The 57,671-nt window shown below is 48.0% G+C and carries 50 protein-coding genes (2 of these 50 running past the window's edge); 35 read left to right on the top strand and 15 right to left on the bottom strand.

The window, feature by feature from the left end:
* On the bottom strand, positions 1 to 344 hold the beginning of the coding sequence (locus tag MHM95_RS16080) for a VWA domain-containing protein (protein ID WP_053910673.1). 856 nt of this gene lie to the left of the window's left edge; the window shows 344 of its 1,200 coding nt (coding positions 1-344); it begins with the start codon at positions 342 to 344; its stop codon lies beyond the left edge, outside the window.
* Entirely contained in the window at positions 344 to 1,189 is an 846-nt protein-coding gene (locus MHM95_RS16075) for a MoxR family ATPase (protein WP_138508969.1), read from the bottom strand. The genes MHM95_RS16080 and MHM95_RS16075 overlap by 1 nt, the downstream gene beginning before the upstream one ends.
* Before the next feature lie 143 nt (positions 1,190 to 1,332).
* Between MHM95_RS16075 and MHM95_RS16070 the strand changes: the two genes are divergently transcribed.
* The 12 genes from MHM95_RS16070 to MHM95_RS16015 all read left to right on the top strand — a co-directional run bounded on the left by MHM95_RS16070 (position 1,333) and on the right by MHM95_RS16015 (position 11,840).
* Entirely contained in the window at positions 1,333 to 1,809 is a 477-nt protein-coding gene (locus MHM95_RS16070) for a DUF2947 family protein (RefSeq protein WP_045978503.1), read from the top strand.
* A gap of 91 nt (positions 1,810 to 1,900) precedes the next feature.
* Positions 1,901 to 2,554, top strand: a complete 654-nt coding sequence (locus MHM95_RS16065) for a hypothetical protein (protein WP_138547651.1) — start codon at positions 1,901 to 1,903, stop codon at positions 2,552 to 2,554.
* Positions 2,554 to 2,847, top strand: coding sequence for a cell division protein FtsB (gene ftsB / locus MHM95_RS16060; protein WP_022946460.1), 294 nt, complete (start codon positions 2,554 to 2,556; stop codon positions 2,845 to 2,847). The genes MHM95_RS16065 and ftsB overlap by 1 nt, the downstream gene beginning before the upstream one ends.
* Positions 2,848 to 2,863: 16 nt before the next feature.
* A complete protein-coding gene (gene ispD, locus MHM95_RS16055) occupies positions 2,864 to 3,604 on the top strand; it encodes a 2-C-methyl-D-erythritol 4-phosphate cytidylyltransferase (RefSeq protein WP_239385759.1) in 741 nt (246 codons plus the stop codon).
* Positions 3,601 to 4,080 carry a 2-C-methyl-D-erythritol 2,4-cyclodiphosphate synthase gene (gene ispF, locus MHM95_RS16050; RefSeq protein ID WP_053910677.1) on the top strand — a complete coding sequence of 160 codons (480 nt, stop codon included), beginning with the start codon at positions 3,601 to 3,603 and terminating at the stop codon, positions 4,078 to 4,080. Before ispD ends, ispF begins: the two co-directional genes overlap by 4 nt.
* The gene (locus MHM95_RS16045; protein WP_239385758.1) at positions 4,077 to 5,150 is read left to right on the top strand and encodes a tRNA pseudouridine(13) synthase TruD; all 1,074 of its coding nucleotides are present in this window, start codon (positions 4,077 to 4,079) and stop codon (positions 5,148 to 5,150) included. The genes ispF and MHM95_RS16045 overlap by 4 nt, the downstream gene beginning before the upstream one ends.
* Entirely contained in the window at positions 5,131 to 5,889 is a 759-nt protein-coding gene (surE, locus tag MHM95_RS16040) for a 5'/3'-nucleotidase SurE (RefSeq protein WP_045978508.1), read from the top strand. The genes MHM95_RS16045 and surE overlap by 20 nt, the downstream gene beginning before the upstream one ends.
* On the top strand, positions 5,879 to 6,517 hold the full coding sequence (locus MHM95_RS16035) for a protein-L-isoaspartate(D-aspartate) O-methyltransferase (RefSeq protein ID WP_239385757.1): 639 nt from the start codon (positions 5,879 to 5,881) through the stop codon (positions 6,515 to 6,517). The genes surE and MHM95_RS16035 overlap by 11 nt, the downstream gene beginning before the upstream one ends.
* A gap of 10 nt (positions 6,518 to 6,527) precedes the next feature.
* A complete protein-coding gene (locus tag MHM95_RS16030; RefSeq protein WP_045978509.1) occupies positions 6,528 to 7,106 on the top strand; it encodes a YqaA family protein in 579 nt (192 codons plus the stop codon).
* Between the two features lie 3 nt (positions 7,107 to 7,109).
* Entirely contained in the window at positions 7,110 to 7,958 is an 849-nt protein-coding gene (locus MHM95_RS16025; protein ID WP_239385756.1) for a peptidoglycan DD-metalloendopeptidase family protein, read from the top strand.
* Positions 7,959 to 8,025: 67 nt separating this feature from the next.
* Complete coding sequence (rpoS, locus tag MHM95_RS16020) at positions 8,026 to 9,006, top strand: RNA polymerase sigma factor RpoS (protein ID WP_022946468.1); 981 nt, start codon at positions 8,026 to 8,028, stop codon at positions 9,004 to 9,006.
* Positions 9,007 to 9,290: 284 nt separating this feature from the next.
* Positions 9,291 to 11,840, top strand: a complete 2,550-nt coding sequence (locus MHM95_RS16015) for an Ig-like domain-containing protein (protein ID WP_239385755.1) — start codon at positions 9,291 to 9,293, stop codon at positions 11,838 to 11,840.
* A gap of 47 nt (positions 11,841 to 11,887) precedes the next feature.
* Here the strand turns inward: MHM95_RS16015 and mutS are convergent, their stop codons facing one another.
* The gene (mutS, locus tag MHM95_RS16010; protein WP_239385754.1) at positions 11,888 to 14,467 is read right to left on the bottom strand and encodes a DNA mismatch repair protein MutS; all 2,580 of its coding nucleotides are present in this window, start codon (positions 14,465 to 14,467) and stop codon (positions 11,888 to 11,890) included.
* Positions 14,468 to 14,491: 24 nt separating this feature from the next.
* Here mutS and MHM95_RS16005 point away from each other — a divergent pair, with 24 nt between their 5' ends.
* Both MHM95_RS16005 and recA read left to right on the top strand, forming a co-directional pair.
* Complete coding sequence (locus tag MHM95_RS16005) at positions 14,492 to 14,998, top strand: CinA family protein (protein ID WP_130148967.1); 507 nt, start codon at positions 14,492 to 14,494, stop codon at positions 14,996 to 14,998.
* Between the two features lie 72 nt (positions 14,999 to 15,070).
* Positions 15,071 to 16,120 carry a recombinase RecA gene (recA, locus tag MHM95_RS16000; RefSeq protein WP_045978513.1) on the top strand — a complete coding sequence of 350 codons (1,050 nt, stop codon included), beginning with the start codon at positions 15,071 to 15,073 and terminating at the stop codon, positions 16,118 to 16,120.
* Between the two features lie 180 nt (positions 16,121 to 16,300).
* Here recA and MHM95_RS15995 read toward each other — a convergent pair whose 3' ends face one another.
* Complete coding sequence (locus MHM95_RS15995) at positions 16,301 to 18,427, bottom strand: TonB-dependent siderophore receptor (RefSeq protein WP_239385753.1); 2,127 nt, start codon at positions 18,425 to 18,427, stop codon at positions 16,301 to 16,303.
* A gap of 163 nt (positions 18,428 to 18,590) precedes the next feature.
* Positions 18,591 to 19,721, bottom strand: a complete 1,131-nt coding sequence (locus tag MHM95_RS15990; protein WP_239385789.1) for a DcaP family trimeric outer membrane transporter — start codon at positions 19,719 to 19,721, stop codon at positions 18,591 to 18,593.
* A 278-nt stretch (positions 19,722 to 19,999) separates the two neighbouring features.
* Here MHM95_RS15990 and acs point away from each other — a divergent pair, with 278 nt between their 5' ends.
* From acs to MHM95_RS15975, 3 genes are all read left to right on the top strand, one after another.
* Positions 20,000 to 21,940 carry an acetate--CoA ligase gene (acs, locus tag MHM95_RS15985; RefSeq protein ID WP_138508979.1) on the top strand — a complete coding sequence of 647 codons (1,941 nt, stop codon included), beginning with the start codon at positions 20,000 to 20,002 and terminating at the stop codon, positions 21,938 to 21,940.
* Between the two features lie 92 nt (positions 21,941 to 22,032).
* Positions 22,033 to 22,689, top strand: a complete 657-nt coding sequence (locus MHM95_RS15980) for a response regulator transcription factor (protein WP_022946949.1) — start codon at positions 22,033 to 22,035, stop codon at positions 22,687 to 22,689.
* Positions 22,690 to 22,706: 17 nt separating this feature from the next.
* The gene (locus MHM95_RS15975) at positions 22,707 to 23,111 is read left to right on the top strand and encodes an ACT domain-containing protein (protein ID WP_022946948.1); all 405 of its coding nucleotides are present in this window, start codon (positions 22,707 to 22,709) and stop codon (positions 23,109 to 23,111) included.
* A gap of 3 nt (positions 23,112 to 23,114) precedes the next feature.
* On the opposite strand, the gene purU is transcribed toward MHM95_RS15975, so the two are convergent.
* Complete coding sequence (gene purU / locus MHM95_RS15970) at positions 23,115 to 23,948, bottom strand: formyltetrahydrofolate deformylase (RefSeq protein ID WP_022946947.1); 834 nt, start codon at positions 23,946 to 23,948, stop codon at positions 23,115 to 23,117.
* Between the two features lie 39 nt (positions 23,949 to 23,987).
* Positions 23,988 to 27,416 (bottom strand): PAS domain-containing hybrid sensor histidine kinase/response regulator, encoded by a 3,429-nt coding sequence (locus MHM95_RS15965; protein ID WP_239385752.1) that lies wholly within the window; start codon positions 27,414 to 27,416, stop codon positions 23,988 to 23,990.
* A 334-nt stretch (positions 27,417 to 27,750) separates the two neighbouring features.
* Between MHM95_RS15965 and MHM95_RS15960 the strand changes: the two genes are divergently transcribed.
* The 4 genes from MHM95_RS15960 to MHM95_RS15945 all read left to right on the top strand — a co-directional run bounded on the left by MHM95_RS15960 (position 27,751) and on the right by MHM95_RS15945 (position 32,407).
* Positions 27,751 to 28,014 carry a DUF4212 domain-containing protein gene (locus MHM95_RS15960; protein ID WP_022946945.1) on the top strand — a complete coding sequence of 88 codons (264 nt, stop codon included), beginning with the start codon at positions 27,751 to 27,753 and terminating at the stop codon, positions 28,012 to 28,014.
* Positions 28,015 to 28,025: 11 nt separating this feature from the next.
* Positions 28,026 to 29,750 (top strand): sodium:solute symporter family protein, encoded by a 1,725-nt coding sequence (locus MHM95_RS15955; protein ID WP_022946944.1) that lies wholly within the window; start codon positions 28,026 to 28,028, stop codon positions 29,748 to 29,750.
* Positions 29,751 to 29,915: 165 nt separating this feature from the next.
* A complete protein-coding gene (locus tag MHM95_RS15950) occupies positions 29,916 to 31,760 on the top strand; it encodes a DUF294 nucleotidyltransferase-like domain-containing protein (RefSeq protein WP_239385751.1) in 1,845 nt (614 codons plus the stop codon).
* A gap of 2 nt (positions 31,761 to 31,762) precedes the next feature.
* A complete protein-coding gene (locus tag MHM95_RS15945; protein WP_151172343.1) occupies positions 31,763 to 32,407 on the top strand; it encodes a 3'-5' exonuclease in 645 nt (214 codons plus the stop codon).
* On the opposite strand, the gene MHM95_RS15940 is transcribed toward MHM95_RS15945, so the two are convergent.
* The gene (locus MHM95_RS15940) at positions 32,394 to 32,810 is read right to left on the bottom strand and encodes a rhodanese-like domain-containing protein (protein WP_138547662.1); all 417 of its coding nucleotides are present in this window, start codon (positions 32,808 to 32,810) and stop codon (positions 32,394 to 32,396) included. The genes MHM95_RS15945 and MHM95_RS15940 overlap by 14 nt on opposite strands.
* Before the next feature lie 332 nt (positions 32,811 to 33,142).
* Between MHM95_RS15940 and ribA the strand changes: the two genes are divergently transcribed.
* From ribA to csrA, 6 genes are all read left to right on the top strand, one after another.
* On the top strand, positions 33,143 to 33,766 hold the full coding sequence (gene ribA, locus MHM95_RS15935) for a GTP cyclohydrolase II (protein WP_022946939.1): 624 nt from the start codon (positions 33,143 to 33,145) through the stop codon (positions 33,764 to 33,766).
* A 34-nt stretch (positions 33,767 to 33,800) separates the two neighbouring features.
* Positions 33,801 to 34,601, top strand: coding sequence for a BPSS1780 family membrane protein (locus tag MHM95_RS15930; protein WP_053910693.1), 801 nt, complete (start codon positions 33,801 to 33,803; stop codon positions 34,599 to 34,601).
* Entirely contained in the window at positions 34,601 to 35,065 is a 465-nt protein-coding gene (locus tag MHM95_RS15925) for a regulatory protein RecX (protein ID WP_239385750.1), read from the top strand. Before MHM95_RS15930 ends, MHM95_RS15925 begins: the two co-directional genes overlap by 1 nt.
* Positions 35,066 to 35,075: 10 nt before the next feature.
* Positions 35,076 to 37,676, top strand: coding sequence for an alanine--tRNA ligase (alaS, locus tag MHM95_RS15920; protein ID WP_045978616.1), 2,601 nt, complete (start codon positions 35,076 to 35,078; stop codon positions 37,674 to 37,676).
* Between the two features lie 21 nt (positions 37,677 to 37,697).
* A complete protein-coding gene (locus tag MHM95_RS15915) occupies positions 37,698 to 38,912 on the top strand; it encodes an aspartate kinase (protein ID WP_239385749.1) in 1,215 nt (404 codons plus the stop codon).
* 93 nt (positions 38,913 to 39,005) lie between these two features.
* Positions 39,006 to 39,197, top strand: a complete 192-nt coding sequence (gene csrA, locus MHM95_RS15910; RefSeq protein ID WP_022946934.1) for a carbon storage regulator CsrA — start codon at positions 39,006 to 39,008, stop codon at positions 39,195 to 39,197.
* Between the two features lie 25 nt (positions 39,198 to 39,222).
* Here the strand turns inward: csrA and MHM95_RS15905 are convergent, their stop codons facing one another.
* Positions 39,223 to 39,696, bottom strand: a complete 474-nt coding sequence (locus tag MHM95_RS15905; protein ID WP_239385748.1) for a YcxB family protein — start codon at positions 39,694 to 39,696, stop codon at positions 39,223 to 39,225.
* A 39-nt stretch (positions 39,697 to 39,735) separates the two neighbouring features.
* Between MHM95_RS15905 and MHM95_RS15900 the strand changes: the two genes are divergently transcribed.
* Positions 39,736 to 40,677: a hypothetical protein gene (locus MHM95_RS15900; protein WP_239385747.1), complete on the top strand. Its 942-nt coding sequence runs from the start codon at positions 39,736 to 39,738 to the stop codon at positions 40,675 to 40,677.
* Between the two features lie 61 nt (positions 40,678 to 40,738).
* On the opposite strand, the gene MHM95_RS15895 is transcribed toward MHM95_RS15900, so the two are convergent.
* Positions 40,739 to 43,687, bottom strand: coding sequence for a TonB-dependent receptor (locus MHM95_RS15895; RefSeq protein ID WP_239385746.1), 2,949 nt, complete (start codon positions 43,685 to 43,687; stop codon positions 40,739 to 40,741).
* Positions 43,688 to 44,128: 441 nt separating this feature from the next.
* Between MHM95_RS15895 and MHM95_RS15890 the strand changes: the two genes are divergently transcribed.
* The 4 genes from MHM95_RS15890 to MHM95_RS15875 all read left to right on the top strand — a co-directional run bounded on the left by MHM95_RS15890 (position 44,129) and on the right by MHM95_RS15875 (position 47,680).
* On the top strand, positions 44,129 to 44,371 hold the full coding sequence (locus MHM95_RS15890; RefSeq protein ID WP_235419842.1) for an OadG family transporter subunit: 243 nt from the start codon (positions 44,129 to 44,131) through the stop codon (positions 44,369 to 44,371).
* A 12-nt stretch (positions 44,372 to 44,383) separates the two neighbouring features.
* Positions 44,384 to 46,165, top strand: a complete 1,782-nt coding sequence (oadA, locus tag MHM95_RS15885; protein WP_239385745.1) for a sodium-extruding oxaloacetate decarboxylase subunit alpha — start codon at positions 44,384 to 44,386, stop codon at positions 46,163 to 46,165.
* Between the two features lie 8 nt (positions 46,166 to 46,173).
* Complete coding sequence (locus tag MHM95_RS15880; RefSeq protein WP_239385744.1) at positions 46,174 to 47,304, top strand: sodium ion-translocating decarboxylase subunit beta; 1,131 nt, start codon at positions 46,174 to 46,176, stop codon at positions 47,302 to 47,304.
* Between the two features lie 199 nt (positions 47,305 to 47,503).
* Positions 47,504 to 47,680, top strand: coding sequence for a hypothetical protein (locus MHM95_RS15875; RefSeq protein ID WP_022946927.1), 177 nt, complete (start codon positions 47,504 to 47,506; stop codon positions 47,678 to 47,680).
* A 60-nt stretch (positions 47,681 to 47,740) separates the two neighbouring features.
* Here MHM95_RS15875 and MHM95_RS15870 read toward each other — a convergent pair whose 3' ends face one another.
* Entirely contained in the window at positions 47,741 to 49,054 is a 1,314-nt protein-coding gene (locus tag MHM95_RS15870; RefSeq protein ID WP_239385743.1) for a peptidoglycan DD-metalloendopeptidase family protein, read from the bottom strand.
* Positions 49,055 to 49,207: 153 nt separating this feature from the next.
* Here MHM95_RS15870 and tyrS point away from each other — a divergent pair, with 153 nt between their 5' ends.
* Positions 49,208 to 50,410, top strand: a complete 1,203-nt coding sequence (tyrS, locus tag MHM95_RS15865; protein ID WP_045978528.1) for a tyrosine--tRNA ligase — start codon at positions 49,208 to 49,210, stop codon at positions 50,408 to 50,410.
* Positions 50,411 to 50,451: 41 nt separating this feature from the next.
* Here the strand turns inward: tyrS and MHM95_RS15860 are convergent, their stop codons facing one another.
* The 4 genes from MHM95_RS15860 to folE2 all read right to left on the bottom strand — a co-directional run bounded on the left by MHM95_RS15860 (position 50,452) and on the right by folE2 (position 53,782).
* On the bottom strand, positions 50,452 to 51,393 hold the full coding sequence (locus tag MHM95_RS15860; RefSeq protein WP_239385742.1) for a cobalamin biosynthesis protein: 942 nt from the start codon (positions 51,391 to 51,393) through the stop codon (positions 50,452 to 50,454).
* A complete protein-coding gene (gene mtnN, locus MHM95_RS15855) occupies positions 51,394 to 52,101 on the bottom strand; it encodes a 5'-methylthioadenosine/S-adenosylhomocysteine nucleosidase (protein WP_022944142.1) in 708 nt (235 codons plus the stop codon). It abuts the gene before it with no gap.
* Between the two features lie 71 nt (positions 52,102 to 52,172).
* Positions 52,173 to 52,790 (bottom strand): DUF2726 domain-containing protein, encoded by a 618-nt coding sequence (locus MHM95_RS15850; protein WP_239385741.1) that lies wholly within the window; start codon positions 52,788 to 52,790, stop codon positions 52,173 to 52,175.
* A 68-nt stretch (positions 52,791 to 52,858) separates the two neighbouring features.
* Positions 52,859 to 53,782: a GTP cyclohydrolase FolE2 gene (gene folE2 / locus MHM95_RS15845; protein ID WP_239385740.1), complete on the bottom strand. Its 924-nt coding sequence runs from the start codon at positions 53,780 to 53,782 to the stop codon at positions 52,859 to 52,861.
* 237 nt (positions 53,783 to 54,019) lie between these two features.
* On the opposite strand from folE2, the gene MHM95_RS15840 reads away from it, so the two are divergent.
* Complete coding sequence (locus tag MHM95_RS15840) at positions 54,020 to 55,810, top strand: hypothetical protein (RefSeq protein WP_239385739.1); 1,791 nt, start codon at positions 54,020 to 54,022, stop codon at positions 55,808 to 55,810.
* A 42-nt stretch (positions 55,811 to 55,852) separates the two neighbouring features.
* Positions 55,853 to 57,671, top strand: partial view of an aerobic respiration two-component sensor histidine kinase ArcB gene (gene arcB / locus MHM95_RS15835; protein WP_239385738.1) — the 5' portion only. It continues 512 nt past the right edge of the window; only the first 1,819 of its 2,331 coding nucleotides appear in the window; its start codon is at positions 55,853 to 55,855; its stop codon lies beyond the right edge, outside the window.

Genomic DNA, 57,671 nt, shown 5'->3' with positions numbered 1-57,671 from the left:
ATGAGCTTATCTAAACCGCCCATGGCCTCTATTTGTTCTTTTTCTGCAGCGCTTAAGTGCTTTTCAAACTCTTTGCGTAGCCACTCATCTGGAAGCGTATGCTGGGCTTTCAGCGCCTCGAGTAAATCGATATCTTCTATGCCTTCGAAATAGTCGGCAAAGGCTTTATCAAAACGGTCGAAATGAGTTTCATCCTTGACCATAACAGTGCGAGCAAGGTGATAAAAACCTTCGGTATCGGCAAATACCACGCCCGCTTTGAGGGCCGCTAACAAATCCAGCAACTCGCGCAGGCTGACTGGCAAGCGATACTTACGCAGGGTGAAGAAGAACTCAATTAACATTAGCGGCGGCTCATAAACGCAAGCTTTTCAATTAACGACACATCCTGCTCGTTTTTAAGCAGGGCACCAAATAATGGCATTAACCCGCCTTTATCTGCGCTTTGTTGCAGTACCTCGGGGCTGATGTCTTCAGCCATTAACAGTTTAAGCCAGTCGAGAAGCTCGCTGGTGGAAGGTTTTTTCTTTAAGCCATCGACTTGGCGCAAACCAAAAAACACCTCTAGCGCCTCACGCAATAGCGTTTGCTTAATGTTGGGGTAGTGAACATCGACAATTTGCTGCATTTCATCAGGACTTGGAAAGTCGATGTAGTGGAAAAAGCAACGGCGTAAAAAGGCATCGGGAAGTTCTTTTTCGTTGTTGGAGGTGATAATGACAATGGGGCGTTGTTTAGCGACTACGCGCTCACCGGTTTCATAGACAAAGAACTCCATCTTATCGAGCTCCAGCAGTAAATCGTTCGGAAACTCGATGTCGGCTTTGTCGATTTCATCAATTAACAGCACCGGACGCGGACCTTGTTCATCGCTTGCAAACGCTTGCCATAACTTCCCTTTAACTATGTAATTGCCGATATCATGGACACGCTCATCCCCTAGTTGTGAGTCACGAAGGCGAGATACCGCATCATATTCGTAGAGCCCTTGCTGCGCTTTGGTGGTGGACTTTATATGCCACTGAATCAGTTCACTGCCAACGCTTTTTGCGAGCTCTTCAGCCAATAAGGTTTTTCCTGTTCCGGGCTCGCCTTTGATCAGCAGCGGCTTTTGTAGGGCAATCGCTGCGTTGACAGCTTGTTTTAAGGCGCTACTGGCAATGTAGTGGTCGGTAGAATCGAAATGCACGGAATAATCCTGTTACTGGTCTGACATCAATGTGCTTAGTCTGCCATAGTTCGATTTGTACACCAAGTCATGCTGTGACAGCGCTCGCTAACACAGGTATAATGGCCGATATTGTTTCGCGCTGCGATAAGTTGCCATATTGAATGAATTACTTGTGTTTGGATGAATACGCAAAGGCTTGGGTGTTTAAGCACCAAGAGCTATTGATAGCCCCACAACAGTTGGCGCAGATAAAACCGATGACGCCAACCCGTTCTGCGGTGCTGTGGTCGACCTTTATCAGTCGAGATAAGGACCACCCGGATTTCTTTAGCGAAGATGATTGGCTATGCCAAGCGCAGCATTGGCAAGCGCAAGAGGTGTTTTGGGAGCAGGCATTCGAAGATGAAACAGCAATCCCTGAGCCGATTCTTAGTCATTTAGATTGGCAAGACAACACCACAGTCTATTTTTGTAATAGCCGCGATGAAGTTATCGAAACTCGGTTTGATGTGTTTAAACAACATTGGCAAAACTTTATGTTTTTAGCTGATGGCAGCATTTTGATCGGCAAAAAACGCCCTCAAGTGGTGCAATTCATGGAAACAGGTTTTGCCCGCCTAGGTGAGCAACCTAAATAGCGCGAGTATCTTGAAGCATCGGACAGATATCATGCTTCTCAAATTTTGCACAACTATGGTATAAACTTAACCTCTACGACTAGGAGGTATTGTGCAGCAACCGTCATCGCAGCAGGCCGATTTATTTGCGCTGGATCAGCAGCGGGTGCTCTATGCTGAGTTGTGTAATGCCTTTTATGCTCGAGAACTACAGCGCTTAAGCCAGCACCTTGAACCCAGCGGTGATGCGGCTCGTGTGGCGCGTATGCTAGCCAGCTTACCTTATTATGTCGAGCGCGCGGCGTTTCACATCGTTCGTGGTCATAGCCCGTTAACCTTAGATGGGCAAAATGGCAGTTGGATTGCCAAGCAGGCCACTAAGGCGCCAGTATCAGATAGCGAGAAAAATCATGCGTTTTATAGTCGCTTTGCGCAAATTGGCATGTTAGTCCCGGTATTGGTGGCGCAGCAAGGGATGCAGTATGTAATGCTCGATACGCTTGATCAAGTCAGTAGTAACCGAGTGCATTGCAATCAAAGCGGATGGTTTGATTTGCAGGGTCAGTATCAAGATAGCCGCATACAACATCAAAAAGTGACGCTGTTATGGCCTGGCAAGAAGCATTTTACGCCGGCCTGCTGTGGCCATCGTTGGCAGCAATATAAGGTCACATCGCCGCGCACATTAAGCTTGCGGGAAATGCTGTTAACAACACGAATAAACTGGAAAAACTTCAGGCAACCATTGCCTGTAAAGGATACATAATGCGCCTATTTCAATTAGGCCTCGTGGCTTTGTTTTTTTACTTACAGTATCTGTTATGGTTTGGTCATAATGGCATTGAGGATTACACCCGACTGCGTAAAGCGGTCGCCAGCCATGAGCTTACTAATCAACAATTAAGTAAACGTAATAAACTGCTTGAGGCAGATATCCAGGACCTGAAGTTGGATTTGGAGGGGGTAGAAGAGCGGGCCCGCCACGAACTGGGGATGATCAAACCCGGTGAGGTGTTTTACCGCGTTTTACCGAGCAAGCAATCGCTTAGAAAAGAATAATAGTTACTGAATTCATATGACGACACAACCTCGCATTGTTGCCATCGTTCCCGCTGCGGGAGTGGGCTCCCGAATGCAATCAAGCACACCCAAGCAATACATCGAACTGCAGGGCAAAACAGTCTTAGAGCACACCCTGAATAAGCTTATGAAAGTAGGCGAGATCAGCGCCATTAAAGTGGCCATCAGTGCAGCTGATGATTACTTTTCCACGCTCGCCATCAATAAACAGGTTATTAGTACTGTCGCCGGAGGCCGTGAGCGCGCAGACTCGGTGTTGGCGGCGTTGGATGCCTTAGAGCAACAAAGCCCTGATTGGGTCTTGGTGCATGATGCGGCACGTCCTTTAGTGTGTGCACATGACATCGAGAATCTGATAGCGCAATGCTGCGCTGCAAAGCAAGGTGGCATTTTGGCCGCCAAGGTGCGCGATACGATAAAGCGTGGCTGCAAGCGCGGGTGCAAGCGCGGCTGCAATAGTGAAGATGATGGCGAGTTTATCGACATGACCATACCGCGAGAGCATTTATACCAAGCGTTGACGCCGCAATTCTTTCCTTATGAGCTCTTGCGCCAAGCGCTGCGCGATGCGCTTGTTGCGGGTGCCAACATTACTGACGAAGCATCAGCCATGGAGTGGGCTGGACATCCGGTACGCTTAATCACCGGACGCAGTGATAATTTCAAAATAACCACGCCAGAAGACTTACAGTTAGCAAACTTTCTTTTGGCCCAACAAGTAACGGAGTTTGTATGATCCGCATTGGTCATGGCTATGATGTACACCGCTTTGGTGGTGAAGGGCCACTCGTTATTGCCGGCGTGAGCATCGATTATGAACAAGGCTTTATTGCCCACTCCGATGGCGATGTTGCTATTCATGCCTTATGTGATGCCTTACTTGGGGCGTTGGCATTGGGGGATATCGGCAAACACTTTCCTGATACCAGTGCCGAATTTGCTGGTATTGATAGCCGTATACTGCTGCGCCGGGTGATGCAGGAAGTGAATAACAAGGGCTATGCGGTGGGCAATGTTGATGTCACTATTGTCGCTCAGGCACCGAAAATGCGCCCTCATATTGATGCTATGCGCCAATGTTTAGCCGATGATTTACAGGTGCGCATGGATCAAGTCAATGTTAAGGCAACGACCACTGAAAAGCTCGGTTTCGCAGGGCGCAAAGAAGGGATAGCCAGTCATGCGGTGGCACTGTTGGTCGAATCGTCATGAGTGACGCAGTATCACCTTGGGAGCAGCCTTTAGCTGAGCTGAACTATTTATACGGCAAGCCAAGCGCAAAAGCGCTGTTTAAAGAGCACGCCGAAGACTTTATGGTCGACGAAGAGCTTGGATTTGAGCTCGATGGTGAAGGTGAGCATGTTTGTATTCATATAATCAAACGTGGTGTTAATACACAGGCGGTCGCCAAAGCCATTGCTAAGCATGCACAGGTGGCTCCCAGAGAGGTGGCTTACGCCGGGCAAAAAGACCGACAAGGTGTGTGTAGCCAGTGGTTTAGTGTTCCTGTTCCGATAAAAAAGCATATTGACTTCAGTGCCCTAAATGATGAGTCAATTTTTGTTACTGAGCAGCAACGCCACGGTCGCCGTTTGCGTCTCGGTTGTCATCGGGGGAATCACTTTAAAATACGCTTGCGTGAGGTAGATGAGCCATTAGCGGTGCTTAGTCGTATTAACGCCGTGCGTCAGGGAGTGCCCAATTACTTTGGTGAGCAACGTTTTGGTCATGGCGGGCATAATCTCACCATGGCGCAGCGGATGTTCCAAGGTGAGCGTATCCGCGATAAAAAGCTGCGCTCGATGGTGATCTCCGCCGCCCGGTCTTACATTTTTAATCAGATCGTTAGTTTGCGAGTAGCCGAGCATGGTCTTGCCAAAACCCTGCAACATGAAGTGTTTATGCTCAGTGGCAGTAACGCCTTTTTCACTGATGCCATTACTCCTGAGAACATCACCCGCTTAGTACAAGGTGATATTGAGCTGTCTGCCCCCATGGTGGGTAAGGGTGATAAGGCACTGGTGGCGCAAGAGCGTCAATGGTTGGCACCATTTAATGATTGGTGCGCGGGGTTGGCGCAATTAGGGCTTAAAGGGGAGCGCCGTATGCTGCGTCTTTACCCTGAAAACTTAACCGTCGCAGCGCCAAGCGAGAATGTCATAGAGCTGAGTTTTAGTCTAAAAAAAGGCTGTTTTGCTACGGCGTTACTCAGAGAGCTGGTTGACTATCGACAAAGTGAGAACAGTATTACAAGGAATCACGATGAGAATATTGCTAAGTAATGATGATGGTGTGCATGCCAAGGGAATAGCCGCTTTATATCAAGCGTTGCAGCAAATTGCTGAGGTTGATGTGGTGGCACCCGATCGAAACTGCAGTGGTGCCAGTAACTCATTGACGTTAATGAACCCACTGCGTGCCCACAAGCTAGATAATGGTTTTATCAGTATCAATGGCACGCCGACCGACTGTGTACACGTTGCTTTGAATGCATTGTTGGAGCAGCAACCGGACTTAGTTGTCGCGGGCGTAAACCATGGTGCTAACTTGGGTGATGACACCCTCTATTCTGGCACAGTTGCCGCCGCCACCGAAGGCCGACACATGGGCTTACCAGCCATTGCTGTGTCGCTTGTAGGACCAGAGTGTGAGCACTTTGAGACGGCAGCACAAGTGACGGTTGATATAATCAAAAAGCTCAAGAGCCATCCATTACCGAAAGACCAAATTATTAATATCAATGTTCCTGATGTGCCTTACCGTGAACTTAGAGGCATTAAAGTGACGCGATTGGGTGCTCGTCATAAAGCGGAAACCATGACTGCACAGCGTGACCCTTGGGGTCGTAAGGTGTATTGGTATGGCTCGCTAGGCCCTGAACTGGATGCGGGGGCGGGCACTGATTTTGATGCAATCCGTCAAGGCTATGCCGCAGTAACGCCAATGAGTGTAGATATGACCGCTCATGAAAGCATTACTCCCTTGCAGGAATGGCTGTTGGAGTCTGGTGATGATCGGTAATCTGCAACGCAGTGCAAGTTCACTGGCAGAGTTGTTAGCCAAAGAGGGAGTGACTGATCAGCGCGTGCTTGAGGTTATAGCACACACCCCTCGGCATGTATTTATAGATGAAGTGCTAAAACATAAAGCCTATCAGAATACCGCTTTACCAATCGGCCAAGGGCAAACTATTTCGCAACCCTTTATCGTCGCGCAGATGACCGCACTGCTGCGCCAGCATGGCGTGAGCACTAAGGTGTTGGAGATAGGTACCGGTTCTGGTTATCAAAGCGCTATATTGGCACAGCTGTTTGACAAGGTGTATTCGGTGGAGCGTATCAAGGCGTTGCAGTGGCAAGCAAAACGCCGCTTGCATCAGCTTGATTTGTATAACGTCAGCATGAAGCACGGCGATGGCTGGCAAGGCTGGGCATCTCAAGCGCCATTTCAGGGTATTATAGTGACTGCCGCAGCATCCAGTGTTCCCGAGCAGCTGCTCCAGCAGCTTGATGATGGCGGCGTGATGATTGTGCCAATAGGCGATGCTGAACAAAAGCTAATGGTATATACTCGCCATGGAAATCAATTTAATCAACAGGTTATGGCCGATGTGCGTTTTGTGCCCTTGGTACCTGGCGACATAATATAAGGAAGTTTTCTTGCAGTTATTTACCCCTTTGTACGATGCCGCCTTGCGTTGGGCCGCTCACCGACATGCTGAGCGCTACTTAGCAGGGATGAGCTTTGCCGAATCGGTATTTTTCCCCGTTCCCCCTGACGTTATGCTGGCACCGATGTGCTTAGCGAAAACTTCACAAGCTTGGCGTTTCGCTATTTTGACCACCTTAGCCTCTGTTATTGGCGGAGTATTAGGTTATCTTCTTGGTTTTTGGTTATTTGAACCCTTAGTTGAACCATTTATCCATTCTATGGGTTGGCAAGATAAGTTTGCCCAAGCACTCGCTTGGTTTGAACATTATGGCGTGTGGGTGGTGTTTATAGCTGGCTTCTCGCCGATACCTTACAAGGTCTTTACCATAGGTGCCGGTTTATTGCAGATGGCCTTTTTACCTTTCTTGTTGGCATCGGCAGTAGGCCGAGGTGCACGCTTTTTTCTTGTCGCTGCATTGATGAAGTGGGGAGGAGCGCGTATGGAGCAAAAACTGCGACAATACGTGGAAGTGCTTGGTTGGCTTGTAGTTAGCTTGGCCATCGGTTTATATTTGGTTTACCGCTAAGCTATGCAAGGGCGCTTTATGCAAGTTAAATACACCAGTTTGATAGTACTGGTTTGCTTGTTATTGAGCGCTTGCTCGTCTCGAAATACACCCGCACCGGTTTCTGTCCTAGACACTGGTCGGGCCAAAGTGTCACGAAAAATTCATATCACGGGTGAGCACTATCGTGTGCAAAAAGGCGATACCCTCTACGCCATTGCTTTTAGTGCTAACAAAGATGTCCGGGAAATCGCGCAAATCAATGGCATTAAGCCGCCGTACACTATTTACCCAAAGCAGTTGATTTACATCGAGTCGCAATGGCTAAAAAAGAAAAAGCGAGAAAAATATCGTAACTCGAGTAAAAAGTCTACAAAATCAACACAAAAAAATAACAAAAAATTAAAGAAAGAGGTTGCGAAGCCGATACAACGGGAGTATGTTCGAAAACAACCTAGTAAAAAAACTGTTAGCAAAAAAGTACGTTCTGCTAACAGGTCGGCTCGAAATTTGAGCTGGCAATGGCCAGCACAGGGAAAGGTCACGCAGCGTTTCTCTAACAAAGAAAATGGCTATAAAGGGGTACAGATAGCCAACCGAACAGGGACTTCTGTTCGCGCTGCCGCCGATGGTGTGGTCGTGTATGCGGGTGATGCGCTACGGGGATACGGTAATTTAATCATAGTGAAACATAACGATGATTATCTTAGTGCGTACGCACACAATTCGCGTTTACTAGTACAGGAAAAACAGGATGTCAAAGCTGGGCAAAAGATTGCCGAGATGGGCAGCTCTGAGTCCCCTGTTACCGCTCTTCGTTTTGAAATCCGGTATCGAGGCAAAGCAGTCAATCCGAGCAAGTACTTACCCTAGCTTTACAAGCACGAAACAGTAGTAAGGTGTTTGGGATTTTTACCGCGCTACACCGGAGGGTACTCTGATGGGTCACACTGCAAAACTTGAAACCACACAAGACAACGCCACTGATACAAATGTTATCGACGAACCAAAGGAAGAACTCCTAGAGCAAGTAGAGGAAAGTAATGCTGAGGAAGAGATCTTTGCCAAGGACGATAATGTTAAAAACCTCGATGCAACGCAACTTTACCTAAGTGAAATTGGCTTTTCGCCGCTGTTAAGCGCCGAGGAAGAAGTCTACTTTGCACGTAAAGCCTTACGTGGCTGCGAAGCGTCAAGAAAACGCATGATTGAGAGCAACCTACGCCTGGTTGTGAAAATTGCCCGACGTTACAATAATCGTGGTTTAGCGCTACTCGATCTGATTGAGGAAGGTAATCTGGGGCTGATCCGCGCCGTGGAGAAGTTTGACCCAGAGCGCGGTTTTCGCTTTTCAACTTATGCAACATGGTGGATACGACAAACGATAGAGCGTGCGATAATGAACCAGACACGCACTATTCGCCTACCGATTCACGTGGTTAAAGAGCTTAATGTTTACTTGCGTACGGCCCGTGAACTGACGCAGCAACTGGACCATGAACCAACGGCAGAAGAAATTGCAGAGCGTTTAGACCGACCAGTAGAAGACGTGACTAAAATGTTGCGTTTAAACGAAAAGATTTCTTCCGTTGATACCCCGATTGGTGGTGATAACGATAAAGCATTACTGGACATTATTGCCGATGAGAAGGGCAGTGGTCCCGAAGGGGAAGTGCAAAGTAAAGATATCAACGATCATATCGTGCATTGGCTTGATGAGCTAAACCCTAAACAGCGGGAAGTTTTGGCTCGACGCTTTGGTTTATTAGGATACGAGCCATCCACCCTTGAGGACGTAGGCCGAGAAATTGGCCTCACCCGAGAGCGGGTAAGACAAATTCAAGTGGAGGCATTGCGCCGATTAAAAGATATGCTCCATCACGAAGGGCTTAACACCGAGAGTCTATTTGAACAAATGTAATGACTGATTACCCACAAGCCGCCTTTTAAAGGCGGCTTTTTTATGCACTTAATTAGCAGGGCAACATACAAAAGGCCTTGCAGCCCAAGAGCTTTCCCTGATACTCCAACACTCATCGTTAACATACCCATTGGTGGTGAGATAAATTCAAGCTCGCTGAAGTCCCTTCTTTTGATATTCGTCGATTGTTAATAATGACTTTGATCAACACAAAAAACACACAATTGATTAACATGTTTGTTTTGGTTAGTCTGGACCTGATTAAAAAACAAACGAGGTGATTTATGAAATCCAATCGGCGATATATACCTGCTGTGGTGGCAGCACTCATGGCGGCGCCTAATATGACTTGGGCCCTAGACTGCAGCCCACTGGCGGTATGGAATAGCGATGATGCTTATAACAGTGGTGCTCAAGTTGTATACCAAGAAAAAGCATATGAAGCGAACTGGTGGACGCAAAATCAAGACCCAGCCACTCACTCAGGAGACTGGCAGCAATGGCGTTTACTGGGTCAATGCGATGGTGCCAACCAAATGCCAATAGTCGAGCTTACTTCGCCTCTTAATAATAGTTCTTTTGGTGAAAATGACAGCGTTGTCTTAAGGGCGCAAGCAAGCGACAGTGATGGCAGTGTCAGCACCGTTGAGTTTTTCATCAATGGAGTTTCACTGGGTGTCGATAGTGCTGCTCCTTTTGAGCTAAATTGGCAAGCCTTGGCCGGAGAGCATACTCTGCTCGCTCAGGCGCGAGATGATCAGCAAGGCGAGGGCGTCAGCGCTGAAGTACAAATTTCGGTGCTTCCCGCTGACGGGAATGCTGCGCCGACAGTGACGTTAACTGCGCCGACGGCGCAAACCCAAGCGCGTAGCGGTGAGCAAGTGACCTTGAGCGCGAATGCCGATGACAGTGATGGTGTTGTTACGGCGGTAGATTTTTATGTTGATCAAGTACAAGTTGGCAGCGATAGCAGTGCGCCCTATTCTATACAATGGCAGGCCGAGTCGGGGCTTCATCAGTTCCAAGCCAAAGCCACCGATGATGTCGGTGCCCAGAGTATGAGTGCCAGTGTGCAAGTCAACGTCGATGCTGGCGCAGCTGGCATCTGTCAAGGCACGCCTAGTTATGTAGCAGGCACCAGTTATAGCCAAGGGGACACCGTCGAAAATGTCAATCGCGCCTATCGCTGTGACGTCGCTGGTTGGTGCTCTTCAAGTTCGGCTTGGGCATATGAACCTGGAGTCGGCCAGCACTGGCAGGATGCTTGGACCGACCTTGGTATTTGCGCAATTGCTCCGGATATCACCATTACCTCGCCCAGTGCTAATGCCACATTATTACAAGGGCAAAGTACGGTGATTAGCGCCGATGTTAGCGACAGTGACGGCAGCGTCAGTGCGGTTGAATTCTCTGTTGCAGGCAATGTGATCGCCACAGACACGAGTGCGCCTTACCAAGCGACATGGCAAGTGCAAGGGCTCGGTGAGACGGCGGTGACGGTTGCCGCGAGTGATAATGAAGGCAACCTTAGCGAGCAGTCAGTGCTGGTCACTGTCACTGATCAGCCCTTGGTGGTGAGCTTGAACTCTCCTGCCAGCGGAGAGGAGCTGCGCTTAGGGCAAAGCCTGACACTGGCTGCTGATGCAAGCTCTGCGCTCGGCAGTATTACCGAGGTGAGTTTTGCTGTGAATGGACAAATCGTTGGCAGTGACAGCAGCGCCCCTTATACGCTGAATTATACCCCTGCGAGTTTGGGCCAGTATGCAGTTAGCGCCCTTGCCAATGACTCTCAAGGTAACAGCGCACAAAGCACGGCCGCGACAATTAATGTGATTGATACCCCAGCGGGAAAAAAACACAAGCTCATCGGTTATTGGCATAACTTCGTTAATCCGGCAGGCTGCCCTATTCCCTTGTCCGATATTTCCAGTGCTTGGGATATCATCGATATTGCCTTTGCTGAGAATGACCGCAATGCCACGGGTAAAGTTGTCTTTCACCCCTTTGAAGAGGACATTCGTTCCGATTGTCCGCCGATAGACCCGGTTAAATTTAAGCAAGACATAAAAGATTTACAAGCACAAGGAAAGGTCGTGGTATTGAGTCTTGGCGGCGCCGAAGGCACGATTACTTTAGAGACAGATAGTGACGAGGCGAATTTTGTCGCCAGTTTGACTAACATCATCAATGAATGGGGTTTTGATGGCCTAGATGTCGATTACGAGAGTGGTTCCAACCTGGTTCATGGCTCACAGATCCAAGCGCGTTTAGGGCGTGCCTTGAAGCAAATTGAGCAAAACATCGGGGGCGATATGTATCTTACAATGGCTCCGGAGCACCCTTATGTACATGGGGGCATGGTCGCTTACTCTGGCATTTGGGGGGCGTATATTCCGCTCATTGACGATGTGCGTGATACCCTGGATTTACTCCATGTGCAACTCTACAACAATGGTGGCCTACCTAACCCCTATGAGCCGGGCTCTGCACCTGAGGGGTCGGTCAATATGATGGTCGCGCATGCAAAAATGTTGATAGAAGGGTTTACCCTTGCCAATGGTCAGCAATTTGCGCCGCTGCGTGATGACCAAGTTGCTATCGGTCTGCCGTCTGGGCCGCAATCGGCTAATTCAGGGCAAGCACCCACGCAAAACATTATTGATGCGTTGGATTGCTTAACCAAGGGGCAAGCATGTGGCACCATTACACCCAGTAACCCGTATCCACACTTTGGTGGGGTAATGACCTGGTCGATAAACTGGGATAAGTACGATGGTTACAATTTCTCTGGTCCCATTGGCGATAAACTCACTCAAATGAACAATGGCCAATAACCCTGAGATATGAAAAAAAGCCCGCTTAATTGCGGGCTGTATTGTTGCTATAGCAGCTCTTTTAACCGGTATAACAGCTCATGAGCCTGACGTGGGCTTAGATCGTCGGGGTTAATATTACTGAGCTCATTCTCAACCTCACTGGGCTCGGGCTCCGCCAATAAATCCAGCTGCGCTTGTGTGCTTGAGGTGTTGGCGTTAATTGCAGGTTGTTGCTCTAACTGTTTGAGCTTGCGCTTAGCGCTGTTGATCACCGCCTTAGGCACGCCCGCTAATGCCGCGACCTGTAAGCCAAAACTCTTACTTGCTGGGCCTTCTAAGACTTTATGCATAAAGGCAATGGTATCGTTGTGTTCAATGGCATCTAAGTGCACGTTTACTAACCCTGATTCACGCTCGGCAAGCTCTGTAAGCTCAAAGTAATGGGTGGCAAATAAGGTTTTGGCATTAATTTTGTGAGCCAAGTAATCTGCCGTGGCATAGGCGAGCGACAAACCGTCATAGGTACTGGTACCGCGACCAATCTCATCCATTAACACCAGCGAGTGGGCTGTGGCATTGTTTAAAATGGTGGCTGTTTCGGTCATCTCAACCATAAAGGTTGAGCGGCCAGAGGCGAGATCGTCGCTGGCACCGATACGGGTGAAAATACGATCAACCAAGCCGATTTGCGCCTGTCCCGCTGGCACAAAGCTGCCAATATGAGCCATTAACACAATCAGTGCCGTTTGGCGCATATAGGTTGATTTACCGCCCATATTCGGGCCGGTGATCATCAACATGCGGCGCTGATTATTGAGCTCCACCGGGTTGGCGATAAAGGGGTCTGTCATCACCTGCTCAACCACAGGGTGGCGCCCTTCACTGATGACAATGCCGTCGCCTTCGTGCAGCTCGGGTTTCGCGTAGTTAAGCGTTTGCGCGCGCTCTGCTAGGTTATTCAGTACGTCTAATTCACTTAATGCCGCCGCCAATTGTTGCAATGCATCTAGGTGCGGGGCTATGAGGGTAAATAGCTCATCATAGAGCTGCTTTTCCAGCGCCAGCGCTTTGGTTTGGCTACCTAACACCTTATCTTCGTGCTCTTTGAGCTCGGGGATAATATAGCGCTCGTTATTCTTCAGGGTCTGACGGCGGATATAGTGGCTTGGCACTAAATGAGAATTGGCGCGGCTAATATCAATATAAAAGCCATGTACCTTGTTGTAGCCAATTTTCAAAGTACTAATACCGGTGCTCTCGCGCTCTCGCTCTTCCATGGCGGTGAGCACATCGGTGGCCCCTTGCGAGAGGTTACGCCAATGGTCGAGCTCATCGTTGTAACCCTCAGCAATGACTCCACCATCGCGGATCAACACCGGTGGGTTATCAACAATGGCGCGTGTTAGTAACTGCAGTAGTTCATCATTGGGATGACTGGCGGTGGCAATTTGTTTTATCCGCTGGCACTGACTGGTCGCTAACATATTCTGTAGCTCAGGCAGTTGCTCCAGCGCTGCGCGCAAGCGAGACAGATCGCGTGGACGCGCATTGCCTAGCGCTAATCGGGCAACGATACGCTCAACATCGCCTACAGCACGCAGCAGTGGCTGCAACTCCATATGCCAGGCTTGGTCGATGATGGTGCTAATGGCATTAAGACGAAGGTTGAGCTCCTTGCGACAGCGAATAGGGTTATGAATGCGACGTTTCAATAACCGCGAGCCCATGGGGGTTGCGGTTTTGTCGAGCACGGCCGCGAGAGTGTTTTCCAGACCGCCACCAAGGTTTTGCGTCAGCTCAAGGTTTTTGCGGGTGGCGCTGTCGAGTACCACGGCCTGCGTATCTTGCTCGAGGCTAATGCCTTTAATATGGGGCAGGGCGGTACGTTGCGTGTCTTTGACATACTGTAATAGGCAGCCAGCGGCAGTCAGCGCTAACTTCGCTTCATGAACACCAAAGCCAATCAAGTCTTGGGTGCCAAATTGCTGACATAGTGCGGTAACGGCAGTATCTAAATCGAATTCCCATTCCGGACGTCGACGAGTGCCTTTAATATGCTCTATAAGCGCCATATCAGCAAAGGTTTCTGGATAGAGTAGTTCGGCCGGGTTAAGGCGTTGCAAAGTGGATTTAAATGCGTCATTGTCAGCACATTCAACGACATTAAAGCGTCCGGAGTTGATATCTAAATAGGCAACGCCAAAACGGCCTTGTGGGTTTTTATACACACTGACTAATAAGTTGTCTTGACGCTCTTTTAATAGCGCTTCGTCGGTGATGGTGCCCGGGGTGACAATACGCACGACTTTGCGCTCAACCGGGCCTTTGCTGGTTGCCGGATCGCCCACTTGTTCGCAAATGGCCACCGATTCACCGAGCTGTACTAGGCGAGCGAGGTAGTTTTCCACCGCATGGTAGGGGACACCAGCCATGGGAATAGGCTCGCCGCCGGCTTTGCCACGATAGGTCTGTGATATATCAAGCAGCTCGGCGGAGCGAATGGCATCATCAAAAAACAGCTCATAAAAATCGCCCATACGGTAAAACAGCAAAATATCGGGATGTTGCGCTTTTATTCGCAGGTATTGCTGCATCATCGGGGTTTGTTGTTTTATATTATCTTCACTGTAGAGATTTGCTGACATGCACGCACTCGAATAAGGATGGTTATGAATTTACAGCACCAGTCAACGAACAATACGAAAACCCTTGCTGCCCAGCTCGGCGCTATTCTAGCGGATAAGCAGATGATGATCACTACCGCTGAATCATGCACCGGGGGTGGCATTGCTTATGCCATTACCGATACCCCCGGCAGCTCGCGCTATTTTGCCGAAGCGATGGTGACTTATTCCAATGAAGCTAAGCACGAGCGCTTGGGCGTGAGCAAGCAAACATTGGCCGATTATGGCGCGGTAAGTGAACAAACCGTGCGTGAAATGGCTATTGGCGCAGCCCAAGCCGCAGAGGCTGATGTGGCGGTGGTCACGTCAGGCATTGCCGGTCCCGACGGCGGCAGTGATGATAAACCGGTAGGACTGGTGTGGTTTGCGGTGTTCTTTAATCAGCAGGTGAGCGTGCAACAGCAGGTATTCAGCGGCGATCGCGCGTACGTGCGTGAGCAAGCAATAGCTCATGCTCTGGCGATGACGGTAAAAATTATAGAATCTGCTTGATACTGTAATTCCATACAGTATACTAAGACACATTAAGCCAGCGTGTGGCACAGAACGATTTTGGAGAACAGCATGAACGATAACAAATCAAAAGCCTTAAGTGCAGCGGTTTCGCAAATTGAGCGTCAATTCGGTAAAGGCTCAATTATGAAGCTCGGTGATAGCCAGGCTTTGGATATTGAAGCCATTTCTACCGGCTCACTGGGAATCGATATCGCTCTAGGTATAGGTGGTTTGCCGACCGGGCGTGTTGTTGAAATTTATGGCCCAGAATCGTCAGGTAAAACAACCCTTACATTGCAAGTTATTGCTCAAGCTCAGCGTGATGGTAAAACCTGTGCTTTCGTCGATGCCGAGCATGCCTTAGACCCTGTCTACGCCGAAAAGTTGGGTGTTAACGTTGAAGAGCTACTGGTTTCGCAGCCGGATACTGGTGAGCAAGCGTTGGAAATTTGTGACATGCTAGTACGTTCAGGCGCCGTTGATGTGGTCATTGTTGACTCGGTAGCTGCACTGACACCAAAAGCTGAAATTGAAGGCGAAATGGGTGACAGCCACGTTGGCTTGCAAGCACGTTTAATGTCACAGGCGCTGCGTAAGTTAACGGCAAACATCAAACGCTCAAACACCTTGTGTGTGTTTATCAACCAAATCCGTATGAAGATTGGTGTGATGTTTGGTAACCCTGAAACCACCACCGGTGGTAATGCCCTGAAGTTTTACTCGTCTGTACGTTTAGACATTCGCCGTATTGGTTCAGTGAAAGACGGTGATGAAGTGATCGGCAACGAGACCCGCGTCAAAGTAGTGAAGAACAAAGTGGCGCCGCCATTTAAGCAAGCCGAGTTTATCATCATGTATGGTGAAGGTATCTCCAAAGAAGGTGAGCTGATTGATTTAGGTGTGAAGCACAAGCTCATTGAAAAGTCCGGTGCGTGGTACAGCTACAACGGGTCTAAAGTCGGCCAAGGTAAATCTAACTCTATTAAGTTCTTAAAAGAGAATGTTGAGATCGCCAATGAGATTGAAGGTAAGCTACGGGAAATGTTGCTGCTTAAAGCAACCATTAAGCCTGAAGACGGTGAAACCAACCCGCTAGCTGCTGAAGCGCAGAGCGAGTAAGACTGCGAAGTACTGAATAAGAGTAAGCGAAACCAGCCTAAGGGCTGGTTTTTTTATGCCTGGAGTTTCATCGCTGGCACGCCTGCCATAAGTTTTAGCTAGGCTTTAAGACTAATAACCAGGCATAAAAAAACGCCAAACACAGAGTTTGGCGTTTTACTGTTTAACTAAGACAGGGAATTAAAGCTGCCAGTTAATAGAGAAAGCATAGTGACGCGGTGCACCGTAATAGCCCTGGGCCCAGTAAAGGCTGTGTAGGTACTTTTCATCAGTCACGTTGTTAACATTAAAGGTGGCACTGATGCGCTCAGTCACTTGGTAAGTGGCCACTAAATCAAGTAGGCCATACGCACCTTGTGTGGTCACTGTAGGAATAGTGCCATTGCTTTGCACTCGTGACGTTTTGGCTTGCCAGCGATAATTAGCACCAAAGCTTAAACCCTCAATTACAGGGACCTGATAATTCAGCGCCACCTTAACTTGGTCTTCTGGGGTGTAATCACGAACTAACTTACCTTCATTGGCGTCATCACCTGCTTCAATATCTACATGGCTGTAGCTGAAGCTAGCACTTAAGTCATCAGTGAGACGACCACTGAGTTCAAGCTCGTAGCCATCGCTATTGATCCCCTCAGCAGCGTAGTAAACCGTGTTGTCAGGAGTTGAAAGAGCGGTGTCAGGCAAGGCAACACCGTCTTGCAGAGCATCGAAAATAGCAAAAGTGGCAAACAACTGACCATCTAGCAACTGTGCTTTAATCCCCAGCTCTTTACTCTCACCGGTGATTGGGTCTAAAGCCATGCCGGTTTGGTCTTGCTCTGATTGTGGCGCAAAGGTCTCAGTGTAGCTGGCATACACGGTGTAATTCTCTGCAAAGTCGTAGACAGCACCAATATAAGGAATAAACTCTTCTGAGCTGTTCACTTTGGAATTACCGTAAGATAGGCCCTCAGAATCCCACTCGGTATAACGACCGCCAGCAAGAATGGCTAGAGGCTCAGTGATTTTGAAGCGTGCCGACGCATAAGCAGATTTTTGGTCAGCCTCGACCTTAGAGCCGTTGTAAGCATCCTCGAGTGTTGGAATAGGTGCGTTACCTTCAAAGTCCTCCAGTGGTGGCATCGCCGGGAAGCCATTGCCTGTGGTGTAGTCGTAAAGTGAACTATCTTGGTAGTTCATATCGGCGCTACTGACACCAAACACTAAGTTATGAGTTTGTCCAAACAGTGAGAAATCACCTGTGGCGTATAGATCATAAAGGTTTTGCTGATCTTTATAGTCGTATTCACTGGCGTAGCCGGTTAATCCCAGCCCGGTTTCAGCACTTGGGGTGCCGTAGACATAAAACAACTCGGAGTCTTGCTCATTGGTCATGTGCGCGTAGCGAGCGCGTATAAACCAAGAGGTGCCCAAACTTTGCTCAAGTTCAACAAAAATATGTTCGTTATCGTTATTCCAATAAGACCAATCAGCGGCCGTGCTTGTGGATACGTCGAAGTCAGTCGCAGTGCCATCATCATAGAACAGTGGCAAGGCTCCCCAAAGAGGGCTATCGGCATCTTTTGACTGACGAATATAATTCACTGATACCTTTGTGCTGTCAGTGAGCTGACCTTCATAGGCGATGTAACCCAAGGTTAAATCTGTGGCGTAGCGGTCCAAGTAGGAGTCTGAACGCTGCTTAGTGACCACTGCGCGCATTGCGTGGTTATCAGTTAAGGCGCCAGAAACATCCACCTCTAAACGGTTTTTATTCCACGAGCCAACAGATGCAGAGGCGCTGGCTTGAGTCGTATAGGTAGGCTTTTTCAGGACCATGTTAACGGTCGCTGCAGGAGTCCCCGCGCCAGTCATAATACCGTTGGCACCACGGACAATCTCAATGCGATCGTAAATAGAGGTATCGAGGGTTCCATGCACATCACCACCATCTTGAGGGATACCTAAACCATCAACTTGGAAGTTAGTGATATCAAAACCACGGGCTTTAAAGTAAGTACGGTCTGTTTCGATTTGCTCAACAGTGACACCCGGCGTTGACTCTAACACAGCGTTAATATCGTCCAGTGAAAAGTCATCCATTAATGCACGAGACACCACAGAGATAGACTGGGGCGTTTCTTTAATGGTGATGCCGAGTTTAGAAGCAGAGTCCGCTTGTTCGGTGATGTAGTTTTTATGGTGCTGACCATACACGGAAACACGTTCAATATCTTTGTCTTTTGCTTGCTCAGCAAAAGCTGAAGTACTCAGGGCAACGGCGCAAAGCGTTGCTATTTTACTTAAAGTGAAGCTTTTCTTAGACATAATCTTTTAGCACAGAGAGTTAAAAATCGTGCATAGATTAATCTAAGTGAGAATGATTTGCAAACACACTTTTGTTGCGAAAAATAAAAAGCCGCTCTCAATAAGCGGCCAAAAGTCATCCAATGTCTGCAGAGCAAGGCTCTCGTTTAAAGTTTAAGCCCTACTAAAACGCATATTTTGCAGAAAACTGTAAGCGGTCTAAGTCACCATCGACACCGCTTTCGGTTTCTCGCTCTGCGTGTTTAAACTCAACTCCGAAGGTGAGTTTCTTAACCGGCGAATACAGTAAGTTGGCACTGTAACTGACGCTGCTTTCAGTAGGGTCGCCACTGAAGGCGAGTAAATCGGTATTGTTATCAGCACTGAAGAACGAATAAAGGAAAGTCGATCTGAAGTGATTATTCCAATGGTGTTGATAGCCAATAAACCCTGAGGTTGAGTCAATCGCATCAAGTTCATCACCATCGAATACCGCACCATGGGCGACGTTAAGACCGACATAACGACCCAATCCTTTGCCTTGAGTCAGCATAAACTTAAGGTTGTCAGAGCCGAGATTCACGCGCCCTGAAACACTCAACCCAAACGAGGTTTCGTCTTCATCAAAGCCGTTTTGCTTGTATGTTAGCTGACGCGCCAACGCAGTAACAGCAATATGGCCCCAGTCCGCTTTGTGATTATAGCGGGCAGTGAAATCAGGCATGCTGGCATCGTCGGTTTCTACTCGAGCACCATTGACGGTGATAGAGCTTTCTGGGTTTTCGGCCGAAAATGCCCAATTACCCACGCTATAACGGACTTGTGCCTGACGGGCGAACACCGTGCCCTCCGCTGGGCCAACGAAATCAAGTGTTTCTGGCAACGCGCTGACGTTTTGGAAATTAGACCATGCTTGACCAAATAACCAGCCATCGTAGGTAATAAAGGCTTGGCGTAGACGCGGTGAGTAGGAGTTGGTGACACGTTCGTTGCCTCCAACAGAGCCGATAAAATCTAGCTCGATTTTAGTTTTTACTGTTTTACCGTTACTCACTTTGGTACTGGTACCAAAATTAAAACGAGATTGGCGGGCATGCATATCAAATACTGCATCGGTATCTGCGTCTGGCCCGACGGGGGTGGTACTGGGAACATAAAAGTCACGGCCAATACTGTCGCCAGAAATGGTGCCAGCGGAGTAATCACTCCACATGGCATCAACTTTGACGTAGCCGCCATAGCTAATATCGGTGTCGCCAATCGTGGCCGCGTGAGCGCTACCCACTACCGAGCCAAGCGCAGCGCACACCGCCATAAATGTTTTTGTTAGTCGTTTTTGTGTTGTCATAATGAAGTTGTCCTGTTGCAAGCTAGCTATGAAAACATGGTCGTTGCCATGATTTTGAGCAATTACCTATTGGTCTTACGACTAAGGTATAGCCGAACTCTGAGTATGTGGTTAGTTAACTTGCTGAGTGTAGGCAGGTTTGTGGCCAATTTGTGGGATTTCATACTAAGGTCTAATACTGAAACATTCAGCCCTGAGTAATGCTGTGGGCAAGCCTACAGGCAACAAAAGATATGGAGACGGTTATGTCACAGAGCATTTATCCGGTTTTTGATAACATCAAAAACAACGCACTAGTCGATAACGAAAAATACAAAGCACTATATCAGCAGTCCATAGATGACCCCGAGGGCTTCTGGGCTGAACATGGTAAGCGTTTGCACTGGTATACCCCCTATACAAAGGTAAAAAATACCTCTTTTGATAAAGGCCATATCAGCATTAAGTGGTTCGAAGACGGGCAACTCAATGCATCATATAATTGTATTGATCGTCATTTAGAACATAAAGCCAATAAGACCGCATTGATTTGGGAAGGAGATGACCCGAGCCAAAGCGAGCATATTAGCTACCAGCAATTGCATGATGAGGTATGTAAACTGGCTAATGGCCTGCGCAAACTAGGCGTTAGTAAGGGCGATCGTGTGGCTATTTATATGCCGATGACGCCGCAGGCTGTCTACGCGATGCAAGCATGCGCGCGTATTGGTGCCGTGCACTCGGTGGTGTTCGGTGGTTTTTCGCCTTCTGCAATCGCTGACCGCATCAACGACAGCGGCGCTAAAGTGGTGATCACCTCAGATGAAGGTCGCCGTGGCGGTGGCACCGTGCCATTGAAAGCCAATGTCGATGAGGCTGTGAGCCAAGAGTCAGTGACTACGGTCGAGCATGTTATTGTGCATCAACTTACCGGTGGTGACGTGCAGTGGCACAGTCACGACCTGTGGTGGCACGATTTAGTCGCCGATCAGCCTAGCCACTGCGAGCCAGAGGTGATGGACGCTGAAGATCCTTTATTTATTCTTTATACCTCGGGCTCCACGGGTCAGCCTAAAGGGGTCGTGCACTCTACTGGCGGTTATTTGGTGTATACCTCCATGACCCATGAATACGTATTCGATGTGCATGATGACGATGTCTACTGGTGTAGTGCTGATGTCGGCTGGATTACTGGTCACAGCTATATCGCTTATGGGCCTTTGGTTAATGGCTGTACACAAGTGATCTTTGAAGGGGTGCCGACCTACCCAAGTGCAGGGCGCATGGGGGAAGTAGTCGATAAGCATCAAGTGACGATTCTGTACACTGCGCCTACAGCCATTCGCGCGCTGATGGCAAAAGGCGATGAACCCACCGCCAGTTCAACACGCTCATCATTGCGGGTATTGGGTTCGGTGGGCGAGCCCATTAACCCAGAGGCCTGGGCATGGTATTACGAAAATATTGGTAATAGCCAATGTCCTATTGTGGATACTTGGTGGCAAACCGAAACTGGCGGCATCATGATCACGCCGCTGCCGGGTGCAACCGATATGAAGCCTGGCTCAGCGACACGACCTTTCTTTGGTATTGCCCCAGCACTTTACGATGCCGAGGGAAATAACCTTGAGGGTGCGGTTGACGGTAACCTTGTTATTCTCGATAGCTGGCCGTCGCAAGCACGCACGGTGTACGGCGATCACGAGCGTTTTGAGCAAACCTACTTCTCGGCTTATCCTGGGGTGTACTTCACCGGTGATGGTTGTCGTCGTGATGAGGATGGCTATTATTGGATCACCGGCCGCGTAGATGATGTACTTAATGTGTCAGGTCACCGCTTAGGTACCGCAGAAATTGAAAGTGCCTTGGTGGCGCACGAGGCTGTCGCCGAGGCTGCTGTGGTTGGTTATCCTCACGATATTAAAGGGCAGGGGATTTACGTTTACATTACCCCAAATGATGGCGTGCAGGTTAGCGATGAATTGACTAAGGAAGTGCGGAACTGGGTGCGTAAAGAGCTTAGCCCCATTGCCTCTCCGGATATGATTCAATGGTCACCGGGACTACCTAAAACCCGCTCAGGTAAAATTATGCGTCGTATTTTGCGTAAAATTGCTGCCAATGAGCACCAGCAATTAGGCGATACCTCGACGCTGGCGGATCCTGGCGTGGTGGACGATCTCATTGAAAACCGTCTAAATCGTTAATTAGGCGTTAAGAACTTGATTAACGAACGATTCTAAACGTAGACTATCGGCTGTCATCAAGCGATGACGGCCGATTTTTTTAGGAGCACAGCATGAGTCAGTTTTTAATCGCGGACGATCACCCATTATTTCGTGAAGCATTAAAAGGGGCACTGACAAAGCAGTTTACCCCCCTAGAAGTATTTGAATCTGATACCTTCGACAGTACCTTGGCGGTACTCGATGCGCAGCCAGAGCTAGACATTTTATTGCTGGATTTGCACATGCCCGGTAATGGCGATTTGTATGGCTTAATTCGCATCCGTGAAGATTATCCTGACCTTCCTATCGCTGTGGTTTCTGGCAGTGAAGATTTACACATAGTATCAAAAGTGATGGGCTACGGTGCCATGGGCTTTATTCCCAAATCATCTTCGGCACAGCAAATTGCTGATGCTATATCGCACATGTTGGAGGGCGATACGTGGCTGCCTGAGGAGATCAAAGACAAGGTCGAGGCGATCAGCGGTGAGGATAAAGAACTGGCGGTCCAAGTCGCTTCATTGACACCGCAACAGTATAGAGTGTTAAGCTATTTGCACGAAGGTTTGTTGAATAAACAAATTGCTTATGAGTTGAATATTTCTGAGGCGACAGTGAAAGCGCACATTACGGCGATTTTCCGCAAGCTCGGTGTCTATAATCGTACCCAAGCGGTGTTAATTGCCTCAAAGCTACAGTTGGAGCCTCTTGAAAATCAAAGCGAATAATCGCCACTGGAGGAACTATGAGCGCAATTACGGATCTGCACACGTTGTTAGCTAATCTTGAGCCACAATTACAGCCCCAAGAGTATGTTTTTTGCTGTGTACCGGGGTTGTTATCTGATTATACTCAGCTTAACCCCCTTGCTGCGTTTAGTGAAAAAGAGGGTATGACACTGGTACTTGAGGCCAATGCGGCGCAACAAGCCGGTTTTGATAGTGCCACCACCTACCGGCAAATCACCCTAAATGTTCATTCTGCTTTAGATGCTGTGGGCCTCAGTGCCGCCGTTGCGGACACCTTAGCCGCAGCGGATATCAGTGCCAACATTATCGCTGCGTTTTATCATGATCACGTGTTTGTTCCCAGCAACAAGGCCGAGCAGGCATTATCGGCACTGCAAGCGCTGAGCGCCGATAACCAGTAAAGCTTAGTCAAATACCACCGTTCGGTTACCATTTATGAAGAGCTTGTGCTCGGCTGCAAGCTCAAGTGCCTTACAAAATACCTGTTTCTCTACGTCGCGGCCTTTTTTAGCCATACTCAAGGCGCTGTCAGCGTGAGTCACCGGAGTGACCTGTTGCATAATAATGGGGCCTTCATCAAGTTCATCAGTAACAAAGTGGGCTGTGGCGCCAATGATTTTAACGCCACGCTCAAACGCTTGATGGTATGGCTTAGCGCCAATGAAAGCAGGCAAGAAAGAGTGGTGAATATTGATTATTCGACCACTAAAACGGGCGACAAATTCGGGGCTGAGAATACGCATATATTTGGCAAGGCCAATCATGTCCGGGGCATACTCGGCGATTTTATCGCCAACTAAAGCATCATGCTCATCACGGCTTAGGCCTTCATGGCTAATACAGTGAAAAGGCACATTAAACCCAGCAGCTAAAGGCGCGAGGTCGGGGTAGTTGGCAATCACTGCCTGCACTTCAATATTTAATGCCTGCTCGAAGCACTTAAGTAACACTCCACCAAGGCAGTGCGCTTCTTTGGTGGCCAGCAGCACCACCTTGGTTGCTTCACCGCCATGCAAGGAAAGCGTAGAACCACTGGGCAGCGATGCCTGCAATTCGGCTAGTAAATCAAGGTTATCAAAGTTTCCGTCCAGCTCAGTGCGCATAAAGAAACGCCCATGCTGCTTATCAACAAATTCGTTGTTGCGGGTAATATTCAGGTTATGCTCAAAACACAGCCCGGTAATTTTCGCGATTAACCCCTCTTCGTCGGGGCATTGCGCCAATAGTACTTTTTTCATTCCTCATTCCTAATGTGTGAACACATTAGGCATTATGCCCTAAAGAGAATGATTTAACAGTGCCTTTAACTTTGCGGGTTTTACTGGCTTAGAAAGATAGTGAACACCCGCTTCTTTCGCTTTTTGTTTTACTTCGTCATCGCGTACTGCGGTAATTAAAATAGCCGGTATGGGGCCACGCAGGGCGCGTATTTTTTCGATAAGACTTAAGCCGTCTTCATCATGACCAAGTTGATAGTCCATTAGAATCACATCGATAGCCCCCCCGTTTTGCACCCATTCGAGTGCTTGCTCGCCACTGGAGCAACCTTGGCTGTTGGCACCCCACTTATTTAGTAAGTGGGTCATGGCGGTGATGTTTTCAGCTTCGTCATCAACGACCAGTACATCATAATGAGCTTGTGCGCGGGCACCGGTGTGTTGCTCTGTAGGGCTGCTGATACGCTGCGCGTTGCCATAAGGAACTTCTACCTTAAAGCAGCTCCCTTGGCCTAAGGTGGAGCGCATTGTCAGCCGGTGTGAGAGAAGCTCTACCATGCGCTTGACAACGCCGAGGCCGAGCCCCACGCCTTTATTATCGCCAGATTCAACGCGATAAAAGTCGTCGAATATCTTTTGTTGTTCACGCTCGCCAATGCCCAGTCCGGTATCCCATACTTCAATACTTAAATGGTGTTTACGGCGACGACAAGCAATAAGCACCTTGCCGCGCTCGGTATATTTAACGGCATTAGAAAGTAGGTTTTGTAAAATTCGGCGCAAATAAGTGATATCGCTATGAACCACATCATTGCGCGAGCGCAAGGTAATTTCGAGGCCCTTATCGGCGCATAAAATGGCATACTCATTGACCAGCGGCGCTAATATATCGTCGATATGAAAATGCTTCGGACTGGGGGTCATCGCGCCTTGGTCGAGTTTGGCAATATCGAGCAGGGCTGACATCAAATGGACGGTGCTATCGAGGCTATCGCCGAGTTTATCTAAGCTGCTGGCGTTATGCGGGGTTAATGTTTGCTCATCAATAGCCGCAAGGTAGAGGCGCGCCGCATTCAGCGGCTGCAAAATGTCATGGCTGGCTAGAGCGAGAAAGCGGGTTTTACTGTCATTGGCGCGCTCGGCTTCTTGCTTGGCCGCTTTTAGGGCTTGCTCGGTTTGTTCTCGGCTGGCCATTTGTGCTTTGAGGTCTTGGTTGATTGCACGGATCTCTTGCGTGCGCGCTTCAATGCGATTCTCCAAGTCCATGTTCACTTCTTCCAGCGCGTTTTGTGTCGCCATGTGTGCGGTAATATCCGAAAAACTGGTCACAAAACCACCGTCTGGGAGCGGGTTACCTATCATTTCATAGACCTGACCGCTACGCCGATGGCGAATGAAGTGATGTGAGCTGCCATTACGCAGGTGGCGGACGCGCTTTTCCACATGATGCTCAATTTCCCCCGGGCCGCACTCGCCACGTTGCGCATTGTAGCGAATCACTTCTTCAATCGGTTGGCCTTGTTGTAAAAAACCCTCGGGATAGTTAAACATTTCGGCATAACGTTTGTTCCACGCGACTAAATTTAAGTCTTTATCGACCACTGAGATGCCATGACTGAGGTTCTCTAATGAGGTAAAGAGTAAGTTTTGGTTAAATCGCAACGCCTGGGTGGTTTCATCAAAGAAGTTGACCACCTCCTCAAAGGCTAATTGCTTACCACTGGCCACCGTTTGTATCAATGCTTGCGCCGACGATGCCCCTAGTACCCCAGTAAGAGCGCGCTCACAATAAGCAATAAATTCATTCGAGGGTTGGGCATTATTGTCATTGAGCTCGTCGTTGGCTTGGTAGTGGCTCAATACTTGGCTACTGCGCTGGGCGCCTAAAAAGGTTTGCAGTAGTACCTTAAAGTCATAAACCGTGGCATTAACGTGTTTGTTTAGTCGCTTGGCGAAGTTAATCTGCTCTTTGGGGTTCACAAAAGCGGCGGCCTGAATACGGTCTATCAATCGCTCCTGAGCTCCAAGGGAGAAGCTGATATAACAACAAATGTTGGCGAATAGCGCGATCAATGTTCCTTGAGTAATCAATTCTTGCTGCGCGGTGCTATCTAACACTGTGGGGGTGTTCATAATGGGTAGCATTAAAAACAGCATCCAGCAGATCACTCCGGCAGTCAGTCCGGCATACACGCCATATGCATGGCCTCGGCGCCAGTATAAGCCGCCAACAATAGCCGGAAGCAACTGAGTTACTAACGAAAAAGCAACCAATCCCATAGACGCTAACGTTTCGCCGTGACCAAATACTTGTTGGTACAGGTAGGAAAGCAGCAGGATGGCGGCAATAGTAAAGCGCCTGACTAACAAGATGCGGGCTCGATAACTGCGGTTAATTTGGTTGCGGCGAAACTTACGCTTGAGTATCAGTGGCAGCACCACATCGTTAGACACCATGGTGCTTAGGGTCAGTGTCGCTACAACAATCATCGCGGTCGCGGCCGATAGTCCACCGATAAACACGAAGGCAGTGAGTAACCAGTGTCCAGTACTTAACGGAAAGGCGAGAACAAAGCTATCAGCACTGTGTCCGTGGCCGATTTGCGGCATGATGGCGGCGCTGGCGATGGGTAGGATCATGGCGCCAATAAGTAAAAGGTATAGAGGAAAAGCCCAGCGTGCGGTCTTTAAATGACGGATATCCTGATTATCAACCACGGTGACGTGGAACTGACGTGGCAAGCAAATAATTGCAGCGGCGGCCATCAAGGTTTGACCGATAAAGCCAAAGCTGAGCATATCGGAGCTTTGCCAATGCTGCCAGATTGCGTCAAGGGAGACAGAACCGGGCAACGAATAAAGGGTGTACACCGCAAGCCCTGCAACGAAAATGAGTGCCAGCAACTTTATCAAGGATTCAAACGCCACCGCGAGCATCAGTCCCGAGCGATACTCGGTGACATCGACCTTGCGGGTACCAAAGAAAATGGCAAAAACGGCCATGATTAGCGCGCCACTAAGCGCCAGTATAGTGCCGGATACCTGAGCCCCGCCGGGGAGCAGTAAAAAGCTGCTGGAAAGCGCCTTAAGTTGCAACGCAATGTAAGGAATGGTGGCCATCAGCGCGATAAACGTGACTAAAATAGCGCTCAATTGGCGCTTGCCGTAGCGCGCAGAGATAAAATCGGCAATGGTGGTGATATTTTGTTTTTTACTGACCAATACCAGTTTGCGTAAAAAGCCCTGACAGAAAATAAACAGTAACGCCGGGCCCAGCAAAATAGGCAGATAGCTCCAGCCGCTGCTTGCCGCTGTGCCCACTGAGCCATAATAAGTCCACGAGGTGCAATAAATCCCTAAAGACAGTGCGTACACAAAGGGGTGGTGACTAATGTATTTGGCCCAAGGCGTGGTTTTGTCGCCCCAATTTGCCAGCCAAAACAGCAAGGAGATGTACACCAAGGATACAAAGATAAGAGCGAGGGTCATAAGCCGTAGCGTTATTGTTATTAGTAGCAAATACCATAGCAAACCCACAACCTATTTAGCAGTGATTTTTAAGTGCTCAGCGCATGCGACTTAAGGTTATTAGACTAATGTATTAAGCCCATGTTCACCTTCGAAAAACGTCCTGAGTTTACCTGAATTAAAATATAACTTAATGAAATTTATAGCTTTATTTGAAATGATGTTCTCGGTGGTATCGACGTTAAGTTTTTGTTACGACTAAGGTCTGAATTTCCTCTGGCGCTGGCGTTGCTAGATTCAAAAGTGATGATAACAACCAGTCATACTTTTAGTGTGACGTGAAGGGGATACAAAAATGGCTTTTAAAGATGCAGATCACGCTAAAGCCTATTGGAACGAAAACCTCAGTCTAGTGTTTAAATTGCTAGTGGTGTGGTTCGTGGTTTCATTTGGCTGTGGCATTTTGCTAGTCGACGTACTCAATGAGGTGCGTTTCTTCGGGTTTAAACTGGGTTTTTGGTTCTCGCAACAGGGCGCCATTTATACCTTTGTGGTTCTTATTTTTGTCTACGCACACAAAATGAATGCGTTAGATAAAAAATACGGCGTAGACGAATAAGGAGCGCAGTGATGGATGTTCAAACGTTAACTTTTTTAATTGTTGGCCTTAGCTTTGCCATGTACATCGGTATTGCTATTTGGGCTCGAGCGGGCTCAACCAACGACTTCTATGTAGCTGGGGGTGGCGTACCACCTTTGGCAAACGGAATGGCAACTGCTGCAGATTGGATGAGTGCTGCGTCGTTTATCTCTATGGCGGGGATTATTTCTTTCGCCGGCTATGATGGTGGCGTGTATCTAATGGGCTGGACCGGCGGTTATGTGTTACTTGCGCTGTGCCTTGCGCCTTACCTTCGTAAGTTCGGTAAGTTTACCGTACCGGACTTTATTGGCGATCGCTATTATTCTCAAGCGGCACGTATGGTGGCTATTTTCTGCGCCATCTTTATTTGCTTTACCTACATCGCAGGGCAAATGCGTGGTGTGGGCGTAGTGTTCTCGCGCTTCCTTGAAGTAGACATTGAAACCGGCGTCTACATTGGTATGGTGATTGTGTTCTTCTATGCCGTATTGGGCGGTATGAAAGGCATCACCTACACCCAAGTAGCGCAGTACTGTGTACTTGTTTTTGCTTATTTGGTTCCGGCAATCTTCATCTCGTTGATGATGACCGGTCACTTGCTGCCACAAACTGGCTTTGGGGCGACACTGAGTGATGGCTCGGGCGCTTATATGCTCGATAAACTCGATGGTCTCAGTACCGAGCTCGGGTTTGCGCAATACACCGAAGGCTCCAAGAGCATGATTGATGTGTTCGCTATAACCGGCGCCTTAATGGTTGGTACTGCGGGTTTACCTCATGTAATTGTTCGCTTCTTCACTGTACCTCGAGTGCGTGACACCCGTATTTCTGCGGCTTGGACTTTAGTGTTCATTGCCATCGTGTATACCACGGCACCGGCAGTTGCATCTTTCGCGCGTGTTAATATGATTGACACTATCAATGGCAAAGATGGCAGCGGAACGCTATACAGCGAAGCCCCAACCTGGATTAAAAACTGGGAAAAAACCGGCTTAATCACGTTTAATGACAAAAATGATGACGGCCGCATGTACTACTCAGCAGGGGATGTTAACGACCCAAGCAGTGCCAATGAGGTGAGTGTCGATCGCGATATTATGGTGCTTGCTAACCCCGAGATCGCTGATTTACCGGCCTGGGTTATCGCCTTGGTTGCAGCCGGTGGTATTGCTGCGGCATTGTCGACCACTGCGGGTTTATTATTGGTCATTTCAACCTCGGTGTCCCATGACTTGTTGAAGCGTACCTTGAAGCCAAATATCAGCGACAAGCAAGAACTTCTGGCAGCGCGGTTAGCGGCAATGGTGGCCATAGGTATCTCCGCTTACTTTGGCATTAACCCGCCCGGGTTCGTGGCATCGGTGGTGGCCTTCGCCTTCGGCTTGGCAGCGGCCAGCTTCTTCCCTGCTATTATCATGGGCATCTTCTCTAAGCGCATGAACAAAGAAGGGGCGATTGCCGGTATGGTAACGGGCATCGGCTTTACCGCTGCGTACATCATCTACTTCAAGTTTATCAGCCCCGACCTAAATAGTGCCGAGCACTGGCTGTTCGGTATCTCCCCTGAGGGCATTGGTTTGCTCGGTATGGTGGTAAACTTTGTGGTTGCCGTTGTGGTTCAGCGTATGACTGCTGAGACACCAGAAGAGATTCGCGAGATGGTCGAGGGGATCCGTAACCCGAAAGGATCAGGGACCGCACACGCACACTAATGTGTGAAACACACAGACAAGCCCGGCCTTAGACCAAGGTCGGGCTTTTTTTGTCGCTGCTTTCGGCCTAGATTTAAGCTATATGCAGGATGCGGTGTTTATCTATGGTTGGCTAACACGCTAACAAGTAGGTAGACACAGCAGTAATCAGTTGAGGTGTGGATAGTGAGCCCACAGCATCAAGATATTATCGATTTTGTCATTGAACAGGCCCCGTTTAATACGTTAGCGCGCTCTGCCTGTGAATACTTTTGTCATCACCTTGAAGTTATTTATGTCACGCGAGAGAACCAGCATCAGTGGCTTGATTCTGACGACCCAAAACTATTTCTTATTCGCAGCGGTAGCCTAGAAATCGTCGCACCAAGTGGAGAGGCGGTCGCGCGCTTAAGTGCGGGTGATTACTTCGGCTATCCATCGCTACTCAGCGGTGAGGCCATTAAAAACCGTATCGAGATAAAGCAGGAAGCTCTGGTATATATTCTCAGTCAGTCCAGTTTTGATTATTTGCGCCACGAATATAAACCCTTTGAGCAGTACTTTGTCCGTGCACACTCGAATCGCCTATTGTCATCGAAATATCAACACCACAGTGATAGCTGGTCAGAACGTAAAATTGCCGAGCTGATGACTCGCCAAGCCGTTACTCTGGGCCCTGAAGCCAGTATTAGGCAATGCGCCCAACTGATGAGTGACCAGCGAGTGTCATCGATTATGGTAACCCACAGCGAAGACACCAAGTTGCTCGGGGTGGTCACCGATCGCGACTTGCGCACTCGAGTTCTGGCAGCGGGGGTGGACCCTGAGCAACCTTTGCAAGCCATTATGACCGCCCACCCGAAATACATTTTCGAAAATAACCGGGTATTTTCGGCTATGCATTTAATGCTCAAGCACAATATTCACCATTTGCCGGTACTGAACGAGGCGCATCAGCCGGTGGGCATGGTGACTGCGACCGACTTGTTACGGCAGCAAAAAAGCGATCCCGTGCAGCTCATTGGTCGCATTTATAAGGCGGCGGGGGTTGCCGATTTAAAACGCTATGCCGGTGAGGTACCGAGTCTACTCGATAGCTTTGCTTATCATATCGAAGACACCACCTTGGTGGGTAAGCTACTTAGTGGTATTAGTGATGCGTTGACCACGCGATTGATTCAATTATACCAACAACGCCATGGGGATGCGCCTACGCGTTTTAGCTGGATTTGCTTCGGCTCACAAGCACGGGAAGAACAAACGCTGCACTCTGATCAAGATAATGGTTTGCTGTTGCCCGACCAATTGAGCAATGCTGAGGCAGATTATTTTCGCGGCATGGGCGAGTTTGTGTGCGAGCAGCTTGATGTCTGCGGCATTGTCCGCTGTCCAGGAAACATCATGGCCAGTAACCCGCAATGTCGGCTATCGATATCGGACTGGTTAGATAAGTTTGCTCGCTGGCTTGGCAGTCCCACGCCCGAGGCGATGCTCAACTGTAAAATATTCTTTGATATTCGCTTTATCACCGGCTCCAGTGATTTGTTTGCGGCATTTACAACGTCGCTTGGCAAGCAAAACCGCGATCAACTTTTTTACCGTGCCTTGGCCAGTGAGTTGAACCAAAATTCGGTGCCTATCGGCCTGTTCCATCAACTAAAAACGCAAACCGATGCCCAGCATCACAAGTTTATCGATCTGAAAAAACGCGGCATTGTGATTATTAACGATATTGTTCGCCTGTATGCACTGCAAGAGGGTATCCGCAGTGCCAATACCCTAGAGCGCTTAGATGCACTGATAAAAACTCGGCAGTTATCGAAAAAAGACATTTTTGATTTAAAAGACTGCTGGCGATATTTAACGCAATTGCGTCTTAAAGCGCAGCTGGATAAAGAGCCGGTGCCGAGTAACTGCATTAACCCCGATACTTTAACGTCGCTCGAGCGCCACCAACTTAAGGAGGCATTTTACTTGGTGCGCCAAGCCCAGCAAGCGGCGAGTTTTAAGTTCGCACGAGGGAGTTTGTAATTATGACCCACGCGTGGTGGCAAAAGCTCAAAGCGATGTTTGGCCAAGACCATTTTGGCTTTGCCGATAGTTGGCATCGTCATCGATATGTGGTGGTGGATTTAGAGCTGACTGGCTTAAACCCTAAGGAGCATGAAATTGTATCCATGGCGTGGGTGGTGATCGAAAATCAACGTATTTGCCCGCGCCAAAGTGCCCATATGTTGCACAGTGGGGTGTCGCAGCTAGCGCAATCGCCTATTTATCACGGTATCACCGCGTCGCGTTTAATCAGCGAGGGCGATTCCATGGCGGCGATACTGACCGCTTTTGATGCTGTCTGCGAAGACAGTATTTTAGTGTTCCATAATGCTTTGCTCGATGAGCGTTTTTTGCGTTGCGCTTACAAACAGCAGGGGCAAAAGTTTCGTTATTTGACGTTGGATACCCTGAAAATTGAGCAACGCCGTTTAGCGCGGCAGGGCACGGAAGTGGCGCTTGATGCATTATCGCTCAGTGCCTGTCGGCGTCGCTATCAGTTGCCGGTTTATCGGGAACACAATGCGTTGAGCGATGCGTTGGCCACTGCGGAACTGTTTCTTGCCCAAGTTAATCACATGAGTCGGCAGCAAAGGCTGCCGCTCAGCGCGTTGATTACTGCTGGTTAATTAAAGGTAGTTCGGCTTGTTGCCATTTTAAGAAATCACCCTCTAAGTGGTATAGCTGGGTAAAGCCTTGCTTTTTGAGCGCCTCCAGAGCAATACCTGCGCGACGACCACTGCGACAATACACCACAATGGCTGTGTCTTTGTTGAGTGTGGCGCCATTTTCAACAATCTCGCTATGGGGGATGTTTACCGCACCTTTGATATGTCCTTGCTGATACTCTTGTTTTGAGCGCACATCAAGCAGCGTCATTGGCGTGGCACTGAACCTATCCGCCATCAGTTGTTGCTGCGTAACCGTCTGTGCTGACTCAGCGTGCAGTGCAGGTGCAAAAACGAGGGTGCACAAGACGAAGGCCAGCGATACCCCGAATGCAGTGAGTTGTGATGCGATTGTTTTTATCATAATAGCCCCTGTTGTTGGCGTGATTAGTCGTTTACAAAGCGATGACACCAAGTGTGTATGACCTATTCCACTTTGGCACAACGCGTAGCGTTAAGGGTGATCATAGTCGCGAGCATCCACTGGCTGCAAGGTTTTCAGCTTCCCGCCAGCACAATCACCATTTATGTATACGGCTACCACCACCGTATTGAGCACATGTTTCCCTTGATTAGCCATCGCTTGGTATTGTTGTTTCGTGTTAATATAACCCCATTTAAAAGCATATAGTGGCTGATTCTGAGCAGCGGCTTGTTATACTATCACAGTTGTTTTTTATAAAAGAGTGAGTCGTCGTGGCTGAAGTAAGAGCTAGGGTCCAATTAAATGTGGGCAAAAACAGTGATATCCCGGCAGAAATTGTCTCATTTTCTGGGCTAAAAGATGGCCAAGAGCATGTTGCACTAATTTTTAATGAGGCGGACAAGCATCAGCAGACACCGCTTATTCGCATGCACTCTGAGTGTTTAACCGGCGACGTTTTCCACTCCAGTCGTTGTGACTGCGGTGAGCAGCTCAATGAAAGTATCGAATTAATGCACCAACAGGGCGGAATATTGTTATACCTGCGTCAAGAGGGGCGAGGCATAGGGTTGTACAATAAGCTCGACGCCTATGTTTTACAGTCTCAAGGTATGAACACCTATGAGGCCAACAACCACTTGGGCTTTGCTGATGATTTGCGCGAGTTTTCCGATGCGGTACTCATGCTTAAAGCGTTGGCTGTGACGCAGGTCAAACTGATGACTAATAACCCTAAAAAACTCAGTGCGTTAGCTGATAATGGCATCGATGTGAAAGCTGTCGTGGGCACGTCGGCGCATATTAAGGTGGGCTTAACGGGAAACCAAGCATACTTAGAAACCAAAATTAAGCATGGCTCGCACATGCTCGATATCAAAAAAATACAAAAACCATAAAGCACGACGCAAAGAAAGAGGAAACGCAGTCATCATGGCTATAGAAATTCGCGTACATAGCGCCAAAGCCGGCGGGCGCTGGATAAAGCAGGGATTGGATATCTTTGCCAAGCAGCCTTTCACTTTTATGTTTATGTACCTGCTCATTGCTGTTTTAGGGTTAGTTGGGCTGGTGGTACCGCTGTTGAAAATTCCAGCAGCACTGGCGACGCCTTTTCTAATGGCTGGTTTTTATCAGTCAGCACTTGCGCGCCAGCAGGGGAAAAACGTTGCCTTTGCCGACATCATCGATGTGTTTTCACAAAAAGGCCGACGGATGGGCTTGTTTCGGGTCGGCTTGTACCAAATGGGGGCGGGGATCTTACTAGGCTTGCTAGCTAGCGTGTTATTTGCGGATATGGCTGCGGTGGTGAGTGACCCGAACATGAACCCAGAGCAGGCGCTACAGCTATTAGCACAAAGCCTGTCATTTCCTTCGTTAGCCTTGTTCCTGGTAATAACCAGTATTTACCTGTGCGCCTTTGCATTTGCCATACCATTAGTGTTTTTTGGCGGCCACACGTCGATGTGGGCGGTGATGAAAGCCAGCTTGATGGCGTTTTATCATAATGCCGCAGCAATGACGGTGTATGGGCTTATTATGGGTGTTTTGATGCTGTTGTGTGCAGTATTGTCCTTTATTCCTCTTCTGGTTCTAATGCCGATTTGCTACATTAGCCTTCTGGTGGCGTTTCAGGCGATTTTTGCGCCGCAACTGGGCGAGCAGGATGCACCCACAGCGCAGCATGTTAATGCTATTAGCGACACCACCGACAACGGTCGATTTGACGCCTAATGGACGATAGCGAAAAGCAAAAGCAAAAAAATTACGTTCTGTGGCTGTTAGGACGACAGGACTACAGCCGTAAAGAATTAGAGCGCAAGTTAAGCCAGCGCCAAGTGCCGCAGGCGTTTAGCTGCGAATTACTGGACTGGTGTGAGCAACATGGGTTCTTAGATGATAACCGGTTTTGTGCCGGTTTTGTCCGTCGCGCAGTGGACAAGCGCCATAGTCCGCGACGCATTATGGCTGATGCGCAGCAAAAGGGGCTGGCAAAAGAGCAAGTTAGCGAAGCCATCGATGCCTTAGACATAGATTGGTTTGAGCTCGCTCTAGAAGCTTATACCCGGAAATTCCGGACAACAGATAAACAATTAGATTACAAAGAAAAAGCTAAGCGCATGCGTTATTTAACAGCGCGTGGGTTTGACTACCAACAGATAGAATTTGCACTTGCAAGTGAAGCGAATGACGAGTGAGAAAAACGCAATGCAGCATTTGACGACCGCACAGCTAAGACAAAAGTTCTTAGACTATTTTGCCAAGCACCAACACCAAATTGTGCCTTCGGCTTCATTAATCCCTGGTACTGATCCAACGTTGTTATTTAACAACGCCGGCATGGTGCCTTTTAAAGACGTATTTTTGGGCGCAGAGAAGCGCCCCTATACGCGAGCGACCAGCGCCCAACGTTGTGTCCGCGCAGGTGGTAAACACAACGACTTAGAAAATGTTGGTTACACTGCCCGTCACCATACCTTTTTTGAAATGCTCGGTAACTTTAGCTTTGGCGATTATTTCAAAGAGCAAGCTATTCAATTTGCCTGGACTTTTTTGACCGAAGAGCTCGGTTTGCCTAAAGAGAAGCTTTGGGTGACGGTGTTTACCGAAGATGATGAAGCCGCCGATATTTGGATTAACAAAATTGGCGTGCCAGCCGATCGCGTCTCTCGCATTGGTGAAAAAGATAACTTCTGGTCCATGGGTGATACCGGTCCATGTGGTCCGTGCTCGGAAATTTTCTACGATCATGGTGAAGAAGTCTGGGGCGGTCCACCAGGGACGCCAGAAGAAGATGGCGACCGTTATATTGAGATTTGGAACTTGGTTTTCATGCAATATAACCGCCATGCCGATGGCACGATGGAAGCCTTACCTAACCCATCTATTGATACAGGCATGGGTCTTGAGCGTATCGCCGCCATTATGCAGGGCGTGCATTCAAACTATGAAATTGACCTATTCCAAGCGTTAATCCAAGCGGCAGCAAAAGTGACGAATGCGCAGGATTTAGAAGATAAATCATTGCGGGTTATTGCCGACCATATCCGTTCGTGTGCGTTTTTGGTGCTAGACGGTGTCATGCCTTCGAATGAAGGACGCGGTTACGTCTTGCGTCGTATTATTCGTCGCGCTGTGCGCCACGGCAACAAGCTGGGGGCAAAAGGCACCTTCTTCCACCAACTGGTGGGTGCGCTGATTGAACAAATGGGGGATGCATACCCTGAGCTTGCCAAACACCAGAGCATTATTGAAAAAGTACTGCGTATTGAAGAAGAGCAATTTGGCAAAACTCTAGAGCGCGGCTTGGCTATTTTGGAAGAACACTTAAGCGCCCTAGAAGGTGATGTTATTCCCGGCGATGTGGTGTTCAAGCTCTATGATACCTATGGCTTTCCAGCGGACTTAACCGCTGATGTCGCTCGTGAACGTTTTATGACTATTGATGAGCGTGGTTTCCAGCAGTGTATGGATGTGCAACGTAAAAAAGCACAACAAGCTGGCAAGTTTGGCGCTGATTACAACACGCAACTGCGCTCTGATAAGTCGAGCGACTTCAAGGGTTATGAAGCCGAGCATTACAGCGGCACAGTGGTCGAGTTGTTCGCTGCTGGCGATAAGGTATCGGTATTGGAAGATGGTCAAGAAGGTATCGTGATACTTGATCGTACGCCATTTTATGCTGAGTCAGGCGGTCAGGTGGGTGACACCGGCGTGCTGAAAGCCGGTAATGGAGAGTTTATTGTTACCGATACACAAAAACTTGGCAATGCCATTGCGCACTACGGCAAAGTAAGTGGGCAAATGGGGGTGAACGATAAAGTGGATGCGCGTATCGATGCTGAGCGCCGTGACCGCATTAAGAAAAACCACACTGCAACCCACCTTATTCACGAAGCATTGCGCCAAGAGTTGGGTGAGCATGTAAACCAAAAAGGCTCCTTGGTTGAGCCTGATCGTATGCGTTTTGACTTCTCTCATTTTGAGGGCGTCACGCGTGAGCAACTACAACGCATCGAACAACAAGTGAATATTGAAATTCGTCGTAATTTTGCTTTGCAAACTGAACTTATGGCCATTGATGAGGCAAAAGCAAAGGGCGCTATGGCGCTATTCGGCGAGAAGTATGACGATGAAGTACGTGTCGTGAGCATTGGCGACTACTCTATCGAGCTGTGTGGTGGTACCCACGTGCAGCGCACTGGCGACATCGGCTTATTTAAAATCGTCTCAGAGGCGGGTATTGCCGCTGGTGTACGCCGTATTGAAGCGGTCACCGGTGATGATGCATTGAATTATGTTGCTGAGCAAGAGAACAAACTGGCGCAAATAGCTGCGTTGCTCAAAGCGGATAATGCCTCGGTGCTTGATAAAGTATCGGGTTTAATTGAGCGTAGTAAAGGCCTTGAGAAGCAGGTGGCGCAACTGAATGACAAGCTCGCCAGTGCAGCGGGCGCCTCGTTGCTTGATAGTGCCATTGATGTCAACGGCGTTAAGCTGCTTGTGGCGAATGTTGCTGGCACCGAGAGCAAAGCGCTGCGTGGTATGGTTGATGACCTGAAGAACAAGATGGGTTCAGGCATTATTGCTTTAGGCGTTGCGAACGGCGAAAAAGTCAGTTTAATTGCTGGTGTCACCAAAGATCTTACTGGTCAGTTTAAAGCCGGAGAGTTGGTTAACCATATGGCTGCACAAGTCGGTGGTAAAGGTGGCGGTCGCCCTGATATGGCACAAGCCGGTGGCTCGCAACCAGAGCACTTAGATAGCGCACTGGCCAGTGTTCAAGCATGGGTGAGTGAGCGTGGATAAACAACAGGCGCGTATTTATTCGTGGCACTGTTAGTTCAAAAGTTTGGCGGCACCTCGGTAGGCTCGATTGAGCGTATTGAGGCCGTCGCCGATATCATTATTCGCCAACGTCAGCAAGGCCACCACGTTGTGGCTGTGGTGTCAGCCATGTCAGGCGAAACTAATCGATTATTAGCGTTAGCTGAGCAAGTTGATAGCTCCCCCAGCCCTCGTGAACTTGATGCATTAGTAAGTACAGGTGAGCAAGTAAGTGCCAGTCTTCTAGCGATGGCACTGATCCGCCGAGGCTACCCCGCCATCAGCTTGCTGGGCGATCAACTAGGTATTCGTACCGACAACCTCTTTACCAAAGCACGTATCAATGACATCAACAGTGCCCGCTTACGTCAAGAAATTGAACATGGTCGCATTGTTATCGCAGCAGGATTTCAAGGCCGTGATTTGGAAGGAAATATTACCACTTTGGGGCGCGGCGGTAGCGACACTTCGGCAGTGGCCATTGCCGCTGCGATAAATGCTCAAGAATGTCAGATCTATACCGACGTTGACGGCGTATATACCACTGATCCTCGTATCGAACCTGGGGCATGGAAGCTGTCGAGCGTGTCAGTGCAGGTCATGCTAGAGATGGCTAGTTTAGGCGCGAAGGTATTGCATATTCGTGCAGTGGAAGCCGCTGCGCATTATAAAATGCCATTGCGGGTGTTATCCAGCTTTAATGTTGGGGAAGGGACGCGCGTTGATTACGAGGATGAAGGTATGCAACAACAGACTGTTTCGGGAATTGCCTCCAAGCGTGAGCAAGCGCTTATCTTTATAAATGATTGCTCAAATGATGGTTCTACTTTAGCAAATATAGTGGAACTCTTGGCTGAAAAAGGCATCGAAATAGACATGATTAACCAAGTTAATCAAAAAGTTGGAAAAGTAGACTATGCTATAAGTGTACCTAGCTTAGAGTTGCAACAAGCAATGAGTTTATTGCAAGAAAGTGATGCTTTAAGCGGGGCCAAAATAGATAGTCGTGACGACCTCGCCATGTTGTCTATAGTTGGCGCAGGGATAAAAACGAACACGCCAATTACGGGGCGATTTTTTCGCGTGTTAGCCGATGAAAATATTGATGTAGTCGTCGCTAGCTCAGGAGAAATAAAGCTTTCAGTTCTTATTGAACGAAAGTACTTGGAATTGGGCGTACGTGCATTACATGCGGCTTTTTTAACGGCAAGTGAATAATCGCTTTTAAGTTTTACTTACTTTTAGAGTGATTATTCTTTAGAATGCCGGAGACGGAATTTTTTACTAATTTGGAACTATGGGAGCAAGCGAATGCTAATTCTTACTCGTCGAGTTGGTGAAACCTTAATGATTGGTGATGAAGTCACAGTGACTGTTTTAGGCGTTAAGGGTAACCAAGTGCGTATCGGTGTGAATGCACCAAAGGATGTGTCTGTTCACCGCGAAGAGATTTACATGCGAATCCAAGCCGAAAAATCGGACTCAAATCCGGGCAACGCATAAATAAACGAATTCATAAAAGCCACTATCAAGTGGCTTTATTTTTATCGAAAATAAATGCAATCACTTTCTCATTGAGCACTCGAGCGGGAAAATAGTGCCTAGCTCCCTTATCGGTGACAATAATTATTCCCTTCTGCGTACTCAATACCTCTTTAATCTGTGGCCATGAGTATTGCTTCTTATGGGCATTGATCTCGGTACTAATTCCTTTCTCATCAATCCGCAGCGTCACTTCATTTCCAGCTGCTCTTGTTAATCGCTGTCGTGCCACCCACCAAGGTTGCTGATATTTGTAGGCAACCACTTCTAAAATAGCTAAAGCAAACAAAAAATAACCAAGGTAGTTATTTTGCAACTTAAACATGCTAAAAAGAGCAAGTCCTACGAGCAAGAGCACCAGTGGATATTTGAGTTGGCGGCGATGGCTGAAGGGCAAAGACTGCTCAAAGCTCTCGTGGTAGTAGTCTTTATCTAAAATATAGCTAGTGTGGTAATTCATAGTACTCGTTATACGAACTTGATTAATATAGAGGCAGGTATGCGCACGATTTTTATGGCATTAACGGCCGCGCTTTTCAGCGCTACGGTTGGCGCCCAACACCAATTTTTGGTCTTTGGCGATATGCCATATTCTCCTATCGATGAAGCGCTGCTCACCTCACCTACAGGGCCATTATATCAAGGCGTACGGCAAACCCCACATCATTTTATTGTTCACGTCGGCGATATTAAGGCTGGAGCTGTCGCTTGCACCGATCATGTTCTGCGCGGCAACTACCAGCTGTTAGCTAATCTTAGTGAGCGGCCCTTTGTCTACACACCGGGTGACAATGATTGGACCGACTGCGATAGGAAAGGGCTTAGCACACGCTTAGATGAGCTAGAGAGGCTAAGTTTTGTACGTAAAGAATTCGCTGTGCACACGGTCGCTTTGCCCGGCTATGAACGCCAGCCTGAGCTGCCAGAAAACCAGGCTTGGCGTATAGAGCAAGTGCAATACCTAACTGTGCATGTGGTTGGTACCAATAATGGTCGTGCGCAAATTCTTAAGTCTGATAAAAAACAAGCGCTGCAGGCTGTTAAAAAGCGAGATCAGCTCAATATTCAATGGCTAACACGCCATGCTGATAAAGACCTAACCGCCATGGTTGTCTTTTTTCAAGCGGATATCTTTCGCTCAAGTAGCGATAAGGGAGTGTGCAGTGACAATAACCGAAAATGTGATGGCTTTGCTGTCTATCGTCAGTACTTAGATAAGCTCGCTCAACACAGTGATTATCCTATTTTAGTGGTGCATGGCGATACCAGTGAATTTTGCTTTTCACAGCGTCAGTCGCAGCTTTGGCATCTTAATGCACCTGGCGATTTTCAGGTTTTAGATATTGCTCATGTAACCGTTAATGTAGATTCCGCAAAGCCTTTTCAGGTGTCCCCCTTGGTGACAAATAGCGCTATTCCTCGCTGTGAAGATGACGGTTAGCTACTGCGGCAGGTAAGCATAAAAAAGCCGCGCTAGGCGCGGCTTTTGTTAACACTGCGAATTAGAACTGGAACCTTAGGCCCAGTTTAAACTTGCGACCAAGCACGTCATAGTTACTTGGGAACGTGTTACCTGAGTTAGAGCTGGTATCACCTGCCTCATTACCCACAACCGGTGGATCTTTCTCGAACAGGTTATCTATACCTAAACTTGCGGTGATATTATCGGTAAGGTGATAATTGGCATACAAGTCAAAGTAATCGTAGGAATCGATACTTCTAAACTCTGGGAAGTAATCGTCGGCAACGACTGGCTCTGCGTCAATGCCGTCAATGTGACGCCATTGCAATGACAGGGTAAAGTCGTCCATCGCCCACGTAGTACGTTGCACCCAGCGCATCTCTGCGAGGGGATCACAGCTGGCACTGTAATACCCTTTACAGTCGATAATTCGCGCTGTATCAGAGCTTTGCGATTCTTGAGTTAGATACTTGTTGATGGTTCCTGAGAACTGCAGCTCACCCATGTCCTCAAGTGGCACGAAGAAATTGAACCCCAGTTCAACCCCTTCAGCGGTCAAGTTCTTGAGGTTGGTAGTGAATTGTTCAATCCCGGCACCAGCAACGGTCAAATCGCCACCAACACGTTGTATTTTGGCACATTCTTGTGCATCACCTAACTTGTAACAGGCATCAAGGATTTCTTGTGCTGAAAACTCGCCGATGATGTCATCAATATCAATATCATAGTAATCTAAACTGATAGTGAAGTTTTGCAAGGTATCGAACTCTGGAGTCCAAACAATACCTGCTGTAAAGGTGCTTGCTTCTTCAGCGTCAGGTGGATTAAGTGGATCGCTTCCGGAGATCACTTGCACTTGACCTGATATCACATCTTGCACGTTACCCACTTGCGCATCGGTCATGCCAGTGGAAATACACAGCTGGCGCAGTTCAGCGCTGATGTTACCGGCGTTGGCAACCGAGCAAGGGTCGCTAGTCGCGTTATCAAGGCCAGTTACCACAGGAGAGGCGATCTCACCGACGTTCGGGGCTCGCGTCGCTTGCTGTTGCATAACACGTACTAATACACTGCTAACTGGGCGCCAGTTGAAACCAAGCTTCCAGGTTTCATTAGAGCCCACGGTATCGTAGTCTGCCCAACGGAAACCAAACTCCACATCAAGCGTATCAGCAAATGCCATACCGTCTAAGACTGGCAAGTAACCTTCCATGAACAGCTCATCAACACTGAAGCCACCTTCAATAGGCAACTGGTTACCTCCAGCACCGCCCTGACAGCTCGCTGGTGCAAGTTTCAAACATTCATCAGGCTCAAATAAGCCTTTTTCTTTGCGGTACTCGTAACCAAAGCTCATTGATAGCGGTGCGCCGGCGCCGGGCACTTCAATAAACTCAATCGGACCATTGATGGTCGCAGTTGCGATACGCTGGCTGTACTTTTGCTGCTGTAATGCAATAGCTGTAGCATAACCGGCCATTTCATCGGTAATGGTGCCAAAGCCACCAAACAGGTTGATGGGTACGCACGTTGGGTCGCCGTTTAAGCAGGTGACACCGTCTTCGGTTTCAAGGGCATTTTGGATGTTAGTTAGGTTGGTGTAGCCACCGCGTACGGTGGTACGGTTGGACTCACCATATTGGAAACTAACATCATACTCCCAGTCGTCAAACACATAACCTTTCACGCCAGTGACAAACTGGAACAACGAGGTGTCATAGCGCTCTGTACGGGGGCCGAGTTCGAGTGTACGCCGACGTAACTGCACAGTTAAATAGTCCTCAGAGTCGACGACGCCATTGCCGTTGACATCATTCCAGTTACTGTCACTTAAGAGACCATCAGCGAGCGCGTTGTTGCCCGTATCAATCATAAATTGCTGTGCTTGATCGCCAATTAACGGGTTAAATAGTGGCAATTCGAAACTAGCACCAAATGTGCCTGATGGCGCAACCTGTGTATCTACCGAGATCGAGCTGTAAGTGAGTGATGAATAAACTTCATGATCGTCGGTGAGGTTGTAACGAGCGAGAGCCGTACCTGAATAGCGCTCGGACGGTGTCTGATAGAAGTTATAGGGGTTGAAGTTGAACACGCTACAGGTATCAGCAGCAAGTGTGCCATCATTTCTAAATTGGCCTGCGGTACCCGCTCCGACAATACCAAAGCGTGTGGGCATGGCCGTTGTAGAACCACCACTTTCTACTGAGTTAGGGGCCTCACATTCAGAGGGCGCTGGAACGGGCGGTTGACCATTGAGGAATTGCTCATAGTTAGCGCCTGATGCGGTTTCGATACCAAGTAAACCCAACGGACGATCGCCAAGGAGTACTTGGTCACGCTTCATCCAGTCCAATGAGAGTACGACGTTACCTCTGTCATCAGCGAGGTTAGAACCGATGGTAAGCGATATATTACTTTTATCGCCGTCACTTTCGTCTGTTTGCTGGTGCGAGGTGTCTAAGGCTATCCCTTCAAAATTATCTTTAAGGACAAAGTTAACCGCCCCGGCAATGGCATCAGAGCCATAAACGGCCGAAGCACCACCAGTAACTACATCGATGCGCTCTACCAGTGCCGAAGGGATCACTGAGGTATCTACCGAACCGTTGTAGTTATATGGGATCATTCGTCGGCCATTAACCAGTATCAATGAACGCTGAGAACCCAAGCCTCTTAAGTTGACCGTTGCTGCACCGCCAGAGCCGTTGTTCACGTTACTGCCGTCACCGGGAATAGTGGATGGTAAAGTACGTAGAATTTGCTCTACTTCAGGTTCTTGTTGGAAGCGCAGCTCTTTCTCGCCAATGGACGTGATGGGGCTGGCTGAGACAGCGCCAGGCTGGCGAATACGACTACCAGTGATGGCTATGACCTCAATATCCTTGGCTTCTTCATCCCCCGTAGCGAGTGCTTGAGGCATAACGAATGAAGAAATACCTACGCCGAGCGCTACTTGTAGCGACAGCGCCAGTTTAGATTTTAACATTGTTTTTCTCCCTAGTTATTAGTACGACTAATACTTCAGGGCCAATCAAACTGCGGTTGTTCCTATTTAGCGTCATAAGCTTAGTCCGATTTGTTCAAACCTGCCAATGACTTAGAGTCAAAAAATAGAACAAAAACCCTCAACGTAAACAATGTAAAATTAAACTTGGTATGACCAATTATCTGTTTTGAAGTTCTCAGCATCATTCATGGCTAATGAAGATGATTTTTTTTCGTATAGATCTTATTTATATCCGCTATTTTTATTATCTATAAAGCTAAAATAACGGCATTGTTGGCGGTTTTTAAGTCTCCTTTCAAGAATTTCAAGGTTATAAATATTGGTATTACCAATTTACACTTAAGTGGACATTCTCTTTTTTTTTGATATGGTGTTGGTTAAATATCAATAAAAAGTAACTAAATTTGCACTGGGGTGAGCATGGATATTACAGCATTGTTAATTGAAGCCGCTTGGCTTATGGCGACTGGTATGGTGGTGGTCTTTGTATTTCTACTCATATTGATAGGCGCTTTACGTCTAATGTCATATATCTTTGCCGATACAGAACAAGCACAAGCCAATCAACAAGCTAGCGCCACTACCAAGCATCACAGTAAGCGCCCTTCAAAGGCGCATATTGCAGCTATTGCTGCGGCTGTGCATCAGTATAAGAAGCAATAATAAGGGTCAATTATGTCTAAATTAAAGCTTACCGAATTAGTACTGCGAGACGCGCATCAATCTTTATTAGCAACACGCATGCGCTTAGAGGATATGCTCCCGATCGCTGATAAGCTTGATCAGGTTGGGTTTTGGTCAATGGAGTCATGGGGTGGGGCCACCTTTGACTCCTGTATCCGTTATTTAGGTGAAGACCCTTGGCATCGTATCCGCGCCTTGAAAGCGGCGATGCCTAATACTAAACAGCAAATGCTACTGCGTGGTCAGAACTTACTCGGTTATCGCCATTACAGTGACGATGTTGTGACTAAGTTTGTCGAGCGCGCTCACGCCAACGGCGTTGATGTGTTTCGTATCTTTGATGCGATGAATGATGTGCGTAATTTAGAGACGGCAATCAAAGCCGCTGTAAATATTGGCGCCCATGCGCAAGGCACTATCTCTTACACCGTTTCACCGGTCCACACGCTGGATATGTGGCTAGATCAGGCCAAGCGCCTTGAAGATATGGGTTGTCATTCTATTTGCATTAAAGATATGGCGGGGCTGTTAAAGCCCTATGATGCCGATAAGCTGATCCGTGGCTTAAAGGAAACCGTGTCTTTACCCATTGCTATGCAATGCCATGCGACCACAGGACTAAGCACTGCAACCTACCAAAAGGCTATTGATGCCGGCATTGATATGCTTGATACGGCAGTTTCTAGTATGAGTCAAACCTATGGTCACAGCGCCACCGAGACCGTGGTTGCTATTGTCGAGGATACCCCGCGCGATACCGGTTTGGACCAAACGTTACTCGAGGAAATTGCGGCTTATTTTAGGGAAGTACGTAAGAAGTATGCGCAATTTGAAGGTAGCTTGAAGGGCGTTGATGGCCGCATCCTATTAGCGCAAGTGCCCGGTGGTATGCTCACAAATATGGAAAACCAGTTAAAAGAGCAAAACGCAGGCGATAAGTTAGACGAGGTACTCAAAGAAATCCCCAAAGTCCGCAAAGACTTAGGTTACTTACCTTTGGTCACCCCCACCTCACAAATTGTTGGCACTCAAGCCGTGTTGAATGTGCTTACCGGTGAGCGCTACAAATCTATTACTAAGGAAACCGCAGGCGTTCTTAAAGGTGAGTATGGAGCTACACCCGCACCGGTAGATAGCCAGTTGCAACAGCGTGTTCTAGAAGGTGCAGAGGCAATTAGTTGCCGTCCTGCCGACCTTATTGAGCCTGAGCTAGACAAGCTGACGGAGGAACTAGATGCTCATGCGAAAGAGCAAAAGATCGAGTTAGCAGACGAGGTGGTTGATGACGTTTTAACCTATGCATTATTCCCGCAAATCGGTTTAAAGTTCTTAGCGAATCGAAATAACCCTGATGCTTTTGAACCGGCGCCCAGCGCCGAGCCGGAGCAGCCAAAGGCTGTGGCTAAGGCGGCACCGACAAAGCAAGGGCCAGAGCGTTATAGTATTAGTGTCGATGGTCAGGCCTATGATGTCGTCGTCGCCCCCGGTGGTGAGTTGGAGAGTGTGCGTGCTGTTGAGGGTGAAGGTGAAAACCCACCGCAGTCGGCTGCGATTAGTGGCGGGGAAACACTGAATGCACCGCTAACGGGCAACGTCTTCAAGGTTCTAGTCAAACCTGGTCAGCACGTGAGTGAAGGTGATGTGGTTATGATCATGGAAGCGATGAAGATGGAAACTGAAGTGCGCGCATTGCACGGCGGTGAGGTCAGTGATGTGTTAGTGCGTGAAGGTGACTCCGTGAGCGCTGGCGATGCCTTAATTGCATTGGTTTAGGAGGGGGTATGGAAGGAGTATTAAATCTCTGGCATGCCACCGGCATTGCCAACTTTTCCGTCGCTCAACTGGTGATGATCTTAGTCGGTTGTGGGCTGTTATATTTGGCGATAGCGCGTAATTTTGAGCCATTACTATTGGTGCCAATTGGCTTCGGGGCAATATTAACAAATATCCCCGTGGCTGGTATGGCAGACCCTGGTGGCATTCTGTATTACGTGTATTACATAGGCATTGACTCCGGCGTCTTTCCGCTGCTTATCTTTATGGGGGTGGGGGCACTTACCGACTTTAACGCGTTGATCGCGAACCCGCGAATGCTACTTCTGGGCGCTGCGGCGCAATTTGGTATTTTTGCGACCTTGTTTGGTGCTATTGCTTTGAACTTTGTGCCGGGCTTTGAATTCACACTCAAAGATGCATCTGCTATCGCCATCATTGGCGGTGCTGATGGCCCGACTGCTATTTTCTTAGCCTCAAAATTAGCCCCGGACTTGCTCGGTGCTATCGCAGTGGCGGCGTATTCTTATATGGCATTAGTGCCCATTATCCAGCCACCCATCATGCGAGCATTAACCTCCGAGCAAGAGCGAAAAATTGAGATGCCACAGTTACGAGCGGTTTCCAAAAAGGAAAAAATTATTTTTCCACTTATGGTTCTGGCGTTAACTGCGATGTTCTTACCGGCAGCAACGCCGTTGGTGGGAATGTTCTGTTTGGGTAACTTAATGCGTGAGTCAGGTGTCGTCGATAGGCTCAGTAGCACAGCGCAGAATGAGCTGATCAATATAACGACTATTTTCCTTGGCCTAGCAGTGGGCTCAAAGCTAGCTGCTGAGCAATTTCTGACGGTGGAAACCATTGGTATTCTAGCGTTAGGAGCCTTGGCATTTTCTATTGGCACGGCGTCAGGTGTATTCATGGCAAAAGGGCTGAATAGATTATCGTCATCACCCATTAACCCCTTAGTAGGGGCAGCCGGTGTATCTGCTGTGCCTATGGCTGCTCGCGTGGTCAATAAGGTTGGCTTGGAAAACAACCCACATAACTTTTTATTGATGCATGCCATGGGGCCAAACGTTGCTGGCGTTCTTGGTAGCGCTGTGGCTGCAGGTATTTTACTGGCTTTGGTGGGCTAACCTCTGCCGGGAAATTTATCTATTTAGGCACTTCCTAGCCATTTGCGCGTCCTATTCGAATTCGGTGGGGCGCGCTTTTTTATGGCTGAGGCCGGTTTCATAGTTTTGCGATTAAGTGTTATAAGTGCATGCTATAGCATGAGCTGAGACTAACAAAGCAGTCCATGGCTAGCCATAACAGTCAAAATAGGGAGCGGCTATGAACGCTATTATCATCATCATTGTATTATTTGTTTCGCTGGCTATTTTGGTGCCGTTACTAGAACGCTACCAACATCAGTTAGGGCTCAATAAAATGATGCGCTTTCGCAAGTATATCTTGCCACTCGTTGGCATAAGCTTAGTGGTGCAATTGCTTTATATGTTATTTAGGTAAGGACTTGTGATATAGCAGACATAAAAAAAGCACCCTAAGGTGCTTTTTTTATGTCGATGATTAGTTCATCGCCAGCTGCATTTCTCGCTCTCTAACCAGCTGCGCAAGAAGTGTATCGGCTACTGGTTTGAACTTGGCTAATTCGCCAGCGGGAAGCGGCTCAGACTTTGGCAGTTCAACGGTACGAGGATTACGATGTACACCGTTTACAAGGAACTCATAGTGTAAGTGGGGGCCGGTAACGCGACCGGTGGCTCCGACAGTGCCAATAAGCTGACCTTGTTTCACTTTTTGGCCATTTTTCACTTTGCGTTTATTTAAGTGCAAGTACTTAGTTACATAGGTATTGCCGTGTTTAATGAACACATAATTACCATTAAAACGGCTGTAACCTGCTTTAATAACTTTGCCGTTACCAGCGGCTACCACGGGCGTACCTGTGCGCGCGGCGTAATCAATACCACGGTGTGGCTTCACCGTTTTAGTTACTGGGTGGAGGCGACGCGGATTAAAGCTTGAACTGATGTATTTAAAATTAACTGGCGCTCGTAAGAAGGCTTTTTTCATACTTCGACCTTCAGGCGTGTAGAAGTTGCCATCAGTGTGGCGCACAGCGGCATAACGTTCGCCTTGGTTGATAAATTCAGCAGCGATGATTTTCCCTGTGCCAATATACTCGCCGTCAACGTGGTGTGTTTCATACAGCAAGCTAAACTGATCGCCTTTACGCAGATCGTTGGCAAAATCCACGTCCCAGCCAAAGATGGTGGCAAAGTTCATAATTTGTTTCTCACTTAGCCCAGCCGAGATACCGGCTGTCCATAGGCTGCCATTGACTGTACCAGACGCTGTTTTAGTGAGGGTTTCAATTTCTTTGGAATCGATAGAGGTGTCGTAGCGTCCCTCTTCGTTAAGCGTAACAAACAAGGTGTCGGTTTTGCTCAGTACATATTTGAGCTGCTGCAACTCACCCTTGTCGTTTTTTGCAAAACTTAACACTTCACCTGGGTGAATTTTGGTTAGTTTTTTCGTTTCTTCATTGGTATTAACCAATTTATACAAGGTTTGCGCGGAGAAGCCTGCACGTTTAAAAATCAGGGCAAGGTTGTCACCGTTACGTACTTGGTAATCGGTGTGCTCATAGGTTGGTAAAGTCTGAGCTTGCTCGGGGGAGTTCAAATCGGTGATTTGTTCGTCTTCCTCAAGCTTAACTTGAAGCTCGTAACGCTTACCCACTTCCAATGGCTTTGCGTCGTTATCCTTTGATGCTGTGGCTCTTTCCGTAGGTATCAACATCAGGGCAATAATCGTGACAAGAAAGCCCACAATGAGCATTTTGTGTTTTTTGGGGAGCTTGTGAACCACGTTTACCATAACCTACCTTTTTCTGCTGTTAAGGAAAACAAATCTAACCAAAGGCTGAGCATATACGTTATAAAGGGCAAATACCAGTATTTTGTGCATTTAAACCCGGCGCGAATTGCGCTAGAATCGCGCGGTTAGCACATTTTTTTATCGGAGAAATAAATGACAGACTTGCAGACAGCGCTGGCAGAAATTAAACGCGGTGCTGAGGAAATTTTACTTGAGGAAGAACTCGCTGAACGCCTTAAGTCAGGGAAAAAGCTACGAATTAAAGCTGGGTTTGATCCTACAGCGCCAGATTTACATTTAGGTCATACGGTGCTTATTAATAAGCTAAAAACGTTTCAGGACCTTGGCCATGAAGTGATCTTTTTAATTGGCGACTTTACTGGAATGATAGGCGATCCAACGGGTAAAAACGTGACTCGTAAACCTTTGACCCGTGAAGATGTGTTAGCTAACGCCGAAACCTATAAAGAGCAAGTCTTTAAAATCCTCGATCCAGAAAAAACCACCATTGCATTTAACTCGCAATGGATGGAAAAGCTAGGCACCGCAGGAATGATAAAGTTAGCAGCTCGCCAAACCGTAGCACGCATGCTCGAGCGCGATGACTTTAAAAAACGTTATGCAAGTGGTCAATCCATCGCCATTCACGAGTTTTTGTATCCGTTAGTGCAGGGGTGGGATTCAGTCGCACTTGAGGCCGATGTTGAGCTTGGTGGCACCGATCAGCGTTTTAATCTGTTGATGGGCCGTGAACTGCAAAAAGACGAAGGGCAAAAGCCACAAACAGTGCTAATGATGCCGTTGCTTGAGGGCACTGATGGCGTGCAGAAAATGTCTAAGTCTCTGGGTAACTACATAGGAATTACTGACTCTGCTAACGATATGTTTGGCAAAATGATGTCTATCTCCGATGATCTTATGTGGCGTTACTATGAGTTGCTTAGTACCAAGTCACTTGAGCAAATTGCGGAGTTGAAGGAGCAAGTCAGCAACGGCGCGAATCCGCGTGATATCAAAATTGCCTTAGCGAAAGAGATCATTGCGCGTTTCCATGATGAGCAAGCGGCTGAGCAAGCTCACGCAGATTTTACCAAGCGTTTCTCTAAAAATGCGCTGCCTGATGATATTAACGAGCTAACCATTGAATGTGATGGCGATGAGATGATGATCACCGCCTTGCTTAAGGAAGCCCAGCTTGTGGCTAGCACTTCAGAAGCGATTCGCATGATTAAACAGGGTGCTGTGAAAATTAATGGCGAAACCAAGGTAACAGATAGCAAGCAAATGGTGGCTAAAGGCAGCACCGAAGTTTACCAGGTTGGTAAACGTCGCTTTGCAAAAGTGACTCTTGCCTAAGAATTGATACTACAGAAAAAGCCGCTTAAAGCGGCTTTTTTTTACGCCCACGCTATGTGGCTAAGGGCTATAACCGCCAGCCAAAGCATGTTAACACCGTCAATATATTTCAATGTTGCTTTGATTGTTTTGTCATCAGGCAAATGATCCACACCAATACGCATGCGCTCAAAACGATGGCCTTGATAAAAGGCTGGCCCGCCAAGCTGTACTTGCAATAATGCACTGAAAACACTGAGAGTAAACCCGCTAACGCGGTGATAAAAGTGCCGGCCATATATCCGCAAGTAACGCCATAGTTTACGCTGTTGGGTCATCATCGCCAGCGGTAGCAAGTACATTACTAGGGCCGCTACACAGCAAAGAGTTAGTAACCATTTACTGGCGTAGAGATAAGGACTCGATGGCAAAGCATGCTTGCGCATGGCCGTGTGCAGAGTCCACGTTAAACTGTAGGCGAGGGCAGCCATGCCGCCAAATAAACAATACAGTAATAGTGGTGCAAAGTAGGTATGAAGCATGCGCAGCAACACACTCTCAATGCAAGCTTTGGCGACCCCCTGACTATTCAAACGCTCACAATCACGCACTACAATAGTTGCTAGCAGTGCCCGAGCGAGTGATTTACGTTGCTGCTTTAATGCCAAAGCAATACGCGTGCTTTTGCTACGGATTGTGTGGGAGTCTAGGCTCAGGTAGAGCAAGAGCGCAGATAATGCCTCTGGGTAGTAAACTAAATGGGAGAACAGCGCGATTAATGTCAGCGGCAACAACACACACAGAGCCAGTGACAGTATGGCTATCAGTAGGTGGTAGCCAACACTATCTTGCGGATTGAAAGTGCGTTTAACTAAATTGTTGAAGCCCAGGCGTGCCAGGGTAAAAGGGTGATACCAAGGAGAGAGCGGCAGCCAACGCTCGCAAGCAATGGCTGCAAGTAATAACAGCAGACTAAGCTGAGCACTTAGCGCCTCAACCAGCATCTATAGGGTGACACCATCAAGTTTCGTTAGCATCGCCATCACCATAGCCGATGAATTCTTCGATGCGACTTCTAAGTATTCTTCGAATGAATGCGGCGACTCTTTGCCGGCGATATCAGACAGTGAGCGGATAACCACAAAGGCCGTATCAAGTAAGTGGCAGGCTTGAGCGATTGCGGCGCCTTCCATTTCCACGGCAAGCATCGCTGGAAATTGTTTGCGTGTTGCATCAATGCGTTCAGGATCACACATAAATGAATCGCCTGTACACACTAAGCCAACCAACGACTGACACTGTTGTAGCTGTGAAATTGATTGCTCGGCCACTTGTATCAACTGTGGGTGAGACTCATAAGCCGCTGGCATTTGTGGTACTTGGCCATACTCGTAACCAAATGCGGTAACATCGACGTCATGGTGGCGTAGTTCGCTGGCAATAGCTACATCACCCACTTCTAAACGCTGGTCAAAACCGCCTGCTGAACCTGTATTAATAACGCAATCAGGGTGAAAGTGGTCGATCAACAAGGTGGTTGCAACGGTGGCAGCGACTTTACCTATCCCTGATTGCACTAAAGTCACAGTCTGAGTATTGAGTTGCCCATGGTAAAAAGTAAAACCACCGTGTTGGTGAGTTTCTACGTCGCTCATGCGTTCACGCAAAATCGCGATTTCTGGCTCCATGGCGCCAATAATACCTACTTTCATAGCATCTCTGATTAATTAGCAAAAACAGCCCTTAGTATATCAAAGGCTGTTTTAATATGGCATTGGCTTAATTAGATCTCTGCAAGTTGGGTCGATGTAGCGAGAGCTGAGCCGCTAGTCTGCGCTTTGGCTTGCGAAGGCGAGAGCACTGCTGGGCGCGTTGGCGTGCGCGTCGGTTTACGTTTTGTTGCTGTTTCTGGCTTGCCAATCTTAAATAAAATGGCGTTACGTACATCTTCAACGCGGTAGCCGCTTTTTACTTTCATACGAATATGAGGAATACCGGCGGTTTCTAGGGCACCGCTAACAAACCAATCGCGCTGTGCCTTGTGGCCGTCTTTATTGGCATTATTGACCAGATCTACGGCGGCGACTATGGTCATTTTCTGTTTATCTAACAGTACATAGTCGAGTTGCTTGTTCTTAGTTTTAGTCATGGCAATACGCCGTGATTTGCTAGAAAGTCCTGCCTTGCAATCAATGACATCTGCTAATTTGACTCGGCTGACGATCCGGTAGTTATCGCCAACCGCTCGCTCTAGAAGCGATAGAAAGGCGCTCTCAACCTGCGTATAGATCTCTTTTTTACGAACGAAAGGATAAGGGTTTTCGTTATTATCAGTGAACTTGGAAGCCACCACGGAAGCAACAACAACCAGCACCAATATAGATAAAAGCGCGAATTCCATTTTTTACTCCAAAACGAATTTTTGACACGCTTACATTAAAGCAATAAACGTGCCTAAAATTGAATTGGCTAGGGTTGATAACCCTGGGGCAGGCCTTTAGTCGTGATAGCTACGGCGTCATGGGCGTGAAGCGACTCATAGTGGTTAATGCGAACCCAAAAATCAAGCACGTCTGCCCGCTCATCTAACGTTGCTTTCACCTTACGAGCGGCATCTTCACAAAACATCAAATTGGCGCCATTTAATCGTGCAAACTCTTGCTCGTCTTCTCGTTTCACGGCGGTTTGCACGGGTGTTTTTAGTGTTTGCTCAATTTCATCGATGATGGCGACGAAGTCAAATTCGCCAAGCTGCGCATCCAATAATACCCTGGTTTGTGCGACGGAGCGTTGAGAATGGGGGGTGGCGCTGATCCCTTCTGTTGTGCCCAGCCACTTTAGCACTTGTTCAAAGTTCAAGTTCTCGGCGTCAAAGTCACGTTTAAAGTTTTCTTGAATCAATTGCCTTGCAAGGGCTGCTGAACAGGGGCAAGTAGACGAGTAGGTTACTTCAACACCGGCTTCAACACGCAGCTGCCCTTGATTTAACTGCATGTCTAAGGTGATGGGATAGAATTTCCAGCCGCTGTTATCGCTTAGCAACGCACTGCGGCGCAATGGAAGCTCAAAACTGAGGCTGAGTCGCGCTCTATCGCTAATATCGTCATGGGAGCTGATAAACGCATCAAGGGTTGTTTTGAGTTGCGCAGGAGTCACGCTGGGCTCATTAGAAAGTTGGTCCAGTGCCAAAAATAAGCGCGACATGTGAATGCCCTTGGCATGGGTGTCAATTAAGTTCACAAAGGCTTGTGCTTTGGCATTAATAACGGTTGCTGCCATGCCCTTGGTCGCAATTTTTAAAGGTATTTCAATGGCGCTCATACCCACCCAATCAAGCGTATGATGTACTGAAGACGCGCTGGTGTTGGCGATATCTGGCATTGGATGTGGCATAGCCTTCCTCATTATTGAAGCAACGAAAAGGCGACATTCTACCTGAAAATGCGCAAATGTGGAGCGGCTCAAAGTTGCAGGATAAAAAGCCAAAGAAGAGATATGTAAAGCAATGCTGGCAGCTAAGTGGCGACAACATGCTTCCTTTATTGTCCAGTAATTGTTAACATTGTGTGTTGCTGTTAAGACGCGCTATTTACACCCATAACTTGCAAAATAACAATAATGACCAGTCCGATGAAATCAATTCTAAAAAAAGCCGCCACTGTGGCGATGTTAAGTAGCTGTAGTGTTGCTGCGTTCGCCAAGCCTCAGCTGATGTTGTTTGCTGACGACCTGCAGGTGTGCTCCAGCGAAAGGCTGAGATATTGTAATTCTGAATCCCGCGAAAGCTTAAGTAAGGATACTTATAAACAACAGCCAATTTATCAAATTACAGAAGAAGGCCTAGGCCGTATTGCCGATATGGCCTGGACCGAGCAGCCCGATATTCGCGCCCAGGCAGTCGAGTTATTAAATGCGGCGAAAAAGCATTTTAATGATGAAGCATTCGGCCAACGTGAATTCGAACGTTATCTGCGCCGCAGTGATTTCACCCTTACTGGCAGCGATATATCAGCACGTGAATTTTGGTTTAACTTATTTGATTTCGAACAGCGTAACTTTTTTGATTTACTCGAGCAAAAACAAGCGAATGGTAAGCGTCGTCGCCAAGGCGAAGTTGATGTTCAGGGCACGCGTAATTGGGTAACCAAAGAGGCGTTTGCGCAGCTGCTTAGTGATGCGCAAAAGATTGCCGATGCCAAACGCAAACCACGTGTTGCCTTTATCACCGGTGGCAGTCGCGACCCTTATCGCGATGTTGATTATTATCAGTCCTTATTTGAGCAGCTTGGCTTTGAAGCGCATTGGCTCGCTATCGATGGGGCTATGCAAACGGTAATGAGTGCTCAAGATACCAAGTTGTGCGATAGCTTGGCTGATTATCAGGTGTCGAAGTTAGCGAGCTTCCGCCGTGATGTGCTATACCCTGATCTTTATCAAAAGCAGCAAAAACTGTGTCGCGACCCAGAGAAGCTATATAACCTTCTGCGTAAATCTGACGCGGTGTTTATAGCCGATTCAAGCCCGCTATTGCTATATCATGCGTTTTATAAAAATGCTAACCAGCCCAGTGAGTTGCTAACAAAAATACAGGATATGGTGGCAAAAGGGCAATTAATGGTCGCCGCGCAGGGTGATGCAGTACATGCCTTGGTCGGTGGTAAAAACAATGCCACTGTACTCTCTGGTGATGGCGTGCAGGTGTTGACTGGGCGACCCACGGTTTACAGCAATGGTTTTGAAGCTTGTCGCTTGGGAGTGGACTGTATCTCAGTGGTAAACAGCCGTGAACTAAGCTATATGCAATCGGGCGTGCTAGGTTTGTTTAACTGGGGCACCTTGGATACTAAAGTAGCCAAGTATGGTAATCAGCCGCGTCTAATTAAAACCGGTATTGATAACAGCAGTAATTTAATTTTTGGTCTCGATAGTGACAGTTATGCCCGCATCAGCAGTGAAAGTGATGAAGGCGAGTACATGCAGATGCAAGTATTTGGCGAGGGTGGGCTATGGCTTGGTGACTTACGCCAAAGCAATGACTCTATGGCTACAGCAATGCAGTTTGGCCCTTTTGACAGTTACTTCTTGACTCATGAAGACAAAATCATGCTCCGTAATGACATGATTAACGTTGAATTAGCGCCATGGAAGCAAGCCATCAATACCACAACCGCCGGACCATTAGTGAATTCGTCCACGCCATTTAGCCGCTCTAATTACCATAAGCTCGGACAAATGCAGTGCAACACCGGAGCTGCAACTGCCAGTGGTAGCACGGATATTGATTCACAGCGCTTTGAGTTAACCTTAAAAGCCAGTGGCGCCACGAACATGCGAAAAGGCGTACTCGCAAAAGGCGGCAAACGCATCGGCGTATGCTCGTTTGCAAGAATCTCAACGCAGATACTGCCAAAGGCACTCTAAGTTGATTACAATAAAGGGGTTTGTAGCAAAACCCCTGTTTTTATGTTTGACTCTTCCCTGAGCCCTTGGGTTCGTGTATTAACTAATCTCCTTGCCCGATTTGGGATCTGGTACGCAGCCGCTATTGTTTATGGTGTGTTTATCGTCGCGGCCTTGATCCTTGGCTCAATGTATTACTACGTTGCCACCGGTGAAGTGACCCTACTGGATGTACTCGCAGTGGTGTTCTTCACGGCCATTACCGCACCTGTGGTGATTATGGTGGTGCTGCAATCAGTGGCACAGCTGCAAGACTCGCAAAAGTTTTTGGAAACCGCCACGAAGCAAGAAAAGCTATTAAACCAGTCACTGAAAGACAATATTCGTCTACTTAATACTGAGATTGATGAGCGTAAAATGGCGCTCAATGCTAAGCATCGGGCTATTGAAGAGTTGCGTCGTGAGATAGCAGAGCGCAAGAAAACGCAGCTAGAGCTAGCTCAACAAGGCATGCTATTGCGCTCAATTGTCGACTCGTCCCCTGACTTATTCTATTACCGCGACCAACAGGGGGTGTTTGCCGGCTGCAACAAAATGTTTGAAAAGGTGATGAATCGCAGTTCAGGCGACTTAATTGGCAAAACTGCCGAAGATATTTACCCACCGCAGTTGCTACCTGAGGTGTTACGCACCGACCATCAAGTAGAAACGACGCATGAACCCATAACGCTAGACGTTCAGTACCCTGTGGATGGAGAGCCCCATTGGTTTGAAATGCGCAAGCTACCCTTTATTAATGACGACGGCGAATATATTGGTCTACTTGCTTTCGGCCGTGATATCACGAGCCGTAAGGAAGCTGAACAGGCGCTCGAGACTGCTTACAAAGACAAAGGTAAATTCATTGCTACTTTGTCTCATGAGTTGCGCACCCCTTTGAATGGTATTGTTGGCCTCACTCGTATGCTGCTTGATACTGAATTAACGAAACAACAACGCAGTTGGTGCAATACGGTCTTCTCAAGTGCTGAAACCTTAGGCAACATCTTTAACGACATTATCGATTTAGACAAGATTGACAGAGAGCAACTTGATATTGTCACCGAACCGGTCGGTGTCACAGACTTTATAAATGATGTGGTGAATTTTGGCTCGCTCATAGCCGAGCAAAAGTCACTGTCTTTCGATGTATCCCGTGAAGGCGACTTGGACGTTTACGCAGAAATAGACCCAACGCGTTTGCGTCAAGTGCTCTGGAACCTCATCAACAACGCGGTGAAGTTTACCAAACACGGCGGGGTGACCTTGGGCTGTCGTCGCCACGACACTGGCAAACAAGTATGGCTTGAGTTAAGTGTTACAGATACAGGCATAGGTATTCCACAAGAGCAGCTACGGCATATTTTCGATATGTATTACAAAGCGCCGGATGCCAGTGGCGCCAATGCTATAGGTTCGGGGATCGGCCTTGCGGTTACTAAAGCCTTAGTTAAAGCAATGGGTGGGGATATTCAAGTCAGCTCGATGGCGGGTGAAGGAAGTAGCTTTAAAGTACATATTCCTCTTAAGCTGACGCAAGCTCCGCAATTAGAAACATATGATTGTGCCAGTCTAAATATTCTTCTGGTCGAGGATGTTCCTTTGAATGCCGAAATTGCTACCAACTTGCTTGAGCAACGGGGGCACGAGGTCATTTGGGCTGAAACCGGTGAGGATGCGCTGTCTTTTGTGCAAACAGAGGATGATCTCGATTTAGTGTTACTCGATATGCAATTGCCCGATATTAATGGTGATGTGGTAGCTCGTGAAATCCGCGCCGATGAGCATTTTGATAATTTACCTATAGTGGTGTTAACCGCAAACGTGCGCAGTGCTGAGGAAG

It is taken from the genome of Pseudoalteromonas sp. CnMc7-15, assembly GCF_022347925.1.
Lineage (GTDB): Bacteria > Pseudomonadota > Gammaproteobacteria > Enterobacterales > Alteromonadaceae > Pseudoalteromonas > Pseudoalteromonas ruthenica.
Note: the sequence above shows the minus strand (reverse complement) of the source record. Positions and strands in the feature narration are given on the sequence as shown.

Bases quoted from the DNA above. Each gene is read 5' to 3' on its own strand.
- mutS (WP_239385754.1), bottom strand. From the start codon at position 14,467: ATGTCAGCAAATCTCTACAGTGAAGATAATATAAAACAACAAACCCCG.
- MHM95_RS15925 (WP_239385750.1), top strand. From the start codon at position 34,601: ATGGACGATAGCGAAAAGCAAAAGCAAAAAAATTACGTTCTGTGGCTG.
- MHM95_RS15870 (WP_239385743.1), bottom strand. From the start codon at position 49,054: ATGGTAAACGTGGTTCACAAGCTCCCCAAAAAACACAAAATGCTCATT.
- purU (WP_022946947.1), bottom strand. From the start codon at position 23,948: ATGAAAAAAGTACTATTGGCGCAATGCCCCGACGAAGAGGGGTTAATC.
- MHM95_RS16070 (WP_045978503.1), top strand. From the start codon at position 1,333: ATGAATTACTTGTGTTTGGATGAATACGCAAAGGCTTGGGTGTTTAAG.
- tyrS (WP_045978528.1), top strand. From the start codon at position 49,208: ATGACAGACTTGCAGACAGCGCTGGCAGAAATTAAACGCGGTGCTGAG.
- MHM95_RS15955 (WP_022946944.1), top strand. From the start codon at position 28,026: ATGGATGTTCAAACGTTAACTTTTTTAATTGTTGGCCTTAGCTTTGCC.
- MHM95_RS16025 (WP_239385756.1), top strand. From the start codon at position 7,110: ATGCAAGGGCGCTTTATGCAAGTTAAATACACCAGTTTGATAGTACTG.
- MHM95_RS15990 (WP_239385789.1), bottom strand. From the start codon at position 19,721: ATGGCGGTGTGCGCTGCGCTTGGCTCGGTAGTGGGTAGCGCTCACGCG.
- MHM95_RS15880 (WP_239385744.1), top strand. From the start codon at position 46,174: ATGGAAGGAGTATTAAATCTCTGGCATGCCACCGGCATTGCCAACTTT.
- oadA (WP_239385745.1), top strand. From the start codon at position 44,384: ATGTCTAAATTAAAGCTTACCGAATTAGTACTGCGAGACGCGCATCAA.
- MHM95_RS15965 (WP_239385752.1), bottom strand. From the start codon at position 27,416: ATGACCCTCGCTCTTATCTTTGTATCCTTGGTGTACATCTCCTTGCTG.
- mtnN (WP_022944142.1), bottom strand. From the start codon at position 52,101: ATGAAAGTAGGTATTATTGGCGCCATGGAGCCAGAAATCGCGATTTTG.
- MHM95_RS16005 (WP_130148967.1), top strand. From the start codon at position 14,492: ATGAATTTACAGCACCAGTCAACGAACAATACGAAAACCCTTGCTGCC.
- MHM95_RS15930 (WP_053910693.1), top strand. From the start codon at position 33,801: ATGGCTATAGAAATTCGCGTACATAGCGCCAAAGCCGGCGGGCGCTGG.
- MHM95_RS15875 (WP_022946927.1), top strand. From the start codon at position 47,504: ATGAACGCTATTATCATCATCATTGTATTATTTGTTTCGCTGGCTATT.
- csrA (WP_022946934.1), top strand. From the start codon at position 39,006: ATGCTAATTCTTACTCGTCGAGTTGGTGAAACCTTAATGATTGGTGAT.
- MHM95_RS15890 (WP_235419842.1), top strand. From the start codon at position 44,129: ATGGATATTACAGCATTGTTAATTGAAGCCGCTTGGCTTATGGCGACT.
- ftsB (WP_022946460.1), top strand. From the start codon at position 2,554: ATGCGCCTATTTCAATTAGGCCTCGTGGCTTTGTTTTTTTACTTACAG.
- MHM95_RS16035 (WP_239385757.1), top strand. From the start codon at position 5,879: ATGATCGGTAATCTGCAACGCAGTGCAAGTTCACTGGCAGAGTTGTTA.
- alaS (WP_045978616.1), top strand. From the start codon at position 35,076: ATGCAGCATTTGACGACCGCACAGCTAAGACAAAAGTTCTTAGACTAT.
- recA (WP_045978513.1), top strand. From the start codon at position 15,071: ATGAACGATAACAAATCAAAAGCCTTAAGTGCAGCGGTTTCGCAAATT.
- MHM95_RS15850 (WP_239385741.1), bottom strand. From the start codon at position 52,790: ATGGAATTCGCGCTTTTATCTATATTGGTGCTGGTTGTTGTTGCTTCC.
- MHM95_RS16015 (WP_239385755.1), top strand. From the start codon at position 9,291: ATGAAATCCAATCGGCGATATATACCTGCTGTGGTGGCAGCACTCATG.
- rpoS (WP_022946468.1), top strand. From the start codon at position 8,026: ATGGGTCACACTGCAAAACTTGAAACCACACAAGACAACGCCACTGAT.
- MHM95_RS15940 (WP_138547662.1), bottom strand. From the start codon at position 32,810: ATGATAAAAACAATCGCATCACAACTCACTGCATTCGGGGTATCGCTG.
- MHM95_RS15900 (WP_239385747.1), top strand. From the start codon at position 39,736: ATGCGCACGATTTTTATGGCATTAACGGCCGCGCTTTTCAGCGCTACG.
- folE2 (WP_239385740.1), bottom strand. From the start codon at position 53,782: ATGCCACATCCAATGCCAGATATCGCCAACACCAGCGCGTCTTCAGTA.
- acs (WP_138508979.1), top strand. From the start codon at position 20,000: ATGTCACAGAGCATTTATCCGGTTTTTGATAACATCAAAAACAACGCA.
- MHM95_RS15960 (WP_022946945.1), top strand. From the start codon at position 27,751: ATGGCTTTTAAAGATGCAGATCACGCTAAAGCCTATTGGAACGAAAAC.
- ispD (WP_239385759.1), top strand. From the start codon at position 2,864: ATGACGACACAACCTCGCATTGTTGCCATCGTTCCCGCTGCGGGAGTG.
- surE (WP_045978508.1), top strand. From the start codon at position 5,131: ATGAGAATATTGCTAAGTAATGATGATGGTGTGCATGCCAAGGGAATA.
- MHM95_RS15980 (WP_022946949.1), top strand. From the start codon at position 22,033: ATGAGTCAGTTTTTAATCGCGGACGATCACCCATTATTTCGTGAAGCA.
- MHM95_RS16045 (WP_239385758.1), top strand. From the start codon at position 4,077: ATGAGTGACGCAGTATCACCTTGGGAGCAGCCTTTAGCTGAGCTGAAC.
- ispF (WP_053910677.1), top strand. From the start codon at position 3,601: ATGATCCGCATTGGTCATGGCTATGATGTACACCGCTTTGGTGGTGAA.
- MHM95_RS15945 (WP_151172343.1), top strand. From the start codon at position 31,763: ATGACCCACGCGTGGTGGCAAAAGCTCAAAGCGATGTTTGGCCAAGAC.
- MHM95_RS15840 (WP_239385739.1), top strand. From the start codon at position 54,020: ATGAAATCAATTCTAAAAAAAGCCGCCACTGTGGCGATGTTAAGTAGC.
- MHM95_RS15905 (WP_239385748.1), bottom strand. From the start codon at position 39,696: ATGAATTACCACACTAGCTATATTTTAGATAAAGACTACTACCACGAG.
- MHM95_RS15995 (WP_239385753.1), bottom strand. From the start codon at position 18,427: ATGTCTAAGAAAAGCTTCACTTTAAGTAAAATAGCAACGCTTTGCGCC.
- MHM95_RS15895 (WP_239385746.1), bottom strand. From the start codon at position 43,687: ATGTTAAAATCTAAACTGGCGCTGTCGCTACAAGTAGCGCTCGGCGTA.
- MHM95_RS15975 (WP_022946948.1), top strand. From the start codon at position 22,707: ATGAGCGCAATTACGGATCTGCACACGTTGTTAGCTAATCTTGAGCCA.
- MHM95_RS15860 (WP_239385742.1), bottom strand. From the start codon at position 51,393: ATGCTGGTTGAGGCGCTAAGTGCTCAGCTTAGTCTGCTGTTATTACTT.